Source organism: Rhizobium pisi, from assembly GCF_003938655.1.
Lineage (GTDB): Bacteria > Pseudomonadota > Alphaproteobacteria > Rhizobiales > Rhizobiaceae > Rhizobium > Rhizobium pisi.
In genome coordinates, this window is sequence record NZ_RJJT01000022.1 from 1 (window position 1) to 56,671 (window position 56,671).

The window sequence follows — 56,671 nt, forward strand, 5'->3', positions numbered from 1 at the left end:
AGCGCCTTGAACATCAAGGTCGGATCGAGCGGTGGGCGGCCGTTGTCGGCGCAATAAAGCCCCGCAACGCGATCGTGGATGAAGGAAAAGTCGATCACCGCGTCGATCTTGCGAAGCAGGTGATCCTCACCAGGCTATCGAGCGTCACCATCTCAAGAGCCGTCTGGGTGGGGGCAGGTTTCTTCAACATGTCCCAATGAATCATAAACCCCTGGACGGTGCCAGGGGTTTGTCAGCAGTCTGAGGCCGCTTGCGCGGCCTTCGATCAAGGTGAAGCCATGCAGCCTGGCGCAGTTTCACACGGCGCCCGACCCGTTGGTAAAGTTGATCAGGTCGGCCATGGTGAAATGACCCGGCTCGGCGCCCGGCAATGTCGGCCGCCATTTCGGCCATTGCGCCAGGAAGGAATGGCGATCCTCACGGATGAGGCCGGCAAGGACCTCCGCGACGATCGTGCCGCCCACCGGCCCGAGATGCTGGCTGTTTCCAAAGATCTCCGCCTCGCGCAGGATGTAGAACCATAGCGGCGCGTTGCCCTTGAAGATCCCGGGATGATTGGTCAGCAACGCGGCGCGCGCCCTCTTCCTGTCGGCATCCTCGCTGTCGAACAGCTGCTCGTCCGACAGCGCCTCCATTTCCATATGGCGGGCCACCGCCTGACCGGAAGGCAATCCGAGCCGCCAGCCGCGCAGCAGGTTCAAGGCGGCGAGCGCCCTGCGGATCTTGATTGGTTCGTGCCGGTGATCGGGCAGGCTCGTCAGCGGATCGACCAGCGTCGTGTCGAGCTTGTAGGAAGGCTGCGGCAGAACGGCGCCGGCCGGCGGCTCTCCATCCGGGGCGATCCCGTCGAAGAAGAAAGCCCAGTCGATCGGCCAGAAGCCGGGAAGCTCGCGAAAACCGTTCAGATTGGCTAGCGGCTCCCCCTCGAGCAGCGAGAAGATCGGAATGCGGTTGAACGTCGCCGTTTTCCCGTTGAACGGCTGCTCGACGGGCCTCGGCTTCGTCACGATCCGGTTCAGGGAATAGCTCGGCCTCACCATCGAGTGGCCATATCGGTAGGCCGCGACGGAGAACTCGACCGGGATGAAGGCGTAGCGGCCCTGCGGATTATAGAAGCGGATATTTGGCTTTTCGCCTCTGCCGACGATGACGCGCTCGTAGGTCTCGCGGCCGATGATCCGCGGCAGGAAATCATGCAGGACGATCCACTGGTAGTGCCAGCGCACCGTCTGCTGACAGAGCTCGAAATCGCGGCTGCGCAGCGTATCGACGACCTTGTTGTGAAATCGGAGAAAGGTGGCGTGGAGCTGCGAGACGATCACGTTTTCGTCGTTGCGCTTGTCGCCGAGCAGCGCGCGCCGGATCGGCGCGCTGTTCCTCGGCAAGTCGGGGCGGTTTTTCCGCGTGCCGTCGAAATCCTTGTCCTCTCCGAGCAACAGATGAAGCTCATCGTCTTCATAGAGGAAAGGCTGGTCGGCCGGTCCGGAGCCATAGACCGAATCCAGATCCAGCCGCGGCGTGCGAAAATCCTGCAGGGCATCGGGATCGTTGAAACGGTCGAGCGACGAGACCGGATCGAAGGTGATGTCATGATCGAGAAACTGGCCGAAATAGGTGAAGCCGGCCGGAATTGCCGGGTTCTCGTCTTCGGGCTCCCGCTCGTTAAGCGCGACGTCGACCGGTTTTCCCTCCTCAATCTTCTCGGCGAACTCCCCCTGGAACATCGTTTTCGCGAGATCGGTGAGTGCGTCCTCGGTAAATGCGGCGGCCGGCAGGTTGCGGAACATCCTCCCGAACCTCTGGTCGCGAACACTCGAATGCGCGACGCTATCCATGCCTCTTACTGGCGTACCATGCTTGCTGCGAGCCATATCGGCCTCCCTCGGTTACTCAACTGGAATGCGGCAGCGGTGCGATGAGGGCAGTGACATCAGGTGGGGAAGACTGAGATCCCCGAATGCGGAAGACGCGCGGCGGCCATGCCAAGGCCGCCGTGGCCGTGGTCCCGGATAATGAGAGAAATTGGAGAATTACGGTGGCTTCCGCTCCGACAGCGATTGCTATCGTCGAAATGCCCTGCCCTCAACTACAACCTGAATGAAGCATAACGACAGAAAAATTGCAACGACATTCGCTTAATGATTGAATCCGCTACTTTTTACCAAGCATATCTTGCGGGTATATCAGCCTGAAGATCTTGGAATTCCGCCAATCCACGCTCCTCTATAGTCGAGAGGATCATACGGACAATACGATCCGGCATCTGAGCGCGATGATGCCGTCACAACGAAAAAGAGCCGTCGTGGCGGCTCTTTTCCTGACGTTTTGATCTGAAGCTGCCGTGAGGCCGTTACTTCGCTCTTCCCCTCACGCGGCCCGCGTATACCTTGCCTCGGCGCGCTGCTCGGCCGCGCGCAACCGGAAATTCGAAAGCAGCGTCTTCAGCTGTGTGCTTTCGTCGGCAAGCGTGCGGCTTGCCGCCGTCGTCTCCTCGACCATTGCCGCGTTCTGCTGCGTCATCTGGTCCATATGGTTGACGGAGCTGTTGATCTCGTTCAGCCCGGTCGATTGCTCGCGCGCCGCCGTCGCAATCGAGGCGACGTGATCGTTGACCCGATTGACCAGCGCCTCGATCTCAAGCAACGCGTCGCCGGTCGAGCGCACCAGCGCAACCCCGCCCTCGACTTCCGCCGCAGACCGGCTGATCAGTTCCTTGATCTCCTTGGCCGCATTGGCGGACCGCTGGGCAAGCTCGCGCACTTCCTGCGCGACCACGGCAAAGCCGCGGCCCGCCTCGCCGGCGCGTGCGGCCTCGACGCCGGCATTCAGCGCCAGCAGGTTCGTCTGGAAGGCGATCTCGTCGATGACGGAAATGATCTGGTTGATGCGGCTCGAGGATTCCTCGATCCGGCCCATCGCGGTCACCGCATTGCGGACGATATCGCCGGAGCGTCCGGCGCTCGCCTTGGTCTCGGCGACCATCTCGCGCGCCTCGTTCGCCCGCTCGGATGCCGTCTTGACCGTCGCGGTGATCTCGTCGAGCGCTGCCGCCGTCTCCTCAAGGGCAGCCGCCTGCTGTTCGGTGCGCTTCGACAGGTTGCCCGTCGCCTCGCTGATGTCGGAGGCGCTTTCGTTGACGACGCGGCTCGATTCGGCGATCGCATGGATGACGCCGTTCAGCGCATCGACGGCAGCATTGAAATCACCCCGGAGCTTGGCGTAATCCTCGCCGATATCACCGATCGAGACCGTCAGGTCGCCGCCCGCAAGCTTCTCCAGCCCGACGCCGAGTGCCTGCATCGCGTGGGTCTGCCGCTCGGAGGCCGAACGCAGGTTCGCCTCGTTGCCGCGACGCTCTTCCTCGATCTGCCGCTGCCTCTCATCCTCACGGCCGCGCAGCGCGCTGCGCTCGTCGACGGAATCGCGCAGCACCAGCAGCGCCTTGGCCATCTGGCCGATCTCGTCGCGGCACTCACTGCCGGCAATTTCCACCGATGCTTCTTCGGCGGCGATCGCACTCATCGCCGTCTTCAGCCGGGCGATCGGCACTGTGACGCTGCGTACGATGGCAAAGGCGATCGCGATCGTCACCGCCGCACCGAGCAGGCAAAGCGCCGCGGCCCAGATCGCGTTCTGGCGATAGAGGGCGGCAAGGTCGTCGGCATAGACGCCAGTGCCGACGATCCAGCCCCAGGGCTCGAAACCGGCGACATAGGAATATTTGAGAACCGGCTCATCGGCGCCCGGCTTCGGCCAGTAGTAGTCGACGAAGCCCTTGCCGTCCTTCTTCACTTTGTTGACGAACTCGACGAACAGGAACTTGCCGGTGGGGTCCTTGATCTGCGAGATGTCGGTTCCGTTCAGTTGCGGCTTGATCGGGTGCATCACCATGGTGGGACGCATGTCGTTGATCCAGAAATAGCCGTCGGCGCCATAGCGCATCGCGCCGATCACGTCCTTGGCGGCCGCCTGCGCCTGCTCGCGGGTCATGGTGCCCGCCTGCTCCATCTTGTAATATTTGTCGAAGATGCCGAGCGCCGTCGCCTCCATCTTCTCCAGCCCCGCTTTCCGCTCCGCCTGCAGCTCGGAATAGGAATAGTTCAGAAAAAAGACCATCGTTGCCGCAAGCACGGCAAGCGTGAAGCCGACGAGGCAGTAAAGGCGGGTGGAAATCTTGACGTTGCGCATGAGCTTCCCGGCGATTCTTACATGTGTAATTCGTCACATAGTGAAACAGCTGAATTACCGGACAGTAAAGTTAGATTAGCGCCCCCTCACATAACGTAAGGTGAGATGACGGTTGCAAAATTCAACCGACTGAAATCGAACGGAATTTTAATCGGCGCGGCCCGCCATATTTTTGCCACAGCCGGCCGGCCGTAGGAGCTATCCCCGCCGCTCGCGCCTTGACACCGCATTTGATCTGGCAGGGCCGGAGCGCGCGAACCAGACCTCGGCTGAAAGCGAAACGAGTTTGCCGTTTGAATTGTTCGGCTTAGCACCTTGGAAATGAAACCGCGAATGGTAAGAACAGGGATGCCGCTAGGCCCCAATCCGATACATAAGGAAGGCACCGCTTGCCATCAGATTTTGGCCGTTGCCCCGGCTTGGGATTAGGTCCGTATGGGCCTTCCCCTTGGAGGAGTAATATAGATATCCTGTTGCCATATGAAGCAACAGCGAAACTCCTGAAGTCGAAAGCCAGATAGGCGCTATACAGAGCGCACCCGCATCACAGTTTTGATTTTTAATATCGATGTTTATTCCTGTGAATTGCCAATATATGCATGATACTATTATATGAGAAATCCCAAATAATACGAATGAATACAAAGCTACCAATTTATGAGTTGCAGAACTCAATATAATCCTCGTTTATTATATTCAACTTAACTATGTTATAAGCCAACAAACGGCGACCTCCTTCCTCTAGAAAAGAAATCGATACGCTGCAACAGTGCGACTCATTATGTATGTACCTTTTGAGTCGGCGGCAACTCACCCAAACAAGTGCACCCGCCACCGGCCCGCCACACCCTGCCTTCCCGCCTTTTACACGCGTTTGACCTTGCACTAGGGTGCTCTCCAGTGAATCACCCGCCACTACCGCATCAGATGGAGAACCCTTGATGACCGACACCGCCAAGCCGAGAGGTGAACTGACGCTGCGCACGCTTGCCATGCCCGGCGACGCCAATCCGGCCGGTGATATCTTCGGCGGCTGGGTCATGGCGCAGATGGACCTTGCCTCCGGCATTCGCGCCGCCGAGCGCGCCAGGGGCCGCGTCGTCACCGCCGCGGTCAAGGAGATGGCCTTCGAGCTGCCGGTCAAGATCGGCGATACGCTGTCGGTCTATACCGATATCGAGCGCGTCGGGCGCACCTCGATCACGCTGATCGTCGAAGCCTGGGCGCATCGCTCGCGCTACAACCAGCAGGAAAAGGTCACCGCCGGCACCTTCATCATGGTGGCTCTCGACGAAGAGGGTAAACCGAAGCAAGTCCCCGAGGAGTGACAGGGCAGAGATCGAAAGCATGGAAACGGTCAGCTCGCCGGAGGTCTTCCTTCACATCAAGGTGGTGATGGGCATGGTCGTCAGCCTCTCACTGGCGAGGCTGCTCACCGGCGTTGCCGGCATCGTCCAGCATCCCGGCAAGGCGAAGGTCTATCCCGTTCATCTCGGCTGGGCGCTGTCCCTGTTCCTCTTCATCATCCATATCTGGTGGTGGGAATACCGCCTGCAGGCCGTGCCGGTCATCGGCTTCGGCATCTATCTCTTCCTGGTCTGCTTCTGCAGCCTGTTCTTCCTGCTCTGCGCCCTGCTCTTCCCGGCAAGCCTCGATGAATATGGCGGCTACGAGGAATATTTCATCTCGCGGCGCAAATGGTTCTTCGGCGTCCTCGGCCTCACCTACGCCATCGATATCCTCGACACGGCGATCAAGGGCCATGAGCGCATCCTCTCGCTCGGCTGGGAATATCCCGCCCGCAATATCGTCTACATCCTGCTCTGCGCCATCGCCGCCTGGACCCCCAACCGCCGCTTCCAGACCACCTTCGTCATCATCAACCTGATCTATCAGGTAAGCTTCATATTCCGGCTTTATGATGTGCTGGGGTGAGACGCGGTCCCGCAAAGCGGGAGCAATCGATCCAGTGAATCGATTGCAGCGTCGAACGCCCGGAGCCATGCGAAGGGCCGGGCAGCCGCAAACTCCCCAACGAAACCGTCTCAAACATCACTCGCCGGCTTCCGTCCTCTGCATCACCCCGTCCGCCCATCGAAGCCACACCGCCATATAATGCGCAGCACACGCCCCCGCCCCCAGGATCACGATATGATGCAAAAAGAACCCGATCGTAGACTCCTGAAAATCCCAGAAATCGATCGACGGCCGGCCGATGAGCCTGTCCCCGATTCCCATGATGACCATGCTGCGGATACCGCACACCGCTATTGCGCCGGCGACGCCTCGAAGGGCAGCGGTCCTGATAGCGTCCGGCGGCCCGACCCGCAACAACCTGCCCGTGACGGCCATGATCATCGACCAGTGAAGGCCGAGATGGACGGCGGCGAGGATGAACGCCCAATAGGCCGCAAGGATGTGAATTTCACGCGCAGTCGGCCCGCCGCTAACGGGAAGGAAAGCAAACACGCTGCGCGATATCATCACGCTGGTCACCAGCAATGCTGATATCGCCAAGGCGATCGAGATATTCGATGCGATTGTCACGAGGCTCTGCCTGCCGCGCGCCACCTTCGGAAGCCTGCCCCACCACCGCCGGTTGAAGACGTTGTGCGATACGAGAAGAATGAACATGCCGGTGCCGATCAGCTCATGCGACGTGTTGCCCAGCCACCAGTAGGCGAGAGCGACCAGAAGCAGCCCGGCGGCCATGAAGTCCAGCACCAGGCGCATCAGGAACAGCGGGCTCACAATGCGACCCTCGCCGCGGTTTCGCGCGGGCCTAGTCAATGACCACCCCTTCGAAAGCCTTGAGATCGTCGAGCGTGTAGAGGAAGTCTTCGTCGGCTCTTGAGGAATGGCAGGACTGGCACCGCGCCGTGTTCTCGGCCATGTTGACGCTGCCGTCAGGCTTGAACCATTGGAATTGCCAGTCACCGGTGCGACGGTCCTCGTCATAGTCGTCGCCCCACCCGAGGCCCTTTTCCATGACGAAGATGCGGTAGACTTTCCCGTCGCGGTAGTCGACCAGCGCGAAATGCGTACCCGCGGGAACAGGCTGCCCGTTCTTCACCGCCTGGATGGCTTCCTTGGTCGTCATGATGTGCTCGGTCACCTCGCCGCGCCTGACAGTGGTGTAATGAACGAGACCGGCCAATTCGGGCATCGTCGTCCGGTTCGGTTCGGCATCGACCTTCCAGCCGATGAGAGCGACGGCAGCGGCCATGGCAAAGAGTATGGGAATGCGTTTGAGGAGATGACGCATGGATGTCTTTCCTGATTTCGGACAGAAGCGGTAGGCCGCGCGTCTCATTCGCGTGCGAAGACGTCTTTCGCGACGGTGACCGCCGAGACCGCATTCGGCCAACCGGCATAGAAAGCGAGATGGGTGATCGTCTCGATCAGCTCGTCCTCGGTCACGCCGTTCTGGCGGGCGATGGCAAGATGGGACCGCAGCTGGTCGGGCGGGTTCATGGCGATCAGCGCGGCAACGGTGATGAGGCTGCGATCCCGCTTCGACAGCTGCGGGCGCTCCCATATATCGCCGTAGAGCACATCGTCGGTCAGTTCAGCCAGTTTCGGCGCGGTCGCGCCCATCAGTTGCTGGGCGCGCGAGCGCCTGGCCTTGTCGTCGCCTTGCGCGGGCGTCTGAGCGCTGCCGACGCCGGGTAGAACGGCGAGCACCATGCTGGCCGACAGCATCAGGTTTCCCAAAAGATGTTTCATGGATTTCACCTCATGATTTCCAGGATCGGGCAAATGCCGCGAAGATTTCGCGGTGGATCAGTCGAGCTTCTTCTCGCGGAGGAATGTCGAGACCAGATCGGCGATCTCAACGTTGTTCAGGTCGGAGAACGGGAAGTGGGTGTTGCCGCGGATGCCGATCTCGGGAAGGTGCACGACGGTGACATCGCCGCCATGCCTGTTCACCGTGTCGCGCCACAAGCGCGCCATTGCCAGACGCACCCGCCAGCTGTCCTGCGCCGGCATCGGCGTCGGCTGGTCTGGAATGTTGTCGCCGTAATAGATGACAATCGGAATCTCAGTCAGCTTGATGAAGTCGTCCATCGGCACCGGCACGCCCTTCAGCGTATCGAACGCGCTCGGCATATCGGCGGGGAGCTCGCCTGCCGGGAACACGAAGCTGCTGCCGGGCTCGAAGGCGACGATGGCTTTGACCTTGTCGCTCTTGATGGCGGTCAGCCAGCCGGGTCCGCCGCCCTGCGAGTGGGTGAAGAGGATGCCGGGGCCGATCTTTTCGAACAGCTTCGCCACCGCATTCGACACGACATCCATGTCGAACGGCCCGGTATTCGGCGTCATCGCGCGAAAATACTGGTTCAGCGCTTCCGGATCATGGGAGAATTGCACGCCGTCGAAGTAGTTCGGCCTGATGCCGACGCGAAACTGGTTGAACCAGAGCTGCTCGTCCGCCGTCGGCTTCACTGTCGTCTCGGCCATGGTCCGACCAGCCCCGCCCCGGCGCGGCTGGTCAATGAGATAGGTGGAGAAGCCCCGACGGAGGAAGATGTTCTGGAAGCCTTCCCGGCCGTCGGGCGTCGTCTCCCAGGTCTTGGAGAATTGTCCGGCCCCGTGCCACATCACGATCGGGTACCGACGCGGGTTCACCGGCACCTGGTAAAAGGCAAAGGCGTGATCGCCGTGATAGGTCTGGCCTGCTGGATCAAGAGGTTTCAGCGGATCGAATGTGCCAGGCGCTGCCGTGCTGGTTCCCCCGACGGCAAAGCTGCCCTGCTCCTGGATGACCAATGGCTCCGGCTTTGCCGCATCGGCAGCCATCGCCAATGTCGCGGCAAGCTGCGCAGAGGCAAGCAGCAATGCGCCCAAGGTGTTGGACAATCCATATCGCATGTCGGCTTCCCGCTTCGTTTCGGATGAGAAGGTAGCGACATCGCACCGTCAGGATTAGTCGGCTCAGACAGCTAGGCTCTATTAGATCAGCTAATTAATCACGACCTGTTGATAAGCCGTGATGGAATAAAATCGGCATTACTTTCCTCTGTAGCGGAGCGCATCGACGAACAGCGTGAACGCCGGAGACGCATGCCGCCTGTTCGGATAGTAGAGATGATATCCTGGGAAAGGCTGGCACCAATCCTCGAGAACCCGAATCAACCGCCCGTCTTCGATGTAGGACTGAACCTGGTCCTCGGGCATGTAGGCCAGCCCGAGCCCGTTCAGCACAGCGTCGATCCGCATGGCGATGTTGTTGAACACCGTCTGCCCCTCGACACGGACGCGCAATTCGCGGCCGTCCTTCTCGAATTCCCACGGATATATCGTCCCGTGCGTCGGCAGCCGCATATTGATGCAGTTGTGAGCCGTCAGATCCTGCGGGACATCGGGGCGCGGATGGTTCTCGAAGTAGGAGGGGGCGCCCACGACCGCCATGCGCATCTCGGGACCGATCCGGACGGCGATCATGTCCTTCGCCAACTGCTCGCCGAGCCGGATGCCGGCGTCATAGCGCTCGGCGACGATATCGGTCAGGCCGTAGTCGACGATCACCTCGACGTTGATATCGGGATGATCTGGAAGAAAGCGCGCCAGCACAGGCGCGAGAATGGAAATCGCGGAGTGCTCGCCTGCCGTGATGCGAATGGTGCCGGCCGGCCGCTCGCGCATTTCGCTCAGCGCGGCGATCTCGAACTGGATTTCCTCGAATCTCGGTCCGACCCGTTCCAGCAGACGTTCTCCTGCCTGTGTCGCCGAGACGCTTCTGGTCGTGCGGGTCAAAAGCCGCAGCCCGAGCTTCTCTTCAAGCCCGCGCACCGTCTGGCTCAGCGCCGATTGCGACACGCCGAGCTTGGCAGCCGCCTTGGTGAAGCTCCGTTCCCTCGCGACTGTGAGAAAGGCGACGATCTCATTGAAGTTGTTGTCCTGGGGCATTCATTAGTTCGCCTTATAGGTCCATGCGCATTACAGCATCTAATCGAAAGCTGACACGAGGACTAAGTTCACGTCAACTCGACCGGTCGGCAATCCTGAGCCCGCGCCTTCCCCTCGAGCCCACACAAAGCCACGAACGGACACGACCATGAAAATACGCAATATCGGCGATCTCGAAGTCTCCGCACTCGGCCTCGGCTGCATGAGCATGAGCTCAGCTTACGGCCCGCCCGCCGACGAAGGCGACATGATCAGGTTGATGCGCACCGCCCATCAACAGGGCGTGACCCTGTTCGACACGGCCGAAGCCTATGGCCCTTTCGTCAATGAGGAGCTTGTCGGCAAGGCGCTCGCGCCGATCCGCGACCAGGTGGTGATCGCCACCAAATTCGGCTTCGATATCGACCAGAAAACCGGTGAACGCCGTGGCGGCACGAACAGCCGCCCCGAGCACGTCAAAGCAGTCGCCGATGCCTGTCTGCGCCGCCTGAATACGGATCGTATCGACCTGTTCTACCAGCACCGCGTCGATCCCGACGTGCCGATCGAAGATGTGGCCGGCGCCGTCAAGGACTTGATCGCAGCCGGCAAGGTCAGACATTTCGGCCTTTCCGAAGCCGGCGTCCAGACGATCCGCCGCGCCCATGCGGTGCAGAAGGTGACTGCCGTCCAGAGCGAATATTCGCTCTTCTGGCGCGGCCCCGAGGAAGAACTGCTACCCGCCCTTCAGGAACTCGGCATCGGTTTCGTGCCCTTCAGCCCGCTCGGCGCCGGCTTCCTCACAGGCAAGATCGACGAGAACACCAAGTTCGATCCGAGCGATTTCCGCAACAGCGTCCCGCGCTTCTCACCAGAAGCGCGCAAGGCCAATCTTGGGCTCGTCGACCTGATCCGCCGGATCGGCGACCGGAAGGGCGCAACACCCGCACAGATCGCCCTCTCGTGGCTGCTCGCCCAAAAACCATGGATCGTCCCGATCCCGGGAACGACGAAGCAGCACCGGCTGGAAGAGAACCTCGGGGCTGTGGACATCAACCTTCTGCCCGACGACCTCGCCGAAATCGACGCCGCCCTCGCAGGTATCGAGGTTCAAGGCGAACGGCTTCCCGAGGCAGCGCTGAAGATGACCGGCCGCTGAGGCCTATCGCCGATATCGCCGCCCGGCCCTTCGCTTGGGCCCAGGGCGTTCGGCCCTGCGATCGATTCACTGGATCGATCGCTCCCGCTTTGCGGGACCGGGCCTCACCCTCTCAAAAACTGCGACCCCTTATCGAACCCCAGCCCCGGAAAGATCTTCCCCGTCAGGTCATCCACCCCGACATCGAACTGCCGGTAAAGCATCGCCGCCGCCACCTCGCGCACGTCAGCCGTCGGCATCAGGTCGCGGTCGTCGAGCAGCTGGCCGTCGCCGATGCCCGGCCAGCGGCCGAGGATGCGGCCACCGTTGATCGCGCCGCCCGATAGCAGCGCGCAGCCGCCGGTGCCGTGGTCGGTGCCGCCGGAGCCGTTCTGGCGGACAGTGCGGCCGAACTCGGTCATGGCAAGCACCACGGTCTTTGCCCAGATGTCCGGCCCGAGCGTCGTCTTCAGCGTGTTGATCGCCTGGGCGAGATCCTGCGCCGGTCGCTTGAACTGGCCGGCCTGGCCGATATGGGTATCCCAGCCTGATATCGAGAAGCTGGCGATGCGGTAGTCGCCCTTCAGCATATTGGCGGCAAGTGCGGCCACGTCGGCGGTCTTCTCGCCGCGCTGGCCATCCGGCTCGACCATCATCGCCGCACTGTCGGCCCGCGTCGCCTCGGCAAGTGCTGCGGCAAACGGCGGGTCGCCGGCATAGAGTCGCGCCAGGAACTGCATCTCGTCGCGCGCCGGCGCAAGATTGGAATCCGACGCCCAGACATCGACATTGTTCGGGCCGGACAGGATCAGCTCCGTCGAGGTATTGACGTCGATCGCCTTGCGCGCATCCGAGCGCGGAATGACGGCGAGCGCCCGATTCAGCCAGCCGGTCTTTTCCTCGGCGACGTGTTCACCGCCTGACTCCAGCATGTCCTGCCCGTCGAAATGGCTGCGCTGGTCGCGATAAGGCGTCGAGACCGCATGCACGAAGGCGAGTTCCCTGCTCTTCCACAGCGGCATCAGATCGGCGGCAGCCGGATTGAGGCCGAAATGCCCGTCAAGATCGAGGAGCCCGGTCTCGGGCGTCAGCGCCAGCGTCGGCCTCAGCGCTGCAAAGCCGGCATCGCCATAGGGCTGCACCAGGTCGAGCCCATCCATCGCGCCGCGCAGCACGATGGTGACGAAGCGGTTGTCCCCCGGCATCGCCGCGAAGGTGACCGGTGTGAAGATGGGAGCGGCGGCAAGACAGCAGGCCGATGTCAGAAAGCCGCGGCGGGAAAGCGAGATCCGATTCATGGGCGGAGCCTCCTAAGCAGGTTCCGGAAAAGTGTCCGACGGTTTTCCGGCGAGAACCTGCGACAAAACAAAGGAGCTAAGCAGACGAAGCGTTGGCTTGCCAACGAAAGTCTGCTTAGCGGCGGTTGAATTCGGGCGATGCCAGCACCAGCGTCAGCCCGCTGATCTTGTTCGGCGCCTGCGACACCACGCGGATCGTCTCGTCGCGGGCGGCATCGGCAAGCGTCGATTTCAGGAATTCGCGCGGATCCCAGTCCCGGCCGAACTGCGCCGAGGCCCGTCTTGCCCAGGCCAGTCGCTCGGCGAGCTGGCTGCCGGTGATCCAGGCGGAAAAGCCTTCCTCGAAGCCGGCCGGGCTCGGCGGCAGCCAGATCGGCTGGCCCATGCGCTTCAGCGCCCCCTGCCCCAGCGCCCGCGCCGTGCGGAAGGCCTTGAGGCGCTTGTCCCTCGCCTCGCCGGCGGGATCAGTCGTCATCGGCGATCCGGCCATGGCAGGCGTGTTCGCCGCCATGTCGCCATCGTCGGTGCCCTGCTGGTTGGCCGCCAGGAAGCTGCCGACGACGCCGTTGACCGGCCCCGTATTCAGCGCCCTGAGCCCGGCGACGACATAATCGAAAGGCTGGCGCGCTTTCGCGCCTTCGTCGCGCCAGGCGGCGGGATGGTCGAGCATTGCGGTATAGACTGATGTCAGGTCGCCATCAGTCTTCTTCCAGGCCGCGACCATGTCAGACACCATGCCCTCGTCGGGGTGGTCGGAGACGAAATGCACCGCAAGCTTGCGGCTGATATGCGCCGCCGTCTTCGGATGGGCCGCGAGATCGTCAAGCATGTCGAGATAATCGTTGCGCGAGCGCCTCTTGCCGCCATAGCTGACGCCGAGCACCTGATGCGTGCCGGGCTCTGATATATTCGGGCGGAAGGCGATGTCCATCTCCTTGCGGTCGATGGTGAGCCCCGTCAGCACCATGGCCGCCGCCGTCACATCCGCCTGGGTGTAGCCGCTGCCGGCGCCGAGCGTGTGCAGCTCCAGCAGTTCACGGCCGAGATTTTCGTTCAGCCCCTTGTTGCGCTTCATGCCGCCGGCCGAATCCGGCCCGAGCGAATCCGCCTGGTCGAGATAGATCAGCATGGCCGGATGGGCGGTGGCATTGCGCAGGAGATCGCCGAACTTGCCCGACAGGAACGGCCGGATCGCCTCGGCCTCGTAGAGCGGCACGATGAGCCGCATCGGCAGGCTCTTGTTGGCGCTGGTGGAGAAGTGATCGGTCCAGAAGGTCGAAAGCCGCTCGTAAAAGCCGTAGGGCGACAGCACCGCCTGCATCAGCCGCAGATTGGAATCGTGCTGGAATTGCTGCTGCGCCTGCCGCTGTATTCCCTTGCGGATCTCGCGGCGCACCGTATCGTCGGTCGCCGTCTTCGCGTCCTGGCGGACTTCCGTCAGCTGCGCCTGCAGGTTCAGAATCGCCCGGTGGCGCGTGTCGGGGCCGCCGAGGGGGAAGTCCGGCGTCGCCGCCACCCCCTTGCTGATCTGGCCGATCAGCTCATCCTTGCTTTGCGGCGGAGTCTCGCCCGGCCGAAAACCATAGCCGAACCGGATCGCCGCCATCGTCGGGAAAGACAGGCTCATGGCAGATCACCTCATAGTCACCCAATGGTGAGAGGCTGACAGCCGATTGCGACCGCAATCTGTAGGAAATGCGGCAATATCTGGACATGGACGATTTGTAATCTATTGAAAAGGCTAAAGTTTACGCCCGGAAAATGAAGGATGCTCCGATTGCGATGAGCGCGAAGCCGATCGCGTGGTTCCAGGTCAGGTTCTCGCCGAGCCAGAAGATCGAGAAGCCGGAAAAGACGATCAGCGTGATCACCTCCTGCATCGTCTTCAACTGCGCCGTCGTATAAACAGCCGAGCCGATACGGTTGGCCGGCACCGCGAGGCAATATTCGAAGAAGGCGATGCCCCAGCTGACAATGATGGCGAGAAAGATCGCGCTGCTCTTATGCTTGAGATGCCCGTACCAGGCAAAAGTCATGAAGATGTTGGAAGCAAACAGCATGACGACGGGCCAGATGACGGCGGGAGAAAATAGCATGGAGTCACTCGGAGGCTGTGGAGGAAATCGTTGATCCGGCGAGACGCCGGCGGGGCCTATCTATCACGCCGCCGTTCGGCCGCAAGCCCCGAGGCTCGGACCGATCGTCTCAGGCCAGCGAGGCGATGTCGCAGGCGGCCCCAAAGCACTCGGGGAATGAGAACGCAAAAGCGCCTGTATCAATCCTGGCGAAATTTGCTACTTCATGTTGAAGGGACTCTACGCGCAGGACCTGACGGCATCGATATATTAGGGGAGCATATGGATTATACAGCTGAGATGCCGCAATCCGCTGCTTTGCCTTCCCGCTACTTCTGGCGACGGTTTGCAGCCCTTGTCGTCGACATTGTCATCTTTCAAGCCGCCATCCTCATAGTCGTCTACTCCTTCACAACGACTCCTCCTCTGGACCTCCTTGTACACGGCTGGACATCCGTGCAGTGCACCGCGGCAATCCCCGATCAGCTTGCAAAGCGAATTGACGCTGGATGGCCGTTGAAAACCGGAGAAATTCGCGGCGCTGATATATGCGAGACAACACACTTTGGTTTGGGAAAGCAGAGATATCTGCGAACAGGCGTTGCCGGAGACACGGATGGCTTGTTGTGGTCCCCGGAACTGACCATCCCTCTTGACGCGGACAATAACCCTGTGACCAAAACCTTGCCTGCATATCGCAGCTTGCTATCCGGCATAGCCAACACCGCGCTGATGGCGCTGGCTTTCGCCGGATTTTCCGCGAATGGCCGCCGCACACTCGGAAAGGCGGTTTTCTTCCTGAGAGTCCAGTCGATCGATGGTGAAGGTCCCGACCTTGGCACCGCGTTTAAACGCGAAATCCTCAAATTCAGCCCGAACCTGCTTTTCAGCACCCTCGCTTTCGCAATCTCGCTGTTTCCGATCTATCCCACGGCAGACTTCGACGCATTGCTTGGCATGTTCCGCGACGGATACATACCTTCGAACGATGGAACGATTGGGTTTTACGTCGTCTGGACAGTTGCAGCCTTGGCTTGGTGGCTCGCGCCAATCATCGCGTGGCAGGGGCAGACATACTATGATCGCATCTGCGGCTGCGAAGTGGTGAGTGCCTAACAATAAATCCGCAATTGCAGCCGCAGACAGCCGAAACAACGCCAGAGATCCCACCCTCGTTCCATCACGATCGGCTTGATCGGAGCGCCATGCGCAGCGGTTCAGGGCGTAGCATTCTCCAACGCCTTATCCTTTGGCGCAAACTCCTGCGGGGGCCATCAACCTCTCTTCCCTCATTCCTGTGCTCGTCACAGGAATGAGGGAGACGAGGTGGCACTTTCCTGTGAAACCTTCCGTCAGCATACGAAGGACACGCAGTGACGCCGATCTCTGCATTCAGCTAATCTCGGCGCACCCGCCTCGCCCTTCGAGGCCCTGGCGGGGCACCTCAGGGTGAGGCTCTCTTGAGTGCCGGCAGCCTATTCGCTGCGGCCGCCCACACCCAATCCTCTCACGCCACCCTGCCCCGGCACGCCCAAGCCACTGACGCGAACGACCGCGGCCCATCCGGCTCTCCCGCCTCATAGGCAGCCCGAACGGCGGCATCGACCGCCTGTCGTTTGCCCGGCTCCAGCCCGCCGACATACTTGCCGAGCGGTCCCTCGCCGGCGGCGATCGGGCCCCAGTAGTCGTCGAAGGAAAGATAATCCATCCGGATCAGGAGCGAGGTCTCCTCGACATCGGCAAGGCCCTGCGCAATGAAACTCTGCTTCATTTCCCCGGGCCGCGTCATCGGCTGGAAACAATATCGGCGGCGCAGCGGCAGCGCGTTTTCATCGAGCATGACGACCGTGTCCCACATCATCCGCATGCCCGACATGCCGCCGTAATGATCCCAGACGGCGGCGGCGACAATCCCATCCGGACGCACGACCCGGGCCATCTCGGCCACCGCCTTGCCCGCCTCGGGCACGAAATGCAGCACGAGCAGCGACAGCGCCCTGTCGAAACGGTTGTCCTCGAAGGGAAGCGCACAGGCATCGGCCTGCTGGATCGTGATCCGCGGATCGGTATTGCGCCCTTTCGCCGCCTCGACGAAAACAGGCGAATAGTCGATGGCGGCGATCTCCCGCAGGCCGGGCGTTTGCGCCAACGTGAATGCCAGGCTGCCGGTGCCGCAGCCGACATCGAGCACGCGATCCCCATCCGCCAGCCCCGCGAAATTGATCAGCATCGGCGCCAGCTTCCGGCTCCATCGGCCCATCAGCCGCTCGTAACCATCGGCACTTTCGACATTGAAACTCGACGGCATGAAAGCCTCCCTCCCAGGACGATGATCCGTCATTATGACCCCGTGTCCAGGCGCCGCAAGCGATAGTTGTCACGCCATGTATCGTGAGGTGATACATTTTCCTTGACCCCTATCTGTATCACGCTATGATACAGGGACACGAGGAGCTGGGCATTGATCCGTTCTTATAAGGATGCCGTTACGGAAGCGGTTGCCGGCGGCAAGGCTCCGAAGGGCTTCCCGGCAGATCTCGTAAGACCGGCCCTTCGGAAGCTGACGATGATCGAGGCGGCGCATATCCTCGATGACCTTCGTTCGCCTCCGGGAAACCGCCTCGAGGCTTTGAAAGGCAATAGGACCGGCCAGCATTCGATCCGCATCAACGATCAATGGCGCGTCTGCTTCGTTTGGAAAGATGGCGGCGCCGAGGACGTTGAAATTGTCGACTATCACTAGGTAATTCACAGGAAGGAGTTCAGATATGACCAGCACGCTTCTGCCGATCCACCCCGGTGAAATCCTCCGCGAGGAGTATCTGATCCCGCTGAAGATGAGCGCCGGAGCGCTCGCCAGGAAACTCAATGTCCCGCGCACCCGCATCGAACGGCTCTCGTCGGAGGAAACCGCGGTGACAACCGACACGGCGCTTCGCCTCGCGAAGTTCTTTCGCACCACTCCTGAGTTCTGGATGAACATGCAGGCAAGCTATGATCTGAAGATACAGGCTCAGGCGCTTGCCCGAGAATTGGAGAACATCCCGGAGATGGACGCCGCCGCCTGAGAGCTCGGCGTAGGCCGAATATGCCGCCACGCTCCGCGATGGCCGACTTGCCGCGAGCATCCTCGGCACCGCTGGTGGCCCCGGCATCCTCGGTCAAAGCCGAGGATGCCTGATGGCATCGCCGCAAACTCATCCAGCCGTCTTGTCGAGAACGCTCCAATCGAAGCCGCGCGCCCAATCGCGGTACCGGTGCCAGCCGACCTCGGGAAAATCGCTGCGCAGGGCGGCGATGTCGGCGTCGTAGCCGGTGCGGTCGAACCATTCGAACATCAGCGCCGCATCCTCGCTCTGCTGCCGCATCGCCGCGATCGGCAGCTCCCGATAGGCGATCGGGCGGCCGAGGACCTCTGACAGAATCTCAGCCTGCTCCTCGCCCGCCAATTCGTCGCCGGCAATGTCGAAACGTTTGCCGAACACTTCGTCACGCCGCTCGGCCAGTGCGGCGACGAAAGCGCCGATATCGGCAAGGCAGATCTGCTGCAGCACGCGCCTGCTCGGCAAAGCCGCGGCATAGACGCCTTGGCGCAGCCCGTCGACCGCCCACGGCGCCACGGTGTTTTCCATGAAGGCGACGGGCGCGCTGATCGTGTAGGGAATGCCGAGCCCGGCGATATGCTTCTCGACGAGATATTTGCTTTCGAAATGCGGAATGCCGGTCTTCTTGTCGGCATCAGCGACGGAGGAATAGATCAGGTGGCCGATGCCGGCGGCCTTCGCCCCTTCTGCGGCGGTTATACCCTGACGGGTTTCCGCCTCCGTCCCGGCCTCGTAGCTGCTGCCCATCAGAAACATCGTATCGACGCCCTTCGCGGCTTCAGCCACGGATGCGGCATCATCGAGATCACCGGCAACGATCTCGATCCCTGCCGAGGCCAGCCGCTTTGCGGCGTCGCTCTCCGGCCTGCGGCAGATCGCCCTGACGCGATGACCGCGCGCCGTCAATGCGCGCACGACCGCGCCGCCCTGCTGGCCGGTGGCGCCCGTGACCAGAACGTTTCTTCCCTTGCTCATCTCTCTGCTCCTTGTGGTTGGCGATGAGCCAGAGGTAAGACCTGTCACATTGAACCATAATGGCCTATAATTGAGAAACATCGTGCCACTGGTGAATACAATGCTCGACCTGAACGATATCGCCGTCTTCGCCCGCGTCGTCGAAGCCGGCAGTTTCACCGCCGCCGCCCGACTGCTCGCCATGCCCAAGACGACCGTCAGCCGCCGCATTGCCGCGCTTGAGCGCGAGGTGGGCGTACGGCTGCTGCAGCGCACCACCCGCAGCCTCAAGCTGACGGATGCAGGGCGCCTCTATTACGAGGAAAGCAGCCAGGCGCTGCGCAGCCTGGAACAGGCCAAATTCCGGCTGGCTGAGGCGCGGGCAGAGCCGGCCGGCACGATCCGCATCTCCGCACCAGTCGGCTTTGGCGGCCATTTCCTCTCCGCCACGATCTTCGATTTCCTGGCGACCTACCCGAAGTCGAGGGTGGAGCTGCGCCTGACCGACGACCGGCTCAACCTTATCGAGAACGGCATAGATCTCGCCTTCCGCACCGGCATCCTGGAGGATTCCACGCTGATCGCCCGCAAGCTCGGCTCGACCCATCGCATCCTCTGCGCCAGCCCGGATTATCTCGCCCGTTGCGGCGCACCCGATCGGCCGGCCGATCTTTCCCGCCACGACTGCGTCATCGCCGGCCCGTCGGCTGCCAATGCGCACTGGGTGCTGGAAGGCGCGGACCGCCAGGAAACGATTTCGGTATCGGGGCGTTTCGCCGCCAATGAAATGCAGGCGGTCATGGCCGCCGCGATCGCCGGCTACGGCATCGCCCAGCTGCCGTACGGGGTGGCCGAGGCCTGCATCAAGGACGGCCGGCTGCACCGCGTTCTCGACGGCTACACGACGCCGGCCGGCGGCCTGCATGTCGTCTATCCCAGCAGTCGGCACCTGTCGCCTTTGGTCAAGGCCTTCATCGAGCTGGCAATCGATCATCTGAATACAGGCAAAGGCCCGACCGAGGGCCCTGCGATCATCTCGTGACAGGCCTGCGTCACCGCCAGAGGAAATCCGGCCCCGTGCTCTGCGACGTCAGCTTGAGCGTCCCGTCCGGTTGCACGACATAGGTCTCGAAGACGCGGTAGCCGAAATCGCCGAGAAAGGTGTGCTGGACCACCGTTCCCGGACGATAGGGCGAATGGACCACCTTTCCGCCATAGGTGAGACTGTCAGGCAGGGGCTGCGGTTCGCCTGACGTGCTGGCGCAGGCCGCGAGAGCGAAGAAAACGGCAATGAGCGCGTGCCTCATCCTCACCTCTCCTCCCGGTGACATTGGCAGCGGAATAATACGACTTTGCCCGCTCAGAAGATAGCGTTTCTGCCTTCATAGTCTCGGCGCAGGGCCTGTGCCCGCGACAGCGCACCAGCGATCCTGTCGTCGCTGAAAGGCTTGGCGATCACATCCAGCGCGCCTTCGATCCCGTTTCCGATGCTCTCCGGACTGGCGGTCACGAAGATGACGTCGACGCCATGGCGGTCGATCAGCCGGCGTGCCAGCTGGACGCCGCTCTGGCCGTCGGCGAGTCTGAGATCGACGAGCGCCACATCGCTTCTCGGAGCATGGGCGAGAGCCTGCTCGATCGTCGAAACCGGCCCGATGGCCTGGTGCCCGGCATCCTGCACGATACGCTCGAGTTCAAGGGCGATGAGGTTCTCATCTTCGACGATCATGACTTTCATGGATATCCTCCTCCCATGAGCAAGCGGCCCGGCGGCACACTCGCGGCAATCGATACAACGCAACTTCCCCTCGAATGTTTCCACTCCAAAAGAGATGCGTGCAAAAAATAGTAACTGATTTCCTCAGGGCGCCATTCGCGCCTTCCGCTACAGGAGGTTGCGATCTGAAGAGGGGGCTGGCCTCAAGGACGGCCCGCCGAAAGCTGACATTGCGGGCGTTGCAAAATTCCCTATTTTCCAACATTGCAAAGGTCGGGAAAACAAGTGTCGCTTTACTCGGGAATTTTGCGACGCCATCTGCACGCAAGAAATCATGAGAAGAGCAGAAGTTGGATTTCGAGAGCCTTAGCCAGCATATGATACCTGTCTGCAGCGGGACAATCGTGATGCGCGATGATCGGCTTCGGGAGTCCTGGACCGTGGCTATCAAGCCCTTTTTGATTTGCCGCTATCAGGTAACTCAGTCGTTCTATGCAAAGGTGATGGGCGTATCGCCGTCATCGATAGCGGCTGAAGATCAGCCGGTCGAGACCGTCTCGTGGCTACATGCTGCTCGTTTCTGCAATCGACTTTCGGCAATGGTCAAATTGCCCGATCGCTATGTCTTTTCGTCCGACGGCCAGGATGCAACTGCGGTCGCGACAAGTGATGGATTTCGGTTGCCCAGCGAGGCTGAATGGGAGTTTGCTTGCCGCGCCGGCACGAAGGGACTGCGTTACGGCCCAATTGCCGACATCGCATGGTATGGGGAAAATTCAGAAGGCGGCTCCAAGGCCGTAGGAACCAAGCGTCCCAATGATTGGGGACTTCATGATATGTTGGGCAACGTCTGGGAGTGGTGCGAAGACGTCTATGATCCTGCTGTCTATGGTACGTATCGCATCTTTCGCGGTGGGGGATGGGCTGACCACGAGCGCGGTTGCCTAGCGACCAATCGCCGACGAAGCCACCCGACTTTTGCTATTGACGACCTTGGGTTTCGCATCGCGAGATCGTGCTTCTGGAGCTAACGTCAGATCATCGCTCCCTGCATTCGTCGACCGCCAGAGCACCCGCCTCGCCCTTCGAGGCCCTTTGCAGGGCACCTCAGGGTGAGGCTCTCTTAAGTGCCGGCGCGATCCTCCATCGCCCCTCATCGACGCGATAGTCTCCGATCCATTTTATGGGCGCGGCATCCAACCAACGCTCCTCATCCTGAGGAGCCCCGCAGCGGCCTCGAAGGACGCTCCGCAGCATTGCTCCTTGCGTCCATCCCGCCACGCACAGCAACTGCCCCGCCTACCGCTTCGCCTTTGCGCTTTCCTCGCGGAACGCCGCCTCGCCGGCGTCGGAGACCTCGACCCATTTCTTGTCCGGTGCGGCATCGGCAACGTAGGCGTCGTGCCAGTTCCACCATTTGTAGGTCGGCGTCTGCGGATAGCCCTTGGGGGAATCCTCCCAGACTTCCTGGCGGCCGAGCGGGGTGATGTCGAGATAGTTCCAGGTGCCGCCCATCTGCTCGTCGCCGCGGTTGTTGATGAAATAGGTGCGGAAGATACGCTCGCCGTCGCGATAGAACACGTTGGTGCCGTGCCATTCGTCGACGCCGAAATCCTTGTCGAAGTCGTCGATGATCGTCACCCACGGTATCGTCCAGCCCATCCGCGCCTTCAGACTGATGATCTCGGCCTGCGGCGCGCGCGAGGCGAAGACAAGGGTCGTATCGCGCGCATTCAGATGGGCGACATGGGCGACCTGATCGGCTACCATCGAGCAGCCGCGGCAGGCATGCTCGGGCCAGCCGAAGACGCCGGGTTCGTAAAAGGCGCGATAGACGATGAGCTGGTGTCGGCCCGCAAACAGGTCGAGCAGGCTACCCCTGCCCTCAGGCCCTTCGAAGACATAGGTCTTTTCCACAGCCATCCACGGCATGCGCCGCCGCTCGGCGGCCAGCGCGTCGCGGGCGCGGGTGTGGGCCTTTTCCTTGACGAGCAGCTGGTTGCGAGCCGCCTCCCAGGCCTCCTGCGACACGACGGCCGGTCGCTGCATGGTCTGTCCGCCTTTTCCATTCTCGGCTGAAGCAGTCATGGCTTTCAATCTCCTTGTTGGGCGAATTCCGGGCTTCGAAGCCCGGTTCATCGCGCATTGGTTCGGAGATAGTTTCTCATCGCGGATTGGACAGTGGGAGTAACAAGTGTGACGTAATTTTCCCGCGGCCAGCGCCGCTGGTCCGCCGGTAGCCAACGAAGTTGATCCACCCCCAGTTGCCAAAAGCCCCCAACTGGCAGAAGCTTGCCCATGGCCATCGGCGACGGCCTGGGGAACGGATTGCGCGACATGACGACAGCCTCATCAAGTGAGCCTGCAAGGCTTGGCGGCGCCAGGATCTGCCGCGGCTGCTGGGACCAGATGCATATGCCGATCCCGATCGGCGGGCCGCTCGCGCTCCCCTTCCGCGCCTTCGGCATCACCCGCAGCAAGATGAACCCCGACATCTGCACGATCTGCGAGCGCTCCTTCCAATATGTGAAGAAGCAGCGCCAGATCACCGTCGACGCCACCATCCTCTTTGCCGATATCAGGGGCTTTACCGATCTTTCCGAGCGTATCGAGGCGGCGCAGCTCAGCGAGATCGTCAGCCTGTTCCAGGATCGCTGCGCCCAGGCGATCTGGGCGCATGACGGCATCGTCAACAAGCAGATGGGCGACGGCCTGATGGCGATCTTCAACTTCCCGATCATCCGGAAGGATCACGCCGGCGCCGCGATCATGGCCGCGCATGAGATCCAGCGTAACTGCGCGGCGGCGCTGAGCGACCTGGCGCCCGACGCCCTGCCCGGCCGCCCCCTCGGCGTCGGCGTCGGCATCCATTCCGGTGAGGTCCAGATCGGCGAGTTCTCCAGCTTCCGCAGCGATTTCACCGCGATCGGCGGTGTCGTCAATCAGGCCGCCAGGCTGGAATCCCAGGCGGCGGCCGGCGAGATCCTCGTCTCGGCGGAGACGGCGGCAGAAGCGCCCGACCTGATCGCCGGAGCGCAAGAGCGTACGCTCGCACTCAAGGGCATCGAGCAGCCGGTGCGGGCGCGCGTACTGGTCAAGCGCTGAACGGCAGCGGCCGCGCCACGCCCCTCTTAGAAGCATCCCCCCTCAACGTGGCGGCCGCAATTTCTCGCGCTGTGATTGCTTAACGCGCCGGATTGCAAGCCGGTTAATCCTCCGGAAACGAACATTGCTTATCTCTCAGCCGTTTAGATCGCTGGGGGTATCTCATGGGCAGTTTTTCTCTATGGCACTGGTTGATCCTCTTGATCCTGGTCATCGTGCCGTTGATCTTCATCATCAGAAACCCGCCGGCCGGGCCGAACCGCTTCGGCGGCCCGCCTGTCGCAATGGGTTTCGGCCAGGCGATAAGCAGCTATTTCAGGAAATATGTGGATTTCACCGGCAGAGCGAGCCGATCGGAGTTCTGGTTTTCGACGCTCTTCGTCGTTCTCGTCAGCATCGCCTTGTACGCCGTCGATCGGACCGAAGTATCGAACCGGATCTGGTCGCTGGCTACGCTTCTTCCATCGATCGCCATGGCCACCCGGCGTTTTCACGACATCAACCGAAGCGGATGGCACCAGCTTCTTGGACTTTTATTTCCCATTGGCACGATTGCCGTCCTCGTGTGGTATTGCAGAGCGCCGGCTGCGGATCATTCCAGAACCTCCGTTTTTGCTTGAGGATAGGGTGCCGGCCGAGCGTGGGGGTGGTTCCCGCGGGTTGAGAGCGTTGCCCCGTTGAGGCAGGATGCCGTTTGGAGGATGCCGCGCCCCAGGGACGCTGGAGGCATGTCGCGCCGCCGCTCAATAAAACCTTGAACGGCGACGCCGCCGGAGCCCTCGCCTCTCCGTCAGGTCTTCATGCCGGTCAATTCGGTGAACGGATAGTAGCGCAGCCGCTTGTCGCGGCAGCGCTGATCATTCGCCGTCGCGCCGAGTATTTTGCCGTCCGTGAAGGAGACGCCGAGATAAGCCCAGTCTCCCCAGCTGTGCTTGGGCACGACACGCACGCAGTAGGCATAGATCTTCTTCTCCGGCTCAAGCACCACCACGCTGGAAATGCGAGCCCACACGACGTCTCCTGCTTCGTGCCTGTAAACTCTCTTGAACACGATATTGATGAAGTTCTGCCGGACATCACTCGAGGGAGGACGCTGGGAATCCGCAACGGATTGCGACACAGGGGCATTGCAGCCGGCCAGCGCCAGCAGTGCGGCGCAAACTAGGACTTTCATTCTCATTCAGTTGAATCCCTAAAGAATCGGAGCGCGGTAACGCCGCGTATTCCTACAAACACAGCGAGAATAATATTTGCAATACATCGGAGGAATATTGCTGCAGCGGCGGGATACCGGCTGCGTGACGTGGATATATCAGTGTAGGCTCACCTACACTGTAGGATTCAAAACGGAACTCCCGGCCCCGTCGTCATCATCATCGTTGATCGACAGGCCCGCTTCCAGCGCCGCAAGAATGAAAGCCTGCCGCACCGTCTCGGCCGGCATGCGTCCGGCAAGCCAGGCGCGGCAGAAATCGATCGCTCGCTGCTGATGGACGCCGCCATTGACCGGCCAGTCGGAAACGAGTGCATAAAGCGCATCCTGCGGCGAGCGGAGAACCATTCGTTCGCCGGTATCGAGATCGATGGAGATCGGTTTTTTCCAGAAGGCGGAATGGTCGCTAATCGCAGTGGCACCTGTAACTGAAGTCACAGGAAATTAACTGCGGAATGCCGATTTCGGTTCCAGTGCGGGGTCGGATGATGGCGCGTCGGTGGTTGATGGGTGCAAGGAGCAGCGCTGCGGCGCGTGCTTCGAGGCTGCGCCCTGCGGGCTGCGCACCTCAGCATGAGGGACGTGGGAGTATGCCGCGCCCAGTAAGTGACGTTGGCGGATGCCACACCTCCCTCTGCCCTGCCGGGCATCTCCCCCACAAGGGTGGAGATCGGCTGGGCGTGATGGTTTCCCCAAACAATGACGGATTAGCATGGGTAGGTCGGCAGAGGGGACGGATGATCCAACCTCTTGCCGATCTCCACCCTTGTGGGGGAGATGGCCGGCAGGCAAGGGGGTATCCCACGGCGAACCCTCGAACGGCACCAGGCCGCCTCCGACTGGATGAAGCAACTATGAAGTGGCTGGCAACCACGGCATGCCGATTGTGGGATATTTTCAATCTATCTACCAATCTTTGCATTGAGCATTCGATAAACGGTCGGCAGTTGCTTATAGCAGTAGAGGATTCAAGCTTTTTTTACAGTGGACGGCCTTCATGCTCAATGGACTGCCTTTAATTTGCGGCTTTGCTTTTGCTCTGACGGCACTGTCAACCGGCGCAACTTGCGCACAAACGCTGGACGGTTTGCACGATTTCAAATTGGGCAGCTCGTTTGCCGATGCCCAGCGGAATGCGAGCGAAAAAAGGTTGGAGATTGAAGGAACTTTCGCCCTTCCTACCTGGCAATTGGCTCGTGGAAGGGTCGAATCTCGGTCTTTTCGTATGCGACGACAAAGTCGCCTCTATCCAACAGCATCGCGACGGCGGACTTCATGACTTCGCATTGATCGTGCAAGACTTTCGAATAGAATATGGCGAGCCGGCAACCACCATTGTGACATTTCCGGTTGGGCCGACATGGATATCGAATATCGACGTCAGATTCACTTCACCCTCGGGAGAAAGCGTCAACGTGCAGCTCAGCAGTACTGACGAAAAACTTGGCATTCATCTCAATTTCTTCAATGCGAACATGCAGTGCACGACGGAAACCAAGCCTTGAGAGTGCACGACCGCTCTTGGCGTATAGGTGCAGTAATCTTACCCAAGCCGTGAGCTAAGCGCCCGCCAAATTATTCCAACTTCCGAACACACAGTTCGTTTCCCTTTTGTACTCTTCCCTCTTCCCTTTCGCGCTGACTCTCTCCATATTCCCGCCATGGCCAGATCTCCGAAGAAATCCCCCGCCCCGAATGGCTTCGAGGAAGCCCCTCAATCGTCCTTCGAGGGCGCGCCGCTGTCCGGCTCCGTTGCCGATTGGGTGAAGCAGCTGGAGGCTGATGCCGAGGCCTCGGGCGTCGAGACTCAGCGCCAGATCGCCTCCAAGGCTGGCAAGCACCGCAAGAAGGTGGAAATCGCCGCTTCAAAGAGCGCACGTGGCACCTCCATGGGCGGCTCGACCGATCCGAAGACGCGCGCGGCGGCCGGCCTCAATCCCGTTTCCGGCATGGATACGACGCTGGAGGAGGCCTCGTCGCTGCAGGCGGGCACCGCCGTCACCGCCACGGTCGAGGCGCTGTCGGCGCTGATCGAGAGCGGCAATCCGCTGCACAAGAACGGCAAGATCTGGACGCCGCACCGCCCTGCCCGCCCCGACAAGTCGGAAGGCGGCATCCGCATCCTGATGAAATCGGATTACGAGCCGGCCGGCGACCAGCCCACCGCCATCCGCGATCTCGTCGAGGGGCTGGAGAATGGCGACCGCAGCCAGGTGCTGCTCGGCGTCACCGGCTCCGGCAAGACCTTCACCATGGCCAAGGTGATCGAGGCGACGCAGCGCCCGGCCGTCATCCTCGCGCCGAACAAGACGCTGGCCGCCCAGCTCTATTCCGAGTTCAAGAACTTCTTCCCCGACAATGCGGTGGAATATTTCGTTTCCTATTACGATTATTACCAGCCGGAAGCCTACGTGCCGCGCTCCGACACCTATATCGAGAAGGAATCCTCGATCAACGAGCAGATCGACCGCATGCGCCACTCGGCGACGCGCTCGCTGCTCGAACGCGACGATTGCATCATCGTCGCCTCGGTCTCCTGCATCTACGGTATCGGCTCGGTCGAGACCTATACGGCGATGACCTTCCAGATGTCGGTCGGCGACCGGCTGGACCAGCGCCAGCTGCTGGCCGACCTCGTCGCCCAGCAATACAAGCGCCGCGACATGGATTTCACCCGTGGTTCGTTCCGCGTGCGCGGCGACACGATCGAGCTCTTCCCCGCCCACTTGGAAGATGCCGCCTGGCGCATCTCGATGTTCGGCGACGAGATCGACGCCATCACCGAGTTCGATCCGCTCACCGGCCAGAAGGTCGGTGACCTCAAGTCGGTGAAGATCTACGCCAATTCGCACTATGTCACCCCGCGCCCGACGCTGAACGGCGCCATCAAGTCGATCAAGGAAGAGCTCAGGCTTCGCCTCGCCGAACTGGAGAAGGCCGGCCGCCTGCTGGAGGCCCAGCGCCTGGAGCAGCGCACCCGCTACGATATCGAGATGCTCGAAGCTACCGGCTCCTGCCAGGGCATCGAGAACTATTCACGTTACCTCACCGGCCGCGACCCCGGCGATCCCCCGCCGACGCTGTTCGAATATATCCCCGACAACGCCCTCGTCTTCATCGACGAAAGCCATGTCACCGTGCCGCAGATCGGCGGCATGTATCGCGGCGACTTCCGCCGTAAGGCGACGCTGGCCGAATACGGCTTCCGCCTGCCCTCCTGCATGGACAACCGGCCGCTGCGCTTCGAGGAATGGGACGCCATGCGCCCCGACACGATCGCCGTTTCGGCCACGCCGGGCGGCTGGGAGATGGAGCAATCCGGCGGCGTCTTCGCCGAACAGGTGATCCGACCGACCGGCCTGATCGACCCGCCGGTCGAGGTCCGCTCGGCCCGCACCCAGGTCGACGACGTGCTCGGCGAGATCCGCGAGACGTCGGCCAAGGGCTACCGCACCCTCTGCACCGTGCTGACAAAGCGCATGGCCGAGGACCTGACCGAATATCTGCATGAGCAGGGCATCCGCGTGCGCTACATGCACTCCGACATCGACACGCTGGAGCGGATCGAGATCCTCCGCGATCTTCGCCTCGGCGCCTTCGACGTGCTCGTCGGCATCAACCTTTTGCGCGAAGGCCTCGACATTCCCGAATGCGGCTTCGTCGCCATTCTCGACGCCGACAAGGAAGGCTTCCTGCGCTCGGAGACCTCGCTGATCCAGACCATCGGCCGTGCAGCGCGTAACGTCGACGGCAAGGTCATCCTCTATGCCGACAACGTCACCGGCTCGATGAAACGGGCGATGGAGGAAACCAGCCGCCGCCGCGAAAAGCAGATGGTCTACAACGCCGAAAACGGCATCACCCCGGAATCGGTGAAAGCCAGGATCTCCGACATCCTCGACAGCGTCTACGAACGCGACCACGTCCGCGCCGACATCTCGGGCGTCTCGGGCAAGGGCTTCGCCGATGGCGGCAACCTCGTCGGCAACAACCTGCAGACCCACCTCAACGCGCTCGAAAAGAGCATGCGCGACGCCGCCGCCGACCTAGACTTCGAAAAAGCCGCCCGCCTCCGCGACGAAATCAAACGCCTCAAAGCCGTCGAACTCGCCGCCATGGACGACCCGATGGCGAGAGAAGAAGCGAAGGCGATGGAAGGCAAAGGCGGCCGCACCAACAGCAAGGGCAAGGCAACGGTCTCCAGCAGCAGCCCTCATGGTGAGGAGGCCCAAGGGGCCGTCTCGAACCACGAGGGCGAGCGTGGAACCTCCTACTTCTCCAGACCCCGCCTCGACGACATGGGTCCGGGCACCGACATGACCACGCCCCTCTTCCGCAAACCGGACCTGGACGACATGGGCCGCGACATCGCCGAACCCGCCAACAAGAGCCTTTTCCGCAAAAACGACCTCGACGAAATGACCGTCGGCCGAACGGAAAAGCCGGTCATCGGCCACGTGCCGGAAAAGCCCGATGCCGCCAAGGGCACGAAGCGGTTTTCACCGCTGCTTGAAGGCCAGCCGGACCGTGATGACGTGCGGCCGGTGGTGCGCGGGAAGACGGGTGTCGGGAGTTATGAGGACCCGGGCGAGCAGAAGCGCAAGGGGCGGACGAAGGGGAAGACTGGGCGGCCGGGGCGGTGATTCTCCTCCCCACATCGGCCGTGAAATCAAACCTCGCTCGAATTAATTGATCCTCAGCTTTCTGCACCTGCGCTATCTGTAATTGCTGCGGCGCAAAAAGGCCTGCAATCCAGGCATCAGCGACCCACCGAGCAACAGGATCGGAAGATGACTGAATGCCTTGGAGTGTCAACTGCGAAGCGGCGACACTTCCTTAGGCTGGGGTGGGACGCGTGACGGCAGGGAAAGAGTCTTTCCTGCTCAAGGACTTGAGCAGGCTGGATCTCTGTGACAGGCACAGAGATGAGGGAGTGGATGGGGATCCATCCATCGACATCCCGCCTCTCACTGCAAATGGAAATTGCCGATCAGTTCCTCAAGCGACATCTTGACGAATATGCGTCCTCACACGAGCTCTCTCCGCCGGGGAATACTAGGTGTTCCAGGCCGCAAGAGTGTCAACAAAGCCTCAGTTGCACCCCAGCGGGAATGCCCGCATCTGCGACTCGTGCTATAAATTCCTCGTCACCAGAAGGAGCCCGCATGCGCCTGCCCGCCCTTGCCCTTGCTTTGTCCGCGCTGATCGCCTCTCCCGCTCTCGCCGAGACCTTCAAAACCCCGAAGGCCCTGCTGCAGGCGCTCTACAGCTTCGATCCCGAGAGCGCCGATGACGACGGCCCCTCGCCCTATTCGGCTTTCTTCTCCGACCATCTGAACAAGATACTGCAGGCCGATCTCGACAATACGGCGGAAGGGGATGTCGGGGCGATCGATTTCGATCCCGTCATTGCTGGACAGGATGGCGAGGCAAGCGACCTCAGGATCGGCCAGCCGATCCTGCTGAACGGCCGGGCCGAGCTTGAGGTGCAGTTTCGCAACGGCAAAAACGTGACGCTCTACTACACGCTGGTGAAGGAGCACGGCGGCTGGAAGGTGGAGGATATCGCCAACCAGCAGGGCGAGGCCCCCTGGAGTTTGAGTGCCTTGCTGGGCGATGAGGAGTAGGCGGCGGTCAGGACCCTTTGCCATAGCGCCATGCGCCGACAGGCGGTGTGGCCCGCCTTCACCCCGCTGATCGGGAAGCGCCATGCCCGCTGAATGAAGGGAACCGCCCATGCCGGAACTGCGCATCGACCCCTTCCCCTCCGCCGCCGAACTGAATGCTCTCATTCCGCCGCCTGGGGCAGCCCGCACAGCCGGGATTTCACCGCCATCCTCTCCCGCAGCCTCGCCCATATCGGCGCCTACCACGGCGACAGGCTCGTCGGCTTCGTCAACGTCGCCTGGGACGGCGGCATCCATGCCTTCATCCTCGACACATCGGTCCATCCCGACATGAGAAGGCAAGGCATCGCCACGCGCATGATCCGCCAGGCGACGAACCTCGCCCGCGAACGCGGCGCCGAATGGCTGCATGTCGATTTCGAGCCGCACCTGACCGGCTTCTACCGCGCCTGCGGTTTCAGACCGACGGAAGCGGGCCTCATCAAGCTCGTGTAAGGCCCCCCGCGCAAGAAGCAGGGGCAGGTCGAAACCAACACCAACCCAAGATGGTGAGGCGAATGGTCGCGCGGCACGATACCGCTGGAGAACCGCTGAAAACACAATTTTCCCGAGAGCATCCCGGCCGAAAATGAAAAATAGTACTATTTAGGAGACCAAAGCACCGCTTTGAGTTCTCAAATTAAAATTGATTTCCCGAGTATTTCATCCTTAGTTTTTCATTAAAAAAGCAATGAAAAGACACAATTTTGCATTGAAAACTTAATCAGGGATTGGCATAGATCCCCAGGGGGTTGTCGTCCGTTGAAGCTGCAAGAACAGTTCTACTGAGGATTTCTCATTTTCATAGAATGCAACGCATCTTTTTGGAAAGTTTCAATATGGCCTTGAATATTCTGGACACGAACGGCGCAACGATTACCAAGACCGGCGCCGAATTCGAAGCTTACGACGTTATCCGGGACTCAGCCGCAAATCCTTCCTCACCTGTCACTCTGGTTGTCTCGGATTCCGGCGTTGCCGATCTGGCCGACGAGTTGGGTTCGGTCTCCGCGAGGGTGACGGGCTCAAGCAGCGGCAGCACGATCACGACGGGCGCAGGCAACGACACGCTGTTGGGCGGTGACGGCGCGGACACGCTGAACGGCGGCGCAGGCAACGACACGATCACTGGCGGCAGCGGCAACGACAAACTGATCGGCGGCGACGGTAACGACAGGATCACCGATGGTGGTTTTACCATCTTTCTGCCGGGACCTGACGGCTTCCAGCCGGAACTCATCAACATTGATGCCGGCGCAGGCAACGATGTCATAACCATCGAGAGATTCGCTTCACTGATTTCAGGAACAATCGATGGCGGCACCGGGATCGATACGCTGCAAGCCCAATCGCTCCAGGGCCTGACGATCACGAATGTCGAAATCCTTGAAACGGGGTTCTCGCAGGTTAACGGTTCGAGCGCGCAGTTCGAAAGCTTTGATAAGATCATTGGCGCGAACGATCCGTTTTTTGATTTTCGTCCCTCATTGGCGGTGACGGACAGCGCCCACCTCGATCTTTCCGACGAACTGGGAGCCAACGGCGCCTTCATCACCGGCTATGACGGCGTTGACGCCAAGGCCGGCAGCGGCAACGATGAGTTTGCGGGCAGCGACGTCAACGACATTTTCGACGGCAATGGCGGCAACGACATCATCAATGGCAATGGCGGCAATGACAAACTGACCGGCGGCGCCGGCAACGACACGATCGATGGCGGCGACGGCATCGACACCGCGGTCTTCTCAGGTAACTTTGCCAACTATTCCCTGGCGATCGACAATGGCAGCCGTGTCGTGACGAGCGCGCTTGAGGGCCTGGATAAGCTGACAAACGTCGAATTCGCGCGCTTTGCCGATGGCCTCTACAATTTCGCCACCGAGACTTTCACCGTCAACGGTCCTGGGCCGGGTACTCCGCTGAATATCCTGGATACGCACGGCGCTACGATTACCAAGACTGGTGCCGAGTTCGAAGCCTACGACGTCATCCGCGACTCCGAAATCAATCCTCTCGTCCCTGTCAAACTGGTCATCTCGGATTCGGGCACGGTGAACCTTGCTGACGAACTGGGCTCAGGCTCAGGAAATGTGACGGGCTCAAGCGGCGACGATGTGATCACGACGGGCGCAGGCAACGACCACATCGATGGCGGTGGCGGAAATGACACGCTGAACGGCGGCGCCGGAAACGATCAGCTTCGTGGCGGTGATGGCAATGACACGCTGAATGGCGGTGATGGCAATGACCTGCTCGCGGGCAGAGACGGCAATGATATTCTGAACGGCGGCGACGGCAATGACCAGATCGTGGGCAGCATCGGAAATGACGTCATCAGAGGCGGCGCGGGCAACGATACGATCTCCGATGGTGGCGGCTTCGGCCATATCCCTGAGGTCTTCGACATCGATGCGGGCGATGGCAACGATGCCATCACCTTGGAGGGATTCATTCCACTGGTTTCCGGAACGATCGATGGCGGTGCCGGGATTGATAGTCTCGAAGCCTTCTCGCTCCAGGGCCTGACGATCAAGAACATTGAAATCCTTGAAACGGCAGGATGGTCGGTTGCCGGTTCAAGCGCGCAATTCGAAAGCTTTGATAAGATCGTTTACTCGACCGATCCGTTCGCAAGCGGTTCTCACCCCTCATTGGCATTGACGGACAGCGCCCACCTCGATCTTTCCGATGAGTTGGGAGATCGCGGGGCTTTCGTCACCGGCTATGTCTCCGGCATTGACGTCAAGACCGGCAACGGCGACGACGAATTTACCGGCACCGACGGCAACGACATTTTCGACGGCAGCGGCGGCAACGACATCATCAATGGCAAGGCCGGCAATGACAAATTGATCGGCGGCGCCGGAAACGACACCATCAATGGTGGCGCCGGCATCGACACCGCAATCTTCTCCGGCAATTTCGCCAATTATTCCTTCGCATTGAACAACGGCGATCATATCCTGACGAGCGCTGGGGAAGGAACGGACACGCTGACAGACGTCGAATTCGCGCGCTTTGCCGATGGCGTCTATGACTTCGCCAAGGGAACTTTCAAGCCCGATAGCAGCAACAGCGCGCCGACCGATATCCAGCTGTCGAAAACCGCCCTCTCCGAGAACACCCCGCTCTGGACGACGGTCGGCCTGCTCAGCGCCAAGGATGCCGATGGCGACGCCCTTACCTACACACTGCTCGACGGGGCCGGCGACCACTTCCGGCTGAAGGGCAACCGCATTGTCACCTCGAAGGCTCTCGACTACGAGACCGACAAGTCGCACACGATCAAGGTCGCCGTCTCCGACGGCAAGGTCACGGTCGAAAAGGACATCACGATCAACGTCATCGACGTCAACGAAGCGCCCGTCAACAAGGCGCCGATCAACCTCGCCTTCTCCCGTACGTCGATCTCCGAGAATGTCGCGATCGGCACTGCGGTCGGCCTTCTCTCGGCGATCGATCCGGAAGGCGGCGTCGTGAAGTGGCGGCTGACGGATGATGCCGACGGCGTCTTCAAGCTCGTCGGCAACAAGATCCAGACGACGGCAGCGATCGATTACGAAAGCACCCACAGCCTGACCTTCACTGCCGAAGCCTATGACGCGGCCGGAAACGCCACAAGCCACGATTTCACGCTCGCCGTGAAGGACGTCTTCGAACCGTCCTTCTCCGCGCTGTCGCATGAAGCGCTGATCTGATCGCGACGTGATTGCCGCCGACGCAGAGATGCGTCGGCAAAGCGCACCTTTTTGAAAGTTTCCATATGGCCTTGAATATTCTCGACACGAACGGCGCCACAGTCACCAAGACCGGTGCCGAGTTCGAAGCTTACGACGTTATCCGGGACTCAGCCGCCAACCCTTCCTCGCCTGTCACTCTGGTTGTCTCCGGCTCCGGCGTGGCGGACCTTGCCGATGAACTTGGATCGGTTTCCGCAAACGTGACGGGCTCGAGCAGCGCCAATGCGATCACGACAGGTGCGGGTAACGACACCATCAACGGCGGCGCTGGTAATGACACACTAAACGGCGGCGACGGTAATGACCTGATCTTGGGCGGCGGCGGTAATGACGTCATCAAGGGCGGCGCGGGTAACGATACGATTGCCGATGGCGATTACTTTTCTAACGTCGCTGAAGTCTTCAATATTGATGCCGGCATTGGCAACGATACCGTGATTTTGGAAAAGGGGCCCTTCGTCCAGATATCCGGAACAGTCGACGGCGGCGCCGGCACCGACACGCTGCAGACCGAAGATATGACGGGCCTGACGATCAAGAATTTCGAGATTCTCGAAACAGGGTCAAACGGTGTTACGGGATCGTCCGCGCAACTCGAAAGCTTCGACAAGATCACCACCACCTCCCAACTTGGCCTCTACCTGCATTTGGCGGACAGCGGCCATGTCGACCTCTCCGAAGAGCTGATAGCCGATCGGGTCTTCATCTATGGCGCTCTTAACACTTCCGGTATCGACGTCACGACTGGAAGCACGCGAGACTACTTCGCCGGGACCGCCGGCAACGACATCATCGACACCGGCGCCGGCGACGACATCATCTATGGCAATGATGGAAATGACATCATCAGGAGCGGCACGGGCAACGACACGATCACCGATGGTAAGCTCTTCGGATCTTCCCCTGAGACCTTCGACATAAATGCTGGCGACGGCGCAGATACCATAACCGTGCAGACCGACACTCATGTGCTTTCCGGAACAATCGATGGCGGTTCTGGAATTGATATTCTGCGAGCCCCCTGGCTGCAGGGCCTGACGATCAAGAATATCGAAATCCTTGAAACGGCGGGATCGATGGTTGCCGGTTCGTCCGCGCAGTTCGAAAGCTTCGACAAGATCGTCTTCTCGAACAGCCCCAGCGACCAGAACTCTGGCCTCGGTCTGATGTTGACGGACAGCGCCCATGTCGATCTTTCCGACGAACTGGCAAGCCGTGGGGCCTACATCACCGGCAGCGCCTCCGGTATCGACGTGACGACGGGCGGCGGCAACGACCACTTGGAGGGAACCGCCGGCAACGATATTTTCGATGGTGGCGCAGGCAACGACGTGATCAACGGCTATGCCGGCAATGACAAGTTGACCGGCGGCGCAGGAAACGACCAGATCTTCGGCGGCACCGGAAACGACGTCATCAAGGGTGGAGCGGGCGACGACAAGATCACCGACGGCGATAATGTTTCCACCGCCCCCGAGACCTTCGATATTGACGCCGGCGATGGCAATGATGCCATCAACCTGCAGACGCATTCTTCCGCGATTTCCGGAGTGATCGACGGCGGCGCCGGCACGGATACGCTGCGGGTCATCGAGCCGACCTTGGGTCCTGGCAATGAATTCATCGGGCTTGCCGGCCTGACGATCAAGAACGTCGAAATTCTTGAAACGGCGGGAGCCGAGGTTCTCGCTTCGGCCGCCCAGTTCGAAAGCTTCGACAAGATCGTCAAATACGACAAGCCAGGCTATGAGAACGATGTCCTCGCGCTGACATTGACGGATAGCGCCCATGCCGACCTCTCCGACGAGCTGGCAAACCGCCACGTCGACATTTTCGGCACCGCCTTCGGCATCGACGTCAAGACCGGCGCCGGCAACGACTATTTCTTTGGCACCGGCGGCAACGACACGTTCGAAGGTGGCGCCGGCAACGACGTGCTCCTTGGCGGCGCCGGCGTCGACACGGCCGTTTTCTCCGGAAACTTCGCCAACTACTCCTTCGCGACCAGCAATGGCGATCGCATCCTGACGAGCGCCAAGGAGGGCACGGATACGCTGCGTGACATAGAAATCGCCCGTTTCGCCGATGGTATCTATGACTTTGCCAAGGGAACCTTCACGCCCAACGTCAGCAACAGCGCGCCCACCAATATCCAGCTTTCGAAAACCTCCCTGTTGGAGAGCACACCGCTCTGGACCACGGTCGGCCTGCTGAGCGCCAAGGATGCCGATGGCGACGCCCTCACCTACACGCTGCTCGATGGCGCCGGCGATCACTTCCGGCTCAACGGCAACCGCATCGTCACCTCGAAGGCTTTGGATTACGAGACCGACAAGTCGCACACGATCAAGGTCGCCGTTTCCGACGGCAAGGTCACCGTCGAAAAGGACTTCACGATCAACGTGCTCGACGTCAACGAAGCCCCGGTCAACAAGGCGCCGATCAACCTCGCTTTCTCCCGCGCGTCGATCTCCGAGAATGTCGCCATCGGCACCGCAGTCGGTCTTCTCTCGGCCGTCGATCCGGAAGGCGGCGTCGTGAAGTGGCGGCTGACGGATGATGCGGACGGCATCTTCAAGCTCGTCGGCAACAAGATCCAGACGAAGGCTGCAATCGACTACGAAAGCACCCATAGCCTGACATTCACCGCCGAAGCCTATGACGCGGCCGGAAACGCCACCAGCCACGATTTCACGCTCGCCGTGAAGGACGTCTTCGAACCGTCGTTCTCGAGCTTGTCGCATGAGGCTTTGATCTAGGCCATCCCGCGCAAAACCATGCAGTGGTTTTGCGCGACAGGCGTCGATTCCCCCGGACGCAGACATGCGTCCGGAGTGGTTTGAGAGACAGGCCGACGGCAAGAGGCGCCGGCGCTCTCCGCTTCGAGTGAGTGCCAGTGCTTCGACTCCAGCCTGTGGATTCTGCGCCTCGGCATGAACAGGTGCTGCGCCCCAACCGCGGAATTCCCACCATCCGCTCGGATATCCGCAAGGTTAAAACTGTCTAAAGCCCTGCCGGGATTTCACCGACATTGAACAACACTCCTGCTGACGGCCGCGTCCTGCGGTTGCCGTGCTGCAAGAGCGGAACCGATTCTTTGAGGCGGCCCTCCGGCTCATGGAAAGGCGGAAATGCACGGTGCGGGTTGTCGGCTTGAACGCCGAAGGGATAAGTCATGCTCATGATTATATTTATATTCGGCCTTTCGATCGTCGTTTCGCAGCTCATCTGCACGCGGTTGCCGAGCGGCTTCCTCTATTCCCTGCTCGCCTGGCTTTGCACCGTCGTTACCGCCTTAGCCGCCACTGTCATGGCGTTCTTTGCCCTCTATTTCGCAGGCCCTGTGGCCGTTGCGCCCAACGAACTCGTGGCATCGTCGGCGATCAATTTCACGGAAGCGTTCCTGCTCTCACCGTTCGTGGTCTGGTTCCTGCGCCGAAAGGTGCGCAAGCAGGCCACCGCGCCAGAGGCATGACGAAGGCGGCCTCCAAGGGTTGTCGGCGGCGTTGCACCGCCACCAGGACTACTTCTGGGAGAATCCAGGCCGGCTATCGAAATCGCCCGCGTCGTCTCGTTCCGGCACAGGATCCCGATATGGCACAGCCATGCAACTGTCTGCTAACTTTTCGTCAAGTACCTGAATCTTCGGCATTTCCCGTCATAATTGCGGCCATGCCGCAATAAAGTGGCTTGCTTTTTGCCCGAAATGCTGGCACCAATCCAAGTACTCGGGCATTTGCATGCCGGTGACTGGACCGATGTGGTAATCCCTTCCGTGACGGAGGGCGCGCGGGAATACCCGCCTACGTAGACGTTCTTTCCCCGTACGTGACTTCTCCGACTGACCCTTCGTCCCAGACGACCGGGGCGAAAGCTAAAGCCGTCCGCTTCCTCTCGGGGGCGCGGATACTACACAGACTAAGGGAAAAGGACTATCCCAATGGCCACCAAGGGCACCGTAAAATTCTTCAACCAGGACAAGGGTTTTGGTTTCATCACGCCGGACGGCGGCGCAAAGGACGTTTTCGTCCACATCTCCGCGCTGCAGGCTTCTGGCATCCAGTCGCTGCGCGAAGGCCAGCAGGTCACCTTCGACACCGAGCCGGATCGCATGGGCAAGGGCCCGAAGGCTGTCAACATCTCGGCTTCGTAAGTCCGACTTCCGCTTCGGCGGCATGGACGGCGCTCCGCAAGGGGCGCCGTTTCTGTTTGTGGCGCGGCCGTTTGTCGATCGCACAGCCAAGTGTTATATGCGCGTTTGATGGATAATTCCGCTGGCGCAGCGGTGCAGCGCCCGCATTGGAACGCCATGAAAGCAAGGAACAACGGAAACGTCGATGACTGAGAAGAGGCCGATATTCGCGGTCGCCCCGATGATCGACTGGACGGATCGGCATTGCCGCTATTTCCACCGCCAGATCAGCCGGGAGGCGCTGCTCTATACCGAGATGGTGGTGGCGGATGCGATCATCCACGGCCCGCGCGATCGGCTGCTCGGCCATGACGCGGCGGAACATCCGCTGGCGCTGCAGCTCGGCGGATCGGACCCGGCAAAGCTTGCCGAGGCGGTGAAGCTCGCCGAGCCTTACGGTTATGACGAGATCAACCTCAATGTCGGCTGCCCCTCCGACCGCGTGCAATCCGGCACCTTCGGCGCCTGCCTGATGCTGACGCCGGAGACGGTGGCCGCATGCGTCGCGGCGATGAAGACGGTCGCGACCGGACCAGTGACGGTGAAATGCCGGATCGGCGTCGACGAGCAGGAGCCGGAAGAGGCGCTGCCGGCGCTCATCACCCGCGTTCTCGATGCCGGCGCCGACGCGATCTGGATCCATGCACGCAAGGCCTGGCTGAAGGGCCTGAGCCCGAAGGAAAACCGCGAGATACCGCCGCTCGACTACGACATCGTCTACCGGATGAAAGAGCGCTGGCCCGATGTCTTCATCGGCATCAACGGCGGCATCCGCACGCTCGATGAGGCCGCCGCCCATCTCGCCCATGTCGATGGTGTCATGCTCGGCCGGGCAGCCTATCAAAATGCGGCGATCCTCGCGGACGTCGACCAACGCTTCTTCGGCGCTCCGGCGGCCGAGCCGGACTGGCAGGCGCTCTGCGACCGGATGATGGCCTATGCCGAACGCCATATCGCCAGCGGCGGCCGCCTGCAGCACGTCGCCCGCCACATGGTCGGCCTCTTCACCGGCCTCCCCGGCGCGAGGCGCTATCGCCAGATTCTCTCCACCGATGCAGCCAAAAGCGGCGCCGGGCCAGAGGTGATCGCGGCAGCATTTGCGGCGGTGGATTTTTCGGGGGTGGAACAAGAGGCGGTAAGTGCCTGACGTTGGGTGATGTTTTCCTAGGGGTGAGTGGCCGGCATACTGCTACTTTTCATCCCACTGGAGTTCCTAGATAGCTGGGGATGAGGCAGCGGCACACTCCCTCTTCGCCCGAGCGGGGGTCCGCAGGACGGGCGAGACCCGTGGCTCGCCCCGGTCGATGCCCGTTAGGGCAGATGAGGGGGTGAGCGACGTCAGGAGCGAATGCACTGAGCGCAAGCGAAGAGCAATATTGACCGACGTGCCGTGAAACCCCCTCATCCGCCTGCCGGCACCTTCTCCCCGCTGGGGACTGTTGCAAAATATCGAGAATATGATTCCCTTGTTTTGAACGGGGATGATTTGGATGGCGGTTAAGCAGACGGATCAATTCAGCTTTGTGGATGCGTTGCTGCCGCAGGCAGGCGGCAATCAGCGCCTCGATCGGCTGTCTGCTTTGGTGAAGTGGTATCGGTTCGAGAAGCTGTTGCGGGGACTGCGAGCCGAGACGTCGGCGGGTCGTCCAGCCTATCCGCCGCTTTTGATGTTCAAGGCGCTGCTGCTGCAGTCGCTATACGGTCTTTCGGATGCGGAATTGGAAGAGGCGTTATATGACCGGCTGTCCTTCCGCCGGTTTGCAGGCTTGAGCCTGGAGGCAGTGGTCCCCGACCACACGACGCTATGCCGGTTCCGCAATCTGCTGAGCGAGGCAGAGTTGTTGGAGAAGCTGTTTGCCGAACTCGACCGGCAGTTGGACTCGGCCGGGCTGATCCTGCGGCGCGGCACGATGCTGGATGCGACGATCATCGAGACCGGGGCTGCGCGCCCGCCACGCGAGCGGTTGCCCGGACAGCAGGTGGACGAACAGCCGGCAGATGGAGAGGCGGCCTCGCCGCTCAAGCTGAGTGATCCCGATGCTCGTTTTACCCGCCGCAAGGGCCGAGCGGGCTCGTCTTATGGCTACAAGGCCCATGTCGGCGTCGACCAAGGCTCCGGCCTGATCCGCCGGGTGAAGACGACGCCGGCCAATGTCAACGACACGGTGTGCGCCGAGGCTCTGATCTGCGGCGATGAACGGGCGGTTTTGGCCGACAGCGCCTATCACACCCATGCCCGGGCCAAAGCCTTGAGGGCCAGAGGCATCAAGGCCCGGCTGATGCGCCGGCCGAACCCGCATCATAAGACATTGCCGCCTCGGCTGCAGCGCCTGAACGCTCTGATCGCAAAGCGGCGGGCCGCCGTCGAGACGACCTTTGCGACATGGAAGCGGCGCATGGGCCTGTCGCTCATTCGCTATCGCGGACTGGCCAAGGCCGAGGCCCAGGTGCTGATCGCCGCCATCGCCTTCAACATGCGCCGCTGGGTGACGCTGACCAGCTGAGCCAACGGGCGCACTGCGTCCGCTCGCCTGCCAAATCACCAAATTCCGCCACCATCACCCCGCTTCACACCGAAGTGGGGCAATTACACTTGCCCGCAAGGCTCTTCCGCAAACTTCAATGTCGGTTACGCAACAGTCCCCGCTGGGGAGAAGAGACAAGTGGCGGCGCGGTGTTCCCTCTTATATCGCCGAGGATTGGATCAGCCGCGAGAGATCCCTAGACGCCGCTCACGACACCTTCGCCAGAGCCTCATAAGCCGCAGCACGCTCCCTGTTCTGTCGCGCCTTCAACACCAGCAGTCGCGCGACGACCACGACGACCGCAACACCCCCCGCAATCAGTAGCCAGTTGATTTCGCCGCCAACCGCCGCATTCGAGCCGGCGCCGCCGGTTGCAAGTGCTGTCGTTCCACCGGCGCTACGCCGCTGCTTCCTGGAGATCGCGTCGGCCTTCGCCGCTTCCTCTGAAAGCGCGCCCTTCGGATCGGCATGCGCGGATGCCGCAAGCCACATGGCGACGCCCCGTGCCTCGACATCGGCGACGCGTTTCGACCAACCGCCGCGGAAGGTCGCCCAGGTCTTCAGCCCCTGGAGAAACCCGAGACGGCGAGCGCAGAGGGACTGGATCGCCTGTTTGACATCGCTCGCCGCCGCCTTCTTCAGCGTATCGCTGCCGATCACGCCGTCGATCGTCGCGCCGACGACCGCCTGCAGCGCCTTGGCCGCCCGCACTGTGCCGGAATTGACGCCGAAATCGAATGTCACCAGGTCAAGACCCGATGGAAGCGCCTCGGCGCCGAGCGGCCGCCAGTAATTCCGCTCATAGATCGGCGTCACCTCGGCGATCGTCAGGCGCGCAATATCGAGATTGGGATAGCTCGCGGCGGCGATGCCGTATTTCGTACCTTTCAGCCTTCCCTTGCCGACGGCGCCGCCGGTCCAATTCCCCGGATCGCGCCTGTCCGACGTAAAGCCGCCCTCATAAGCCAGCGTGATCGGCAGGCAGGCTGACATGTTTCCCTTGGCCATGACAATTTTCCCTTCGGATGAAACCACGCCAACCATTGCCGATGAAGAGTTGCCGGGACCGAACACCCCTGGCGGATCTCCTGCCCATCGCCCCCGCAAGATTGGTCGAAAATGCCCATGATCGTCCGCCAAGAGCGGCGCTGGACCGCAAGGGGTCGGTCTTCAATCCAGCGCAATCAGGGAAAGCGGGATGGGCAAAGCCGCGATGGGCAACCATCGCGGCTTTGCCGTGTTGGGTGTCCGCCGATTTGATGGATGTCGGTGGCCGCCCCCGTCCTTCGAGGCTCCAGCCTCCGGCTTCCGCACCTCAGGATGAGGGCGGAATGGATGCCGGCGCCAGTGGCAGAGCAAGAACTTTGAGTGGCACGTGACAAGATCACGTGGCGCGAAAGCGTCGGGCGCCAAAGTTAGCCCTCATGGTGAGGAGGCCCAAAGGGCCGTCTCGAACCACGAGGGCGGGCGGTGGGCCTTATCCCAGTCTCTCAAAACCCCTCCTCGTCCACGCCACCCTCCTCAAAGATCGGATTGAGAAACACCACCTTATCCTCGCCGCCTCTTCGGTCGCGGCTCGCGGTCCAGCCGAGTTTCTTCATGATGCGGCCGATGCGGCCGGCGTGGCGCCAGTCGGCGTCCTTGGCCGATATTCCGAGGCTCTTGAGGATATCGAGCTGGGCGACCGATCTCCGGCCTTTCAGCGTTGGAACGATCACCTCAACCCAGACGTCGACATCAGTGCGCTTCTCCTGCTCGGCGACAACTGCCTGCTGCTCGTCTTCCTGCACCCACCAGGGCGTCTTTGCCTTGTAGAGAGCGACGGCTTCGGCCCATAGCTGGTCGCGGTCGGCGCCGATCGCCTCGATATCGATGCGCCCGACCGTCAGCGGCCAGAAGCTGCGGCCGCCTGTGGTATCCTTGAGATAAGGGTTGCCGTCGGGATTGATCGTGCCGCAGAGGCAGACGCGGCGCGGCGCCTCGATCACCGATCGGCCGTAGGGCGGGCGGAAACGGTCGGTCTGCCTGCGCAGGAACTTTTTGACCGCGCTGGTCTCCGAAGCGTTGAAGCGGTGCATCTCCGCAACCTCCAGCCCCCAGATCCCCTGCATCTCCATCATCGCGTCCTTCGAGCCGATGTCGGACAATTCGTCGGTGAAGAAATCGTCGCCGCAGAGCATGCGCACGGCCGTGGATTTCCGCGCTCCCTGCGGACCTTCGAGGATCGGCATCGTATCGACCTTGCAGCCCGGCTGCAGCCCGCGCGCCACGCTCGAGATCAGCCATCGCATGCCGACCGTGCGGGCATAGGGCGTATCCTCGATGCCCATGTAGTAGGTCAGCCAGTTGTGAAGCCGCGGCCTGCGATCCCAGGCGAGGCCCTCGAGATAGTCGGTCAGCCGGTCAAAACGCGCATGTTCGGCAACCGTCTGGATGACCGGGGCGATGGTGGCGACCTTCGGCGTCATGTCGTTTCCCTCCAGCCACATGACGGCTTCGCTGTAATCGCGATCCTGCAGCGCACGTTCGCGCCAGTTGCCCCTGGCGGGGTCCCAGGGCGGCCGGCGCATCAGTACGACGCGCATCTTGAAAGCGTCGAAGGCGAAGATGCCCGCGAGATCGGGGTGATGTTCGAGGAACAGCGCCCAGTTGCGCGTGACGCCGGGCTTGATCCGGCCCTTCGCCCGGCCCGCTTCAATGCAAGCCCATGACCGGCCGCCACATCGGACAGGCAAATCTCACGGCGCACGCGCTCGACGTCGGTCATATCCGTCCCCTGGTTTTGATCGTTGTGATCGTCACAACGTTTTGGCGGATGCATGTCGCCCAAAAGCGCGCGGCGGCTTGGGATAACGACATGCATGGCAAGCAAGAGCCAAGGCGCATTGCGTCAATCAATTCGATACAACGCGCTTTAGCTGCGATAGAAGCTCGGGCGGCGGAAATTCAATTCGGCATGTCCGGCCGTTCAGGCGCGGCGAGCCGGCGTGATCTCGCCTGCCATCACCAGGCGGTATCCCTGGCGGTAGCCGACATTCTCGATGCCGATGCCGGAACCATCAAGCCGGGTGCGCAGATGGCAGAGCGCCACCTTGAAGGCGGCATACATGCGCGTCGGCGACGGCCCGCCATCGGGATCGTCGACATACATCGCGTCGAAGATCCGCTCGGTCTGCACAGGCATTCCCTTTCCGCGCCACACCGCGCCGAGAATGCGCGCCTGAAGCGGCGTCACATCATAACGATCGACGACGATCTCGAGCGTGGGCGCTGCCACCGGCTGCTTGCAGCAAGGGCAGTTGATCGGCTCCATTTCCGCAGCACCCGCCCCTGCCTTTTCCAAGACACGCTCTTTCCGCGCATGTTCAACTCCCTCCGCGGAAACCGGCCGCTTGGGCGCCGCCGGCGACAATCTGACTTTCCTGTCCACTGCTGTCATCGGATTCTCCATCTCTTTCAGTCCGTCCGGCCGTCCCGTTCGGCCGGCCTATTTTCTGTTCAAAGCGTTTGTCGCCGCCTGGCGACTTGGATCATGCGCCGGCGACCAGCCGCCGGATCTCGTCCTCATAGGGCGCCATGCGCCACATCAGGCGCGCCAGCACCTGGAGCTCGCTTGCTTCGGCGCGCGAGATCGTTATCAGAGCCTCGTCGGCCGGCGCCCCGCCGCGCATCAGGCAATGGCCGACGAGTCCATCGAGCAGCTCCGCCTGGCGGAGAATGCTCCAGGGCTGCCGCCCGCTCATCGCCGCTCCGGCATCATTTCATCGGCCGAAAGCGCGATGCCGCGCTCGCGCGCCACCTTCATTAGCAACAGCTGGTCGCGGCCGCCGATCAGCCCCTCACCATCGCCGAGCGCGCGGCTGATCTTCGAGCGATGACGCCCGATTGTCCGCGCCAGCTCCGCCGGAGAAAGGCCGATTTTCTCGTGAACCTTGCGCCACGGGGTCTTGCGGTCCTTACCGAGTTTTTGCATGTCCGCTCCGAATTGATGCGATAATTGCAACATATAATGCGATAACAACATCGTCAAGAGCGACTTCACCTGAAATGGGATTTTATTCCGAAACCATCGGGGTTGCCCGCCTCGCCTCGACAGAAAGAAGGAATATTTTCCTTTTCGTATTGACTCCAGCAGTCGATGTCAATTATCTAGGTTGCAGAAGGAAAGAGGAACAACGGGAGTTCTCACCAGCCGGTATGGCGCTTGGCGCCGCTGGATTCAGTCGCAGCCATGCAATTTACGCAACGCAATGCGGAAATGTCGCATGCGCTTGCCGCTTGTTGCGAAATATGCAACAACTCGGTTCCATTCAACGATGCTTGAAGGAATCGGGATGACCGAAATCGACAAGAAGTGGTTTTTCCAGAAGCTGGACGAACGGCAGAAATCTGTCAGGGGCCTTGCGCGGCATCTCAGCATAGATCCTTCCGCCGCGTCGCGCATGCTGTCTGGCACGCGGAGAATGAAGATGGAAGAAGCAAACCAGATTGCGCTGTTCCTGGGCGTTTCGCTCTCGGACGTGCTCAATCATGCCGGTGTCTCGGTCGAGCCTGATGGCACACCCACCCGTATTCTGCTCGCGGCTGTTATCAACGAGGAAGGCTCGGTCGAGCGGCTGAAGGAGCCGCGCCCGCTGCCCCAGGCCGTCATCGATCGTGCCAAGGCCGCCGTCCGGGACTTCGTCGAAGGCCAGGTCATCGCCGCCCAGGTGCGCGCAGCCTTCGGGCCATTGTCGATCTGGGACGATGCCGTGATCCTCTTCAGCCACACCGACGAAGTCGAAACGGCGGCAATCGGCGTCCTCTCCATCTGCCGCACCCGGGGCGGCGAGCAGATCATGGCCAAGGTCGAACGCGCCAGAAAGACCGGCGAGGCCCGCATCCAGACGGCATCGGGCGCCACCGAGGAAACCCTCCTCGACACCGCAACCCCGGTGCTCGCCGTCATTCCATAAAGCGCGTCCTTTGAACATGGAAGCGGACTGTGGATTGAACGCAATGTGATGAGAAACTTTCAGCCGAGCCGCACCCAGTCTATCGCTTCGAGCACATAGGGAGCGAACAGGAAATCCCGGATCTCGATGATCCGGCCTTCTGACCAGTCGATCAGGACAAAGTGCGCAGGGCTTTCCATCGCGCCGGTGCTGTCGAAGACCAGCATGGCGGGCTGTCCTTCAACCGCGCCGAGGGCAAAGCGCCATTTCGTCTCTTCCGCATAGCGCGTGAAATAGGGGTTGATCTTGTCGCGCCCTTGCCAGTGGAGCCGGTTCACCAGATCGAGCTTCACGTCATCGGCGAGCATGGCGCGGATCGCGTCGAAATCGCCGCTCCGAAACAGATCGACATAGGCGGCCATCTTCCGCCGGTCCTTGTCTGATATCAGCGGCAGCCTGATATCTTCGGGCGCCTGCGCAAGCAGCCGCAGCTGAGCCCGCCCGCGCTGAAGCGCCGATTTGGCGGCGGCCGGAGAGCATTCGGCAATGCCGGTAATCTCATCGACCGAATGACCGAGAACATCCTTGAGAAGGACAGCGCAGCGCTGAAGTTCAGGCAGCCGCAGAAACGTCTGAAAGCTGATCGCGACGATATCAGCCTCGGCGATCGGCGCAGCTTCGATGTCCTCGGTCAGCGGAACGACCGTGTTACGGGACCTGCGGCGCAGGAAATCGAGGCTGGTATTATGGGCGATGCGAAACAGCCAGCCTTCGAGATTATCCACCGCGGCGCCCTCTGCCCGCGCTTGAAGCGCCTTGACGAGGCTATCCTGCAAGACATCCTCGCCATGAACGGCCGATCCCGTCATGCGCGCGCAGTAGCGATGAAGGCGTGGCCGCAGCGCTTTCAGGCGTTCCTCGAATTCGTCCATGTTCATGTTGTCAGGACCTACTGAGCTTCCGCGCTCTGCTCCGCCAGGGATTGCGCATAAATGTCGATCAAAATCCTCGACAGACCGGCCGGTCGCGACAGGAATGGCGAGTGGCTGCTTTCCAATATGTGGGTCGTCGTCTTGCCGCCGATGGCCTCGTCCACCATTGCTATCATGTGATCCTGACCGGTCAACGGGATCGCACAATCCTGTGTGGTGCGGATATAGTGGCGCGGCACCGTGCCAAATCGTTCCGGCGTGATTTCCGATGGGGCCAAGGCGCCGGCGTTCGATTCATCGCAATGAAGCTGCGCCGCCGCATGCGCGAATTCGGACTCCGACACATCGCCATAAAACGAAGCTTTGAGCAGCGATCGATAGGCCTCGTCGGTCGATCCTGCATGGATCCTCGTCGCGCCGATGGCGGTGGGGTCGCCGACGAACAGCCCGGGCGACAGCGCAGAAGACATGCTTTCATGCTGGAGCATCGCCAGCAGCGGCATTCCCTTCGGCACCATGAAGCCGGCGAGATAAACGACCGCGAGCAGCAAGTCCGGAACCTGCTCGGTAACCGCTGAAATCGTCATCCCGCCAGCCGAATGCCCGACCAGGATGACCCGGCCGCCGCTGAGTGACGCAGCTTCCTTTACCAACGCGACGACCGCCTGCGTCCGCTCCTCCTGCGTAACGCCCGCGACGGGCGACGGCTCGGTGGCAAACGCAGCCGGGTCGAACGGGCGATGGCCGAGCGATATCGGGGCTATCGCATTGCCTCCCGCACCGGGAAGGTCGAGCGTCAGCGCCGCGAAGCCCTGGGCCTCGAGGATCGGCGTAATCCGATCCCACGACGAACGGTTGTGCCAACCGCCGTGGACCAGGACGAAAGCTGCTTTGGGTATCGACATCGCCGATCCTCTCCTGCTTGATTTGATGGTTTGGTGACCTCTACAGGTCAAACTTCCCGGCTGTCGAAAAGGAACATTTGGACGCCCGAGTCATCAGGAGCATAAAGCTGGCGATCGGCCGCAGCCGCCCGGCCCTCCGGGCTTGCGAACGCCTTTTTGAGCGCGTCGAGATCGTCAAAATGCAGCGTGCCGACCAAATGAACATCGGACGGTCCGGCGATGACCGTGACGGGTCCGTGGCTGATCTCATATTTCCTGAGACCCGGAATCTTCTTCGCCAGAGGGATATGCGTCTCGAAATAGTGCTTTTCGAACGCTTTCACGTCAGCGGGCTTCTTGTAGATGACGACCATTCCAGCCATTGCGGTTTTCCTTTTGCCAATCCGGTGATGACGGCTTTCACGTTAGTCTCACCGGCTCCTGCTCAGCGCCGCCGAACCCATGATCGAATCCAGGCTCGCCAGCTCCATGATGCCGGGGAAATAGGCTTTCATGCGCGGATCGCTGCGCATCGCCTCGACGTCCGCTGAGGTCTCCCACTCCGAATAGATAACGACGCCGGCGCCGTCCTTCGAAGCGATCAGCCGGGTCGTCTTCCAGCCGGAAAGCGTGCGGATCACCGTGTCGGTATTCTCAGTCAGGAGCGCGATCAGCGCATCCTGCTTGCCGGGTTTGACCTTCAGCAGATTGATCAAAATAACGGGCTCGTCGGACATGGCATGTCTCCTTCTGTTTCGGACACACCAAGGACGACCCGAAGAGTGAAAACGGATCGCGACCTAGAAGATTTTTTGGAAAGTCATCTCGAAGAAACGTGCTTCGCCCGGTGACCCCCGGGGCCACCTCGTGGTCCCCGGGCCGCCTCGCGGTCCCCGGGCCACCTCGTGGTCCCGCGGCCACCGGTGATCCCGGGTCGCGGAGTGATCCCGCGGCCACTAGTAGTCTAGTGGTCCGCAACCACGGGGCCGAGAATCACGACCGCGCCATCGGCAACAAAGTCTTCGTCTCGATCTTTGCCGCCACCGAGAACACCAGGATCTCCGTTTCCCTGCCGATCCGGCTGCCGTCCATCAACCGGACGATATCGTCGACGCCGCCGACCGGGCTGCCGTCGATGGCGAGGATATAATCCCCCTCCTGCAGCCCGCCTTTGGCCGCCGGCCCGTCCGGCTCGACGCGCCGGATGCGCACGGAGGTCGTCTGCGGCGTTCCGGCCGCAAGCGCCACTCGGCGCGGCAGCACGATCGTGTCGCCAGCGATGCCGATGAAGGCGCGCCGGACCTGGCCGTAGCGGAGAATCTCGGAAACCACGAAATTGGCGGTATTCGACGCCACGGCAAAGGCGATGCTCTGCGCGCCCTGGATGACGGCGGTATTCACGCCGATCACCTCCCCGCCCGAAGACACCAGCGGCCCGCCGGAATTACCGGGATTGAGCGCCGCATCGGTCTGGATGACGTCGTCCATCAGCCGGCCACTCGCCGCCCGCATCGACCGACCGAGCGCCGAGACGATGCCGGCGGTGACGGTCCATTCGAAGCCGAGCGGGTTGCCGATCGCAATCGCGATGTGGCCCCTGCGCAGCCGCTGCGAATCCCCGAGCTTCGCCCAGGCCCCGGTGCTGGAATTGGCGCGAATGAGGGCGATATCCGTATCGACGTCACGCCCGAGCACCCGCCCCTCGGTGACGAAGCCGTCGGGCGTGGTGATGCGAACCACCTTGGCGTCGTCGACGACATGGCTGTTGGTGATGATCAGCCCGTCCGGCGAGACGGCGAAACCCGAGCCATGCCCCTGCCGGCCACCGATCCTCTCGATCCGGCTGACCGCCGGCCCGACGATATCGACCGCCGCCGCAATCGATTGCGAATAGGCATCAATCAGCGCCCCATCATTCTGAGGCACGATCTCTTTGTCCATATAACCCATTATCTGATCCTCAGGCGGCAAGAACGGCCGCCCCGCCGCCGGCAAAGCAATCGCGATTGCGACGGTCCGCCATGGCGCTGTTGTATAGGAATTAGATGGTTGGGCGACGAGTTGGGTTCAAGTGAGGATGGAAGTGGTCTGCGCGTTGTGCTGCGATCTTCCGGTCAACGCGGAGGTCGCGCTACGACGCTTCTGTTTCAATGGCTTGTGGCGGCCCCTAACCTGCGGATCGCGCGTCAGAGGCATGGCGAGCCGCACCGCGAGATGCCAGGAAAGCGCGTCGACGAAAAGCGGAGGATATTTCGTCGGATCGATCAGCCGTTCCGTGAAATTCAAATAGGCGGGCGAAACATTGCAATAGATCATGCCGCCCTCGGCGTCATAGGCATGCCCGCCGCAGAGGTAGACGCACCGCCGGAAAAGACGCCGCCGACCGAAGCATCGCCCTTCACGTCGAGCGTCGAACGGATGCCCCTGATCGCCAGGCAGTCGACCGGCCGGTCGTAGGCATAGGCCCACTCCCCCGGCCGATCATTTTCGATTTCGGCGAGAGACCGTGTCCTGCCGGCAAATCGCCAGGGATAGGCTTGCAGCAGCGCATCCCGCGCCGGTGCAAATAAACGGTTACAGGCACGCGCCTCCACCGTCGGCTCGCTCAGCGCGTTGATGCTGTCCTTGCCGATGGAAGCGAGCGCCAGATTGCAGATTGATATAATGGATGTCATCTCGGTCAGCCCCGTGGTTGGCCGACCTTAAGGTGAGAACAGTTGTTGCGGTGAAACGCCAAAAGAGCCTCATCCTGAGGTGCCCCTCAGGGGCCTCGAAGGAAGAGGCGGGTGCTCGGCGTCGAGCATGCACAATACGACCTTTCCCTCGGATCTTCGTGCCAAAACTCCCGAGACTGTGACCTCCGTAGCTTTACTTATCCCAGCCCTCACCTATGGAAATCTGTCATATCGATCGAATAGAAAGACGCGCTAGATAAGCACGTCAGCACGCGGCGCGGCCTCCCGCGCCCGTAACCTTGCCCAATTGCGCCGGCGACGGCGCAGACTTCCGCCTGTATCAACCCAACCAACCAAGGGAGCCATGCCATGAGCACAGTTACCACGAAGGACGGCGTCGAGATCTTCTATAAGGATTGGGGGCCGAAGAGCGCCCAGCCGATCATGTTCCACCACGGCTGGCCGCTCAGCTCCGACGACTGGGACACCCAGATGCTGTTCTTCCTACAAAACGGCTATCGCGTCGTCGCCCATGACCGCCGCGGCCACGGCCGCTCCACCCAGGTCGGCGACGGTCATGATATGGACCATTACGCCGCCGATGCCGCCGCCGTCGTCGAGCATCTCGATCTCAGGAACGCGATCCATGTCGGCCACTCCACCGGCGGCGGCGAAGCGACTCATTATGTCGCGCGCCATGGCCAGCCCCAGGGCCGCGTCGCCAAGCTCGTCCTCATCGGCGCCGTGCCGCCGGTCATGGTGAAATCCGATGCCAATCCGGGCGGTCTGCCGATCGAAGTCTTCGACGGCCTGCGCAGCCAGCTCGCCGCCAACCGCTCGCAATTTTATCGCGATCTTCCGGCGGGCCCCTTCTACAGCTTCAACCGGCCGGGCGCGAAAGTCTCCGAGCCGATCATCAACAATTGGTGGCGCCAGGGCATGATCGGCGGCGCCAAGGCGCATTACGACGGCATCAAGGCCTTTTCGGAAACCGATTTCACCGAAGATCTGAAGATCATCACCGTGCCGACCTTCGTCATGCACGGCGACGACGATCAGATCGTGCCGATCGCCGATTCCGCCCTGCTCTCGTCCAAGCTCCTGCAGAACGCCACGCTGAAGGTCTACGAGAAATTCCCGCACGGCATGTGTACCACTCACGCCGACGTCATAAACGCCGACCTCCTCGCTTTCATCAAGGGCTGAGTCGTAAAGAACCGGGCGCCGATGAGGCGCCCGGTTGGCGGCGCAACCTGCATCCGGTTGCGTCAGAATTGGTCTTGCACCGCCGGACCTGGGATCAGACAGTTAGCCCGCCCGCGCAGCTTGCGCCTGTGCGATCATCTCTTACCCTGCTTCTTTTAGCGCTGGCGCGCATCAAGACGCACCGCTCGCCGTCAGGGCTGCGGGAGCGAAATCCGTCTTCAGGCGATCAAGCTCGACGAGCATGCGGCTTGTCACGCGTTCAATGCTGGTATCGGAACTCAATTGGCCGGCGGCCCGACTGGCCGTTTTCAGTGCACCGATAGCGGTGGCCAGCGGCAAACCGAAACCAAAGCTGAAAAACTTGTCCCGGCGCTTTCGCAGGGCGTAGACGAAACGTCGCTTCCCCCAAAAGAAGCTCATCAGCCATTCCAGGGCGTTGGATGGCCCAAGGCGCTGGAAATCGATGTTGAGGTCAAGCACGCTCGCCCAGTCCTGCCATTTGTTCCGATGGTTCGGGTCGTGCGGCAAGATGGCCTTCCACGGCACCCGCAAGGCATCTGCGATGATGACGCCATGCATGGCTTCGGAAACCAGGAGCTCCGACGACAGCATGTGCTCCAGCACGACATCCACGTCCCATCGCGGATCGATGAAGTTGATGCCGAGCTTGTTGCAGATCTTTTCCCAGCTGCCGAACATGGCGCTTTCGTAATGCGGCATAAAGGAAACGCGGAAGCGCTTTTCATATTGCGGAAGCGTGACGGCCCTGATGAGGATGCCGGAATCACCGACCGCCATATCTTCAGGCAGGTTCAGAGCTGCTGCGGTATTCTTGCCGCGCACGAAATAGAGCTTCCATGTCTCGTCGATGGCCGGAAGCGCCGAATATCCGGCATAACCTGCTCCGAATACAACTTTCTCCGCATTGGCGGGGTGGCTGTCGTAGAGAACAGAGCCGATCCCGAGAAACAGCCTTTCATCATTTTCAGTGAAGAAACCTCCGGGCAAAAGCTTCGGCCAAAGCCAATGATTCAGCTGATCCCCGAAATTGGAAACTTTACTGAAAGCGAACATTTTCATCGAGATCCCCCCATCTCAAAGCCCGCCCTGAACGTCAGGACAAGCAAATTCCATCAACTATAACTCCCGCCGACATATTGATCGGCCCCCACTCTTATTGAATGCATAGGAAATGCCTCCAGATAAGAGGCTCTGGCTGTAATCCCTCAATATCCACAGAATTGTAAATTGAAATCATACTAGCAGACGAGTATCGACTACCTGTATTTTACAGCGAGATAAACAAGCTTTTCCAAAGAAGGTAAACCGATAAAAAGCAACTTAAAATTTAAGTCGGGAAAATCTCACCAACTATATTCCGGGCTCAATATTGATTGGCCGACACCATCATCGAAGGCGCGGAATAAACCCCAAAGGAGTGGCGAGCGGCCCATGGGGCGCTCGCCACTCCTTTCAGTTTGCACTTACAGAAGTATAGGTCAGTAATTCCGCTGGCTGCGGATCGTTATTCTAGCTGAACTTCTCGGAACGCGATCTTGACAGCTGGATCAACCAAATAATCGATTGGCGGTCAGTCAGAAATAGCACTGCCGTGTAGATGACCATCCCGGCGCTGATTGCAGTAACGAGGCGCAGAATCACATTGTGAATTGACGCAAGCCCGTATGTCGCGAGGCAGTAGCACGCAATTGCCATGATCAAGGCAGCCATGAGTGGCCGCAGAATTGCCAGCCCTGCGTCAGACAATGAGCATTTGGTATGAGGTTCGATCAGCTTGATCTGATAGGGTATCATCACATATCCGCGCGCAAGCAGTGACAATATGATCGGCCACACGCCGAAAGGCGCGGCGATGAGAGCAAATGCGACGGTGACGAAAAACTGTATGGTCGTAAAGCGAAGTGCCTTCTTTGACTGGCCAAAGGAGGTCAGCACAGAGAGGAAGAGCAGGCCGAACAGGCTCGGTATGCAAAAGAGCGACAGCGCCTGCATCATCGGCACGACTTCAAGCCATCGCTGTCCGTAGAGGATTGCCACCAGGTCCTTGGCCACGGCAGCCAGGCCAAAGAAAGCTGGAAACGACACCGCTCCGGCGACACTCAACAGACGGGCGAACGTCTGCTTGACCCTTGCCTCGTCCTCACGGATGGCGACGAAGAGATTGACCGAAACCGTAGAGATGGGCGTCAGGGTGCCGATCGAAAGCATGTCGATCGTCCGGCGAGCGACGCGATAGAAACCGACGGACGCCGGACCGACGAAAACCCCGATAATCATGTCCTGCACGCGAGAAATAATCACACCGATCAGTTTCGAAGCGGACATGCTCACGCTGAAGGGAAGAACCTCCATAAGCTGCGCCCGTGTGAAATTCACCGATGGCCACCAGCGAAAGGCAAGCCACGCCGTCACCATGGTCACGAATTCAGTGATGAACCGCTGTATCACCAGCGCATAGACACCGAAGTTCTCATGGGCTGCCCAAACGGCAGCAGCACTGCCGATCAATCCCGCGATGATGGATCGAATAGCGAGCGTCTTATGCCCGAACCGGCGCAATTGGCGCGCCATGTGAATTGCTCCACCGGCGGAAATGGGAAGTGTCCAGGCAAGGGCGATGAGAACGCCCTCGAGGCGATCAGTTCCCATAAGCCATGAAATCGGTCGGGCAAGCATCGTGATAACAACCGCGCAAGCCACGGCCATGCCCATGTTGCCCCAGAAGGCTGCCCGCGAGACGATCTCCTCATCGTCCTGTCTCGCTTTGGTTACGGCGTCGGAAAAACCTGATGTCGCGAAGATGCGGCCCATCTCGGAAACAATCATGCCGAGGGCAAACAATCCAACCTCGACGGGTCCGAGGATACGAGCAACAACCACAAATACAACAAAAGAAAAAACTTGATCGACGCCGATCCGGACCACAGACCATAGCGCGGATGCCACAGCCTTTTTCTTCACATTGACAGTCAATTTGGAGACCTGCTTTCGAGTGCCGAGAAATGAGACGCCGGTTCAATTGGGAATCATGAAGAACCAATTATTCACGCGAACCCCATCGTTGTGAAGAAACCATTTGTTGCAGCTAGAAAGGGAATGCTGTCGGCTTACCTCAGGTTATCATGCACTAATTTATAGTGTCATTTTCTCACCGGAGATATGACTGAAACACTGAATGCCCGACTTATGTTGGCATTGATGTCTCCGGCTGGCCCGTACAAGAGGTCGCAAGAGATTCCCCATTTTTCATGAAACCGTTTCCGGCGATTTGCGTTTCACGGCCATGACAAGAGAACGCGAACCTTCATCAAAGGCTTATCGGCAGCATCGTTTCGAAAATACCGAGCGGACCGCCAGGGAAACCATCGAGGCGGAGCAGCGGGCTCGGAGGGAAAAGACGAAGCGGCTGAAGGAGCTGCGTCTGTCGCGCGAGGGCGGCAAGGCTCCCGCGGTGGAATAGATCGTACGTTTTGCAATGGGACGTGCCAGCGGCCGGCCGGCTCGTCCCAACCGTCCCAGGCCTTCACCTGCGGCGTTTCCTGATTTCGAAATTCGGGCCTTCGTCCATCTTGCAGAAGAAACATCGCGAAATTATCTTTTTTTCGATAGCGACTCATAGGCATCGAAAAAGGGCTAGGCGATGTCAGACAAGTTGTTCAATACACGCGACGAACCGCTTGCTTCAGCGGATCTCGACGTTTGCCGCCGCGTTCACGAAGCGGTCTGCACCGAACTTGATATCGAAAGATCCGGCGAGAAAGCCGACAGCCTCGGCGCCCTCATCATCGAGCTTTATCGGCAGGGTGTTCACGACGAACATCAGCTTCGGCTGCTGGCCGGCGGACAGCACGGATAGGACGAGACCTCAAGCGGCCTGTAGAACGCGGTCACGGCAAGGCGGCGTGATCTCACGCCACCTTCAGTTTCTCCTTCTCCCCTTGCGCCACACCCAGCCTGATCCGCTTCACCATGGCGGGAAGAGGATGAACGCCATCCGGCAATACCGCCTGCCTCACGAGGCTGCCCGCTGGCAGCACCGTCGCTGCCGCCGCGAGCGTCAAGACATTGCCATTCACGGCTGAAATCGCCGGGGATCGCAGCAATGTCAGGCCGTCGGCGCTGTAGATGCGAAGCGGCTGTTCAGGGGAAAAGATCGAACCGTCGGCCACCTGGATTGAGGTATAGGTGGCAACGCCGTCCGTGCCGGCCTGAACAGTCAACACGCTGGAGGGAAGGTCGATCTGCCCCGGCCATTTGCCGATGCCGGCAGGTCCCTGCCAGGCCCCGAGCGTATCGATGCTGTCGTCGCAGCAGGCCGACGTCTTCGCCAGGATGTCGTTGCGCAGGCGCCATTTGTTCGAGGCATCGGTGCCATCGGCGGGATAGCTGTTCTGCGCGGCATATGTCTGGCTTGCCTCGGTTCGGAAATCGTCGGCGGCGGTGATCGTGCCTGTCGCCGGCGAGGTGCCGCCGGCAAATGTGTAGGTGAAGGTCGTCGGGCCTGTGACCGATATCGCGTAGGTGCCGTTATAGGCCGAAGGCGTGGCGCCCGCGATGACCAGGCTCTGGCCCGAGACCAGATGCGCGGTCGAGGCGCAGGTCGCCGTCGCCAGCGCACCAGTGGAGGTCAGCGTGATCGAAATCGTCGCGTTGGTCCGCCCGAGCGGCGGCAGCGCCACGATCTTCGCGCCGCTGTAGCGAGAGCGCAGCCGGTTGACGAAGCCGAGATAGCGCGTCGTGAAGAAGGTGGAATAGGGCGTCGTCGTATCGTTCTGCCCCATCTGGTTGAGGATGACGGTGAACGGCCGCTTGCCGCCGTTGAAGGCGATGATTTCATCGACGATCGCCCAGCGCCGCGTGGCGATGCTGGCGCCGGACCCGGTGAGCTCGCGGAAGGCGGCCGCGCCCGGCATGCCGATCATCACATGCGGAATCCGCCAGCCGGAGTCGAGCCACTTCCTCAACCAGCCGAGATTGCCCCTCTGGTCTGCGGCCGCGGAAAATTCCTGCCTGGCTTCGCCGATGCTGTCGCAGGCGACGAGCGCGACCGGCCGACCATCCCAGTCGCCCTTCGCCACCATGAAATCTGGGCCGTAATATTGCGGCTGCGTCTGGCCGGCGTAATTCGTGTCCAGCGCCGGTGTGCTGTCTGCATCGGGCGTGTCCTTGAAGGCAAGCAGCGATGCGTAATCGGCCGCCCCCCATATGCGTTCGC

The 56,671-nt window shown here is 61.0% G+C and carries 54 protein-coding genes and 3 pseudogenes (1 of these 57 cut by a window edge); 24 read left to right on the top strand and 33 right to left on the bottom strand.

The genetic code is table 11. From position 1 onward, the window contains the following. From EFD55_RS25540 to EFD55_RS25550, 3 genes and pseudogenes are all read right to left on the bottom strand, one after another. A pseudogene (locus EFD55_RS25540) lies at window positions 1-190 on the bottom strand (transposase); the annotation flags it as partial. Window positions 191-296: 106 nt separating this feature from the next. Then, complete coding sequence (locus EFD55_RS25545) at window positions 297-1,871, bottom strand: peroxidase family protein (protein ID WP_245438548.1); 1,575 nt, start codon at window positions 1,869-1,871, stop codon at window positions 297-299. Window positions 1,872-2,367: 496 nt separating this feature from the next. Beyond that, window positions 2,368-4,188, bottom strand: a complete 1,821-nt coding sequence (locus tag EFD55_RS25550) for a methyl-accepting chemotaxis protein (RefSeq protein ID WP_125848692.1) — start codon at window positions 4,186-4,188, stop codon at window positions 2,368-2,370. A gap of 941 nt (window positions 4,189-5,129) precedes the next feature. Here EFD55_RS25550 and EFD55_RS25555 point away from each other — a divergent pair. Together EFD55_RS25555 and EFD55_RS25560 are read left to right on the top strand one after the other, a co-directional pair. Continuing rightward, window positions 5,130-5,516: an acyl-CoA thioesterase gene (locus tag EFD55_RS25555; RefSeq protein WP_125848693.1), complete on the top strand. Its 387-nt coding sequence runs from the start codon at window positions 5,130-5,132 to the stop codon at window positions 5,514-5,516. A gap of 19 nt (window positions 5,517-5,535) precedes the next feature. Next, complete coding sequence (locus EFD55_RS25560) at window positions 5,536-6,123, top strand: hypothetical protein (RefSeq protein ID WP_125848695.1); 588 nt, start codon at window positions 5,536-5,538, stop codon at window positions 6,121-6,123. 117 nt (window positions 6,124-6,240) lie between these two features. On the opposite strand, the gene EFD55_RS25565 is transcribed toward EFD55_RS25560, so the two are convergent. From EFD55_RS25565 to EFD55_RS25585, 5 genes are all read right to left on the bottom strand, one after another. Continuing rightward, the gene (locus tag EFD55_RS25565; protein ID WP_125848697.1) at window positions 6,241-6,939 is read right to left on the bottom strand and encodes a DUF4405 domain-containing protein; all 699 of its coding nucleotides are present in this window, start codon (window positions 6,937-6,939) and stop codon (window positions 6,241-6,243) included. Between the two features lie 31 nt (window positions 6,940-6,970). Then, on the bottom strand, window positions 6,971-7,453 hold the full coding sequence (locus EFD55_RS25570; protein WP_125848699.1) for a cytochrome P460 family protein: 483 nt from the start codon (window positions 7,451-7,453) through the stop codon (window positions 6,971-6,973). A 44-nt stretch (window positions 7,454-7,497) separates the two neighbouring features. After that, entirely contained in the window at window positions 7,498-7,914 is a 417-nt protein-coding gene (locus tag EFD55_RS25575; protein ID WP_183736852.1) for a carboxymuconolactone decarboxylase family protein, read from the bottom strand. Window positions 7,915-7,971: 57 nt separating this feature from the next. Beyond that, the gene (locus tag EFD55_RS25580; protein ID WP_125848703.1) at window positions 7,972-9,060 is read right to left on the bottom strand and encodes an alpha/beta hydrolase; all 1,089 of its coding nucleotides are present in this window, start codon (window positions 9,058-9,060) and stop codon (window positions 7,972-7,974) included. Between the two features lie 138 nt (window positions 9,061-9,198). Next, window positions 9,199-10,098, bottom strand: a complete 900-nt coding sequence (locus tag EFD55_RS25585) for a LysR family transcriptional regulator (protein ID WP_125848705.1) — start codon at window positions 10,096-10,098, stop codon at window positions 9,199-9,201. Window positions 10,099-10,246: 148 nt separating this feature from the next. Between EFD55_RS25585 and EFD55_RS25590 the strand changes: the two genes are divergently transcribed. Beyond that, a complete protein-coding gene (locus tag EFD55_RS25590) occupies window positions 10,247-11,236 on the top strand; it encodes an aldo/keto reductase (RefSeq protein WP_125848707.1) in 990 nt (329 codons plus the stop codon). A 104-nt stretch (window positions 11,237-11,340) separates the two neighbouring features. On the opposite strand, the gene EFD55_RS25595 is transcribed toward EFD55_RS25590, so the two are convergent. The 3 genes from EFD55_RS25595 to EFD55_RS25605 form a co-directional block, all read right to left on the bottom strand. After that, entirely contained in the window at window positions 11,341-12,513 is a 1,173-nt protein-coding gene (locus EFD55_RS25595) for a DUF1501 domain-containing protein (RefSeq protein WP_125848709.1), read from the bottom strand. Window positions 12,514-12,628: 115 nt separating this feature from the next. After that, window positions 12,629-14,140 carry a DUF1800 domain-containing protein gene (locus EFD55_RS25600; protein ID WP_125848711.1) on the bottom strand — a complete coding sequence of 504 codons (1,512 nt, stop codon included), beginning with the start codon at window positions 14,138-14,140 and terminating at the stop codon, window positions 12,629-12,631. 121 nt (window positions 14,141-14,261) lie between these two features. After that, window positions 14,262-14,609, bottom strand: coding sequence for a DMT family protein (locus EFD55_RS25605; protein WP_125848713.1), 348 nt, complete (start codon window positions 14,607-14,609; stop codon window positions 14,262-14,264). 261 nt (window positions 14,610-14,870) lie between these two features. Between EFD55_RS25605 and EFD55_RS25610 the strand changes: the two genes are divergently transcribed. Next, complete coding sequence (locus EFD55_RS25610) at window positions 14,871-15,704, top strand: RDD family protein (protein ID WP_125848715.1); 834 nt, start codon at window positions 14,871-14,873, stop codon at window positions 15,702-15,704. 391 nt (window positions 15,705-16,095) lie between these two features. Here EFD55_RS25610 and EFD55_RS25615 read toward each other — a convergent pair whose 3' ends face one another. After that, window positions 16,096-16,896, bottom strand: coding sequence for a class I SAM-dependent methyltransferase (locus EFD55_RS25615; protein ID WP_125848717.1), 801 nt, complete (start codon window positions 16,894-16,896; stop codon window positions 16,096-16,098). A gap of 153 nt (window positions 16,897-17,049) precedes the next feature. Here EFD55_RS25615 and EFD55_RS25620 point away from each other — a divergent pair, with 153 nt between their 5' ends. Both EFD55_RS25620 and EFD55_RS25625 read left to right on the top strand, forming a co-directional pair. Beyond that, a complete protein-coding gene (locus EFD55_RS25620) occupies window positions 17,050-17,331 on the top strand; it encodes a type II toxin-antitoxin system RelE/ParE family toxin (RefSeq protein WP_125848719.1) in 282 nt (93 codons plus the stop codon). Window positions 17,332-17,356: 25 nt separating this feature from the next. After that, the gene (locus EFD55_RS25625; protein ID WP_125848721.1) at window positions 17,357-17,656 is read left to right on the top strand and encodes a HigA family addiction module antitoxin; all 300 of its coding nucleotides are present in this window, start codon (window positions 17,357-17,359) and stop codon (window positions 17,654-17,656) included. A gap of 129 nt (window positions 17,657-17,785) precedes the next feature. Here EFD55_RS25625 and EFD55_RS25630 read toward each other — a convergent pair whose 3' ends face one another. After that, window positions 17,786-18,667 (bottom strand): NmrA/HSCARG family protein, encoded by an 882-nt coding sequence (locus tag EFD55_RS25630; RefSeq protein ID WP_125848723.1) that lies wholly within the window; start codon window positions 18,665-18,667, stop codon window positions 17,786-17,788. A 100-nt stretch (window positions 18,668-18,767) separates the two neighbouring features. On the opposite strand from EFD55_RS25630, the gene EFD55_RS25635 reads away from it, so the two are divergent. After that, window positions 18,768-19,688: a LysR family transcriptional regulator gene (locus EFD55_RS25635; protein ID WP_125848877.1), complete on the top strand. Its 921-nt coding sequence runs from the start codon at window positions 18,768-18,770 to the stop codon at window positions 19,686-19,688. Between the two features lie 10 nt (window positions 19,689-19,698). Here EFD55_RS25635 and EFD55_RS25640 read toward each other — a convergent pair whose 3' ends face one another. Both EFD55_RS25640 and EFD55_RS25645 read right to left on the bottom strand, forming a co-directional pair. After that, the gene (locus EFD55_RS25640; protein ID WP_125848725.1) at window positions 19,699-19,953 is read right to left on the bottom strand and encodes a hypothetical protein; all 255 of its coding nucleotides are present in this window, start codon (window positions 19,951-19,953) and stop codon (window positions 19,699-19,701) included. Window positions 19,954-20,006: 53 nt separating this feature from the next. Next, a complete protein-coding gene (locus EFD55_RS25645) occupies window positions 20,007-20,384 on the bottom strand; it encodes a response regulator (protein ID WP_125848728.1) in 378 nt (125 codons plus the stop codon). 356 nt (window positions 20,385-20,740) lie between these two features. Here EFD55_RS25645 and EFD55_RS25650 point away from each other — a divergent pair, with 356 nt between their 5' ends. Then, complete coding sequence (locus EFD55_RS25650) at window positions 20,741-21,394, top strand: formylglycine-generating enzyme family protein (RefSeq protein WP_125848879.1); 654 nt, start codon at window positions 20,741-20,743, stop codon at window positions 21,392-21,394. A 268-nt stretch (window positions 21,395-21,662) separates the two neighbouring features. Here the strand turns inward: EFD55_RS25650 and EFD55_RS25655 are convergent, their stop codons facing one another. Beyond that, a complete protein-coding gene (locus EFD55_RS25655; RefSeq protein WP_125848729.1) occupies window positions 21,663-22,451 on the bottom strand; it encodes a DUF899 domain-containing protein in 789 nt (262 codons plus the stop codon). 249 nt (window positions 22,452-22,700) lie between these two features. On the opposite strand from EFD55_RS25655, the gene EFD55_RS25660 reads away from it, so the two are divergent. Continuing rightward, window positions 22,701-23,468, top strand: a complete 768-nt coding sequence (locus EFD55_RS25660; protein ID WP_125848881.1) for an adenylate/guanylate cyclase domain-containing protein — start codon at window positions 22,701-22,703, stop codon at window positions 23,466-23,468. Window positions 23,469-23,632: 164 nt separating this feature from the next. Beyond that, the gene (locus EFD55_RS25665; protein ID WP_125848732.1) at window positions 23,633-24,088 is read left to right on the top strand and encodes a DUF805 domain-containing protein; all 456 of its coding nucleotides are present in this window, start codon (window positions 23,633-23,635) and stop codon (window positions 24,086-24,088) included. A gap of 170 nt (window positions 24,089-24,258) precedes the next feature. On the opposite strand, the gene EFD55_RS25670 is transcribed toward EFD55_RS25665, so the two are convergent. Continuing rightward, window positions 24,259-24,648, bottom strand: a complete 390-nt coding sequence (locus EFD55_RS25670; RefSeq protein WP_125848734.1) for a hypothetical protein — start codon at window positions 24,646-24,648, stop codon at window positions 24,259-24,261. Between the two features lie 147 nt (window positions 24,649-24,795). Continuing rightward, on the bottom strand, window positions 24,796-25,119 hold the full coding sequence (locus EFD55_RS25675; RefSeq protein ID WP_125848736.1) for a DUF982 domain-containing protein: 324 nt from the start codon (window positions 25,117-25,119) through the stop codon (window positions 24,796-24,798). Window positions 25,120-25,838: 719 nt separating this feature from the next. On the opposite strand from EFD55_RS25675, the gene EFD55_RS25685 reads away from it, so the two are divergent. The 10 genes and pseudogenes from EFD55_RS25685 to EFD55_RS25730 form a co-directional block, all read left to right on the top strand. Then, window positions 25,839-26,186 carry a hypothetical protein gene (locus EFD55_RS25685; protein WP_245438549.1) on the top strand — a complete coding sequence of 116 codons (348 nt, stop codon included), beginning with the start codon at window positions 25,839-25,841 and terminating at the stop codon, window positions 26,184-26,186. Window positions 26,187-26,342: 156 nt separating this feature from the next. Continuing rightward, on the top strand, window positions 26,343-29,324 hold the full coding sequence (uvrB, locus tag EFD55_RS25690) for an excinuclease ABC subunit UvrB (protein WP_125848738.1): 2,982 nt from the start codon (window positions 26,343-26,345) through the stop codon (window positions 29,322-29,324). Between the two features lie 522 nt (window positions 29,325-29,846). Next, entirely contained in the window at window positions 29,847-30,308 is a 462-nt protein-coding gene (locus EFD55_RS25695) for a DUF3828 domain-containing protein (RefSeq protein WP_125848740.1), read from the top strand. 109 nt (window positions 30,309-30,417) lie between these two features. Continuing rightward, window positions 30,418-30,803, top strand: a pseudogene (locus EFD55_RS25700) (GNAT family N-acetyltransferase). Window positions 30,804-31,186: 383 nt separating this feature from the next. Then, entirely contained in the window at window positions 31,187-34,045 is a 2,859-nt protein-coding gene (locus EFD55_RS25705) for a metal-binding protein (protein WP_125848742.1), read from the top strand. A 65-nt stretch (window positions 34,046-34,110) separates the two neighbouring features. Further along, entirely contained in the window at window positions 34,111-36,846 is a 2,736-nt protein-coding gene (locus EFD55_RS25710) for a metal-binding protein (protein ID WP_125848744.1), read from the top strand. Between the two features lie 422 nt (window positions 36,847-37,268). Continuing rightward, window positions 37,269-37,562, top strand: a complete 294-nt coding sequence (locus tag EFD55_RS25715; protein ID WP_125848746.1) for a hypothetical protein — start codon at window positions 37,269-37,271, stop codon at window positions 37,560-37,562. A 465-nt stretch (window positions 37,563-38,027) separates the two neighbouring features. After that, window positions 38,028-38,240, top strand: coding sequence for a cold-shock protein (locus EFD55_RS25720; RefSeq protein WP_003540801.1), 213 nt, complete (start codon window positions 38,028-38,030; stop codon window positions 38,238-38,240). 184 nt (window positions 38,241-38,424) lie between these two features. Beyond that, window positions 38,425-39,426 carry a tRNA dihydrouridine(20/20a) synthase DusA gene (gene dusA, locus EFD55_RS25725; RefSeq protein ID WP_125848748.1) on the top strand — a complete coding sequence of 334 codons (1,002 nt, stop codon included), beginning with the start codon at window positions 38,425-38,427 and terminating at the stop codon, window positions 39,424-39,426. 334 nt (window positions 39,427-39,760) lie between these two features. Then, a pseudogene (locus EFD55_RS25730) lies at window positions 39,761-40,774 on the top strand (IS5 family transposase); the annotation flags it as partial. A 237-nt stretch (window positions 40,775-41,011) separates the two neighbouring features. Here EFD55_RS25730 and EFD55_RS25735 read toward each other — a convergent pair. The 5 genes from EFD55_RS25735 to EFD55_RS25755 form a co-directional block, all read right to left on the bottom strand. After that, entirely contained in the window at window positions 41,012-41,812 is an 801-nt protein-coding gene (locus EFD55_RS25735; RefSeq protein ID WP_205909803.1) for a glycoside hydrolase family 108 protein, read from the bottom strand. Window positions 41,813-42,294: 482 nt separating this feature from the next. After that, window positions 42,295-43,539, bottom strand: coding sequence for a virulence-associated E family protein (locus tag EFD55_RS25740; RefSeq protein WP_125848752.1), 1,245 nt, complete (start codon window positions 43,537-43,539; stop codon window positions 42,295-42,297). A 233-nt stretch (window positions 43,540-43,772) separates the two neighbouring features. Then, window positions 43,773-44,243 (bottom strand): hypothetical protein, encoded by a 471-nt coding sequence (locus EFD55_RS25745; protein WP_245438313.1) that lies wholly within the window; start codon window positions 44,241-44,243, stop codon window positions 43,773-43,775. Window positions 44,244-44,334: 91 nt separating this feature from the next. Beyond that, window positions 44,335-44,547, bottom strand: coding sequence for a hypothetical protein (locus EFD55_RS25750; RefSeq protein ID WP_125848754.1), 213 nt, complete (start codon window positions 44,545-44,547; stop codon window positions 44,335-44,337). Further along, on the bottom strand, window positions 44,544-44,777 hold the full coding sequence (locus EFD55_RS25755) for a hypothetical protein (RefSeq protein ID WP_125848756.1): 234 nt from the start codon (window positions 44,775-44,777) through the stop codon (window positions 44,544-44,546). The genes EFD55_RS25750 and EFD55_RS25755 overlap by 4 nt, the downstream gene beginning before the upstream one ends. Window positions 44,778-45,138: 361 nt before the next feature. On the opposite strand from EFD55_RS25755, the gene EFD55_RS25760 reads away from it, so the two are divergent. Next, a complete protein-coding gene (locus EFD55_RS25760; RefSeq protein WP_125848758.1) occupies window positions 45,139-45,759 on the top strand; it encodes a helix-turn-helix domain-containing protein in 621 nt (206 codons plus the stop codon). Between the two features lie 59 nt (window positions 45,760-45,818). Here the strand turns inward: EFD55_RS25760 and EFD55_RS25765 are convergent, their stop codons facing one another. From EFD55_RS25765 to EFD55_RS25795, 7 genes are all read right to left on the bottom strand, one after another. Further along, entirely contained in the window at window positions 45,819-46,676 is an 858-nt protein-coding gene (locus tag EFD55_RS25765) for a sigma-70 family RNA polymerase sigma factor (RefSeq protein ID WP_125848761.1), read from the bottom strand. Between the two features lie 11 nt (window positions 46,677-46,687). Then, window positions 46,688-47,575: an alpha/beta fold hydrolase gene (locus EFD55_RS25770; protein WP_125848763.1), complete on the bottom strand. Its 888-nt coding sequence runs from the start codon at window positions 47,573-47,575 to the stop codon at window positions 46,688-46,690. 47 nt (window positions 47,576-47,622) lie between these two features. Further along, window positions 47,623-47,937 carry an EthD family reductase gene (locus tag EFD55_RS25775; protein WP_086433120.1) on the bottom strand — a complete coding sequence of 105 codons (315 nt, stop codon included), beginning with the start codon at window positions 47,935-47,937 and terminating at the stop codon, window positions 47,623-47,625. A gap of 48 nt (window positions 47,938-47,985) precedes the next feature. After that, window positions 47,986-48,291: a putative quinol monooxygenase gene (locus EFD55_RS25780; RefSeq protein WP_125848765.1), complete on the bottom strand. Its 306-nt coding sequence runs from the start codon at window positions 48,289-48,291 to the stop codon at window positions 47,986-47,988. Window positions 48,292-48,547: 256 nt separating this feature from the next. Next, window positions 48,548-49,504 (bottom strand): S1C family serine protease, encoded by a 957-nt coding sequence (locus tag EFD55_RS25785; RefSeq protein ID WP_125848767.1) that lies wholly within the window; start codon window positions 49,502-49,504, stop codon window positions 48,548-48,550. Window positions 49,505-49,621: 117 nt separating this feature from the next. Continuing rightward, window positions 49,622-49,870 carry a phage connector family protein gene (locus EFD55_RS25790; protein WP_125848769.1) on the bottom strand — a complete coding sequence of 83 codons (249 nt, stop codon included), beginning with the start codon at window positions 49,868-49,870 and terminating at the stop codon, window positions 49,622-49,624. Further along, window positions 49,867-50,229 carry a phage connector family protein gene (locus tag EFD55_RS25795; protein ID WP_125848771.1) on the bottom strand — a complete coding sequence of 121 codons (363 nt, stop codon included), beginning with the start codon at window positions 50,227-50,229 and terminating at the stop codon, window positions 49,867-49,869. Before EFD55_RS25795 ends, EFD55_RS25790 begins: the two co-directional genes overlap by 4 nt. A 369-nt stretch (window positions 50,230-50,598) precedes the next feature. Here EFD55_RS25795 and EFD55_RS25800 point away from each other — a divergent pair, with 369 nt between their 5' ends. Then, on the top strand, window positions 50,599-51,435 hold the full coding sequence (locus EFD55_RS25800) for an alpha/beta fold hydrolase (protein ID WP_125848773.1): 837 nt from the start codon (window positions 50,599-50,601) through the stop codon (window positions 51,433-51,435). Between the two features lie 171 nt (window positions 51,436-51,606). Here the strand turns inward: EFD55_RS25800 and EFD55_RS25805 are convergent, their stop codons facing one another. Both EFD55_RS25805 and EFD55_RS25810 read right to left on the bottom strand, forming a co-directional pair. After that, a complete protein-coding gene (locus tag EFD55_RS25805; RefSeq protein ID WP_125848775.1) occupies window positions 51,607-52,515 on the bottom strand; it encodes a polysaccharide pyruvyl transferase family protein in 909 nt (302 codons plus the stop codon). A 450-nt stretch (window positions 52,516-52,965) separates the two neighbouring features. Beyond that, complete coding sequence (locus tag EFD55_RS25810) at window positions 52,966-54,429, bottom strand: oligosaccharide flippase family protein (RefSeq protein ID WP_210276350.1); 1,464 nt, start codon at window positions 54,427-54,429, stop codon at window positions 52,966-52,968. A 310-nt stretch (window positions 54,430-54,739) separates the two neighbouring features. On the opposite strand from EFD55_RS25810, the gene EFD55_RS33305 reads away from it, so the two are divergent. Together EFD55_RS33305 and EFD55_RS25815 are read left to right on the top strand one after the other, a co-directional pair. Beyond that, window positions 54,740-54,916, top strand: coding sequence for a hypothetical protein (locus EFD55_RS33305; RefSeq protein WP_165504892.1), 177 nt, complete (start codon window positions 54,740-54,742; stop codon window positions 54,914-54,916). A 180-nt stretch (window positions 54,917-55,096) separates the two neighbouring features. Then, window positions 55,097-55,312 (top strand): hypothetical protein, encoded by a 216-nt coding sequence (locus tag EFD55_RS25815; protein ID WP_125848777.1) that lies wholly within the window; start codon window positions 55,097-55,099, stop codon window positions 55,310-55,312. A gap of 52 nt (window positions 55,313-55,364) precedes the next feature. Here EFD55_RS25815 and EFD55_RS25820 read toward each other — a convergent pair whose 3' ends face one another. Further along, window positions 55,365-56,671: the 3' portion of a hypothetical protein gene (locus tag EFD55_RS25820; protein WP_312860848.1), read on the bottom strand. The gene runs 715 nt beyond the window's last position; the window shows 1,307 of its 2,022 coding nt (coding positions 716-2,022); its start codon lies off the right edge, out of view; the stop codon is at window positions 55,365-55,367.

Excerpts from the sequence above, each read along its gene's own strand:
- EFD55_RS25545 (WP_245438548.1), bottom strand. The coding sequence starts at position 1,871 with ATGGCTCGCAGCAAGCATGGTACGCCAGTAAGAGGCATGGATAGCGTC.
- EFD55_RS33305 (WP_165504892.1), top strand. The coding sequence starts at position 54,740 with ATGACAAGAGAACGCGAACCTTCATCAAAGGCTTATCGGCAGCATCGT.
- uvrB (WP_125848738.1), top strand. The coding sequence starts at position 26,343 with ATGGCCAGATCTCCGAAGAAATCCCCCGCCCCGAATGGCTTCGAGGAA.
- EFD55_RS25785 (WP_125848767.1), bottom strand. The coding sequence starts at position 49,504 with ATGGGTTATATGGACAAAGAGATCGTGCCTCAGAATGATGGGGCGCTG.
- EFD55_RS25585 (WP_125848705.1), bottom strand. The coding sequence starts at position 10,098 with ATGCCCCAGGACAACAACTTCAATGAGATCGTCGCCTTTCTCACAGTC.
- EFD55_RS25760 (WP_125848758.1), top strand. The coding sequence starts at position 45,139 with ATGACCGAAATCGACAAGAAGTGGTTTTTCCAGAAGCTGGACGAACGG.
- EFD55_RS25570 (WP_125848699.1), bottom strand. The coding sequence starts at position 7,453 with ATGCGTCATCTCCTCAAACGCATTCCCATACTCTTTGCCATGGCCGCT.
- EFD55_RS25775 (WP_086433120.1), bottom strand. The coding sequence starts at position 47,937 with ATGGCTGGAATGGTCGTCATCTACAAGAAGCCCGCTGACGTGAAAGCG.
- EFD55_RS25805 (WP_125848775.1), bottom strand. The coding sequence starts at position 52,515 with ATGAAAATGTTCGCTTTCAGTAAAGTTTCCAATTTCGGGGATCAGCTG.
- EFD55_RS25815 (WP_125848777.1), top strand. The coding sequence starts at position 55,097 with ATGTCAGACAAGTTGTTCAATACACGCGACGAACCGCTTGCTTCAGCG.
- EFD55_RS25575 (WP_183736852.1), bottom strand. The coding sequence starts at position 7,914 with ATGAAACATCTTTTGGGAAACCTGATGCTGTCGGCCAGCATGGTGCTC.
- dusA (WP_125848748.1), top strand. The coding sequence starts at position 38,425 with ATGACTGAGAAGAGGCCGATATTCGCGGTCGCCCCGATGATCGACTGG.
- EFD55_RS25665 (WP_125848732.1), top strand. The coding sequence starts at position 23,633 with ATGGGCAGTTTTTCTCTATGGCACTGGTTGATCCTCTTGATCCTGGTC.
- EFD55_RS25580 (WP_125848703.1), bottom strand. The coding sequence starts at position 9,060 with ATGCGATATGGATTGTCCAACACCTTGGGCGCATTGCTGCTTGCCTCT.
- EFD55_RS25645 (WP_125848728.1), bottom strand. The coding sequence starts at position 20,384 with ATGAAAGTCATGATCGTCGAAGATGAGAACCTCATCGCCCTTGAACTC.
- EFD55_RS25670 (WP_125848734.1), bottom strand. The coding sequence starts at position 24,648 with ATGAGAATGAAAGTCCTAGTTTGCGCCGCACTGCTGGCGCTGGCCGGC.
- EFD55_RS25590 (WP_125848707.1), top strand. The coding sequence starts at position 10,247 with ATGAAAATACGCAATATCGGCGATCTCGAAGTCTCCGCACTCGGCCTC.
- EFD55_RS25720 (WP_003540801.1), top strand. The coding sequence starts at position 38,028 with ATGGCCACCAAGGGCACCGTAAAATTCTTCAACCAGGACAAGGGTTTT.
- EFD55_RS25600 (WP_125848711.1), bottom strand. The coding sequence starts at position 14,140 with ATGAGCCTGTCTTTCCCGACGATGGCGGCGATCCGGTTCGGCTATGGT.
- EFD55_RS25755 (WP_125848756.1), bottom strand. The coding sequence starts at position 44,777 with ATGCAAAAACTCGGTAAGGACCGCAAGACCCCGTGGCGCAAGGTTCAC.
- EFD55_RS25630 (WP_125848723.1), bottom strand. The coding sequence starts at position 18,667 with ATGAGCAAGGGAAGAAACGTTCTGGTCACGGGCGCCACCGGCCAGCAG.
- EFD55_RS25765 (WP_125848761.1), bottom strand. The coding sequence starts at position 46,676 with ATGAACATGGACGAATTCGAGGAACGCCTGAAAGCGCTGCGGCCACGC.
- EFD55_RS25640 (WP_125848725.1), bottom strand. The coding sequence starts at position 19,953 with ATGAGGCACGCGCTCATTGCCGTTTTCTTCGCTCTCGCGGCCTGCGCC.
- EFD55_RS25800 (WP_125848773.1), top strand. The coding sequence starts at position 50,599 with ATGAGCACAGTTACCACGAAGGACGGCGTCGAGATCTTCTATAAGGAT.
- EFD55_RS25715 (WP_125848746.1), top strand. The coding sequence starts at position 37,269 with ATGATTATATTTATATTCGGCCTTTCGATCGTCGTTTCGCAGCTCATC.
- EFD55_RS25705 (WP_125848742.1), top strand. The coding sequence starts at position 31,187 with ATGGCCTTGAATATTCTGGACACGAACGGCGCAACGATTACCAAGACC.
- EFD55_RS25625 (WP_125848721.1), top strand. The coding sequence starts at position 17,357 with ATGACCAGCACGCTTCTGCCGATCCACCCCGGTGAAATCCTCCGCGAG.
- EFD55_RS25780 (WP_125848765.1), bottom strand. The coding sequence starts at position 48,291 with ATGTCCGACGAGCCCGTTATTTTGATCAATCTGCTGAAGGTCAAACCC.
- EFD55_RS25655 (WP_125848729.1), bottom strand. The coding sequence starts at position 22,451 with ATGACTGCTTCAGCCGAGAATGGAAAAGGCGGACAGACCATGCAGCGA.
- EFD55_RS25610 (WP_125848715.1), top strand. The coding sequence starts at position 14,871 with ATGGATTATACAGCTGAGATGCCGCAATCCGCTGCTTTGCCTTCCCGC.
- EFD55_RS25795 (WP_125848771.1), bottom strand. The coding sequence starts at position 50,229 with ATGACATCCATTATATCAATCTGCAATCTGGCGCTCGCTTCCATCGGC.
- EFD55_RS25555 (WP_125848693.1), top strand. The coding sequence starts at position 5,130 with ATGACCGACACCGCCAAGCCGAGAGGTGAACTGACGCTGCGCACGCTT.
- EFD55_RS25615 (WP_125848717.1), bottom strand. The coding sequence starts at position 16,896 with ATGCCGTCGAGTTTCAATGTCGAAAGTGCCGATGGTTACGAGCGGCTG.
- EFD55_RS25695 (WP_125848740.1), top strand. The coding sequence starts at position 29,847 with ATGCGCCTGCCCGCCCTTGCCCTTGCTTTGTCCGCGCTGATCGCCTCT.
- EFD55_RS25635 (WP_125848877.1), top strand. The coding sequence starts at position 18,768 with ATGCTCGACCTGAACGATATCGCCGTCTTCGCCCGCGTCGTCGAAGCC.
- EFD55_RS25650 (WP_125848879.1), top strand. The coding sequence starts at position 20,741 with ATGATACCTGTCTGCAGCGGGACAATCGTGATGCGCGATGATCGGCTT.
- EFD55_RS25660 (WP_125848881.1), top strand. The coding sequence starts at position 22,701 with ATGACGACAGCCTCATCAAGTGAGCCTGCAAGGCTTGGCGGCGCCAGG.
- EFD55_RS25595 (WP_125848709.1), bottom strand. The coding sequence starts at position 12,513 with ATGAATCGGATCTCGCTTTCCCGCCGCGGCTTTCTGACATCGGCCTGC.
- EFD55_RS25710 (WP_125848744.1), top strand. The coding sequence starts at position 34,111 with ATGGCCTTGAATATTCTCGACACGAACGGCGCCACAGTCACCAAGACC.
- EFD55_RS25790 (WP_125848769.1), bottom strand. The coding sequence starts at position 49,870 with ATGATCTATTGCAATGTTTCGCCCGCCTATTTGAATTTCACGGAACGG.
- EFD55_RS25550 (WP_125848692.1), bottom strand. The coding sequence starts at position 4,188 with ATGCGCAACGTCAAGATTTCCACCCGCCTTTACTGCCTCGTCGGCTTC.
- EFD55_RS25735 (WP_205909803.1), bottom strand. The coding sequence starts at position 41,812 with ATGGCCAAGGGAAACATGTCAGCCTGCCTGCCGATCACGCTGGCTTAT.
- EFD55_RS25605 (WP_125848713.1), bottom strand. The coding sequence starts at position 14,609 with ATGCTATTTTCTCCCGCCGTCATCTGGCCCGTCGTCATGCTGTTTGCT.
- EFD55_RS25745 (WP_245438313.1), bottom strand. The coding sequence starts at position 44,243 with ATGACAGCAGTGGACAGGAAAGTCAGATTGTCGCCGGCGGCGCCCAAG.
- EFD55_RS25750 (WP_125848754.1), bottom strand. The coding sequence starts at position 44,547 with ATGAGCGGGCGGCAGCCCTGGAGCATTCTCCGCCAGGCGGAGCTGCTC.
- EFD55_RS25770 (WP_125848763.1), bottom strand. The coding sequence starts at position 47,575 with ATGTCGATACCCAAAGCAGCTTTCGTCCTGGTCCACGGCGGTTGGCAC.
- EFD55_RS25560 (WP_125848695.1), top strand. The coding sequence starts at position 5,536 with ATGGAAACGGTCAGCTCGCCGGAGGTCTTCCTTCACATCAAGGTGGTG.